Here is a 55,629-nt window from a genome sequence, read left to right as displayed (position 1 = left end):
TGATCGGGGCGCTCGAGGCCGCGCGCCGCGCCGGGTCGCACCTCGTGCTCGAATCCTGCGCCGACGAGGGCGAGGCGGCGCAGGCCGAAGCGATCCGCCAGCTGATCGACGCCGAGGTGCGCGGCGTGGTGCTGCCCCCGCCGCTCTCCGAATCGCAGACGGTGCGCGCGGCCCTGGCCGAAGCCGGCATCCCCTGGGCGGCGATCGCGATGGGGCTTCACGAAGGCGGCACGCTCAACGTGCGCATCGACGATTTCGAGGCCGCGCGCGCGATGACCCGGCATCTGATCGAGCTCGGCCATCGCGACATCGCCTTCATCGTCGGCCATTACAACCAGGTGGCGAGCGCCGAGCGGCGGCGTGGTTTCGTCGCGGCGCTGGAAGAGGCGGGGATCGATCCCGCCGGCGCCGCGATCGAGCAGGGGCTGTTCACCTATCGCTCGGGCCTCGACGCAGCCGAGAAGATCCTCGCCGGCCCGAACCTGCCGACCGCGATCTTCGCCTCCAACGACGACATGGCCGCGGCCGCGGTCGGGGTCGCGCATCGCCGCGGGCTCCAGGTCCCGGGCGACGTCAGCATCGTCGGGTTCGACGACACCGCGATCGCCACCAGTATCTGGCCCGCGCTCACCACAATCCGCCAGCCGATCGCCGACATGGCGGAGGCGGCGATCACCATGCTGCTGCGCCGGGTACGCGAACGCCCCGGCCAGCAGGATGCCGCCGAAGAGGAAGTGCTGCCCTACGAGCTCGTCGTCCGCGAGTCCGCCGGGCCGCGCCGCTGACGGCCGCGAAGAGAATGCTTGCCAAGCCGTGGGGAACAACGGCATGAGTTACCGCTAACAAGCAATGCGCCGCGATGATGGCGCCCGGGAGGGACGAGGATGAACGAGGCAGTCGCCAGCCGCGCCAATATGGGGCTGATCATCGCCATCGTCGCGGTCGCGACGATCGGCGGCTTGCTGTTCGGCTATGACAGCGGCGCGGTGAACGGAACGCAGGCGGGCCTCAAGTCGACCTTCGGGCTGAGCGAGGGCGGCCTCGGCTTCACCGTCGGCTCATTGCTGATCGGCTGCTTCATCGGCGCCTTCCTCGCCGGACGTCTCGCCGACCTGATGGGCCGGCGCAACGTGATGATCCTGACCGCGATCCTGTTCCTGATCGGCGCGCTGATCCAGGGGTTCAGCCATGCGCAGTGGATCTTCGTCGCGGCGCGCATCGCGGGCGGCATGGCGGTGGGTGCGGCGAGCGTGCTCTCGCCCGCCTATATCTCGGAAGTCGCGCCCGCCGACATCCGCGGCCGGATGACGACGATCCAGCAGATCATGATCATCTCCGGCCTCACCGCCGCGTTCGTGGTCAATTACTGGCTCGCCGCGACCGCGGGGGCCTCGACCAACATCTTCTGGGGCGGTTACGAGGCGTGGCGCTGGATGTACTGGATGCAGGCGATTCCCGCCGCGGTGTTCCTGATCGCGCTGTTCTTCATCCCCGAAAGCCCGCGCTACCTCGTCTCCAAGGGCCGCAACGAGGAAGCCAGCCGCGTCCTCACCAGCCTGTTCGGTACGGAGACCGCGGCGCGGAAACTCGTCGAGATCCAGGCGAGCTTCTCCGATCACCGCCCGGCGCTGCGCGACATTCTCGATCCGGTGAAGGGCGGGGTGCGCCCGATCGTCTGGGCCGGCCTGCTGCTCGCGGTGTTCCAGCAGCTCGTCGGGATCAACGTGATCTTCTACTACGGCGCGACCCTGTGGCAGCTGGCCGGCTTCACCGAGAATGACGCGCTGCTGATCAACATCGTCTCGGGCCTGGTCTCGATCGCGGCCTGCTTCGTCACCGTCGCGCTGGTCGACCGCATCGGCCGCAAGCCGCTGCTGCTGATCGGGTCGGCGGGCATGGCGGTGACGCTGTTCGCGATGGTCTTCGCCTTCAGCCAGGGCTCGCTCGATGCGAGCGGCAAGCTCGCGCTGTCGCAGCAGCTCGGCACCGTCGCGGTGATCGCGGCCAATCTCTATGTGATCTTCTTCAACGTCAGCTGGGGCCCGGTGATGTGGGTGATGCTGGGCGAGATGTTCCCCAACCAGATCCGCGGATCGGCGCTGGCGGTGTGCGGCTTCGCGCAATGGTTCGCCAACTATCTCATCGCGCAGAGCTTCCCGGTGATGGCGGCGGGGCTCGGCCTCGCGGTCAGCTACAGCTTCTATGCGGTGTGTGCGCTGGTCAGCTTCTTCCTGGTGCAGAAGTTCATCCACGAGACCAAGGGCAAGGAGCTCGAGGAGATGCAGGGCTGACCGCCAGGTCAGACGCTCAGCGTCATCTCCAGCGTGAGCGTCGCGCCGGGCCCAAGCACGTCCATCCCGCCGCGGTTGACCGCATCGGGCAGATGGCTCACCGGCTCGGCGCAGAAGAAGTCGGCGCCCGGCGGGCGGTACAGATGCAGCACGCGCGCGCCCTTTCCGCGCATCGCGAATGCGCCCCAGCGCTGGCCGATCCCTGCCGAGCCGTCCCAGCCATCATAGGCATTGTCGATCAGCGTCGTGCCCGCGACCGGTGCGGTCGCCGACCAGTCACCAAAGGTTTCGGCAGGCGCCGGTTCGGTCGGCAGCATCGTTTCGTCCGCGCGCCACACCCGCTCGGCGGTGAAGGTCAGACAGGTCTCCGTGTCGCACGGAAAATAGGGGTGCAGGCCGATCCCCGCGGGCATCGGCGTATCCGCCATGCTGGTCAGCGACAGCGCGATCCGCATCTGCCCTGGCGCGAGCGTGAAACGCTGCTCCGCCCGATACGCCCAAGGCCATCCCGCACCGCCGTCATGCGCATGTGCGAGCGTGGCGTGATCCTCATCGGCTCCGATCGCTGCCCATTCGGCCTGCCAGCCAAGGCCATGCAGGCTGTGCGGGTGCTCGCCGAAGTTGCGTGGCAGGTGATAATGCTGCCCGTCGAACACGAACCGCCCGTGCGCGATACGGTTGGCATAGGGCACCAGCGGGAAGCAGCCGGTCGCGAGCGCGTCGCCGGCACCATCGGGCGCAGGCCGCAGCACATCGTTGTCCTGATACCTCAGCGCTCCGACCGAGCCCCCCAGCGCCGGCAACAGTTCGAGCCCCCAGCCATGCGCCTCGAGCTTCACAGCCCGACCGAAACCTCGTGTCCCGCCACGCCCGGCACCGATACCTCGAACGTGAACAGGTCGCCGGCCTGCGGCTCGCGCTCACGCGCCTCGGCGCTCAGATGCTTGTTCGCGGTCGTGGCATAGATGGTCTTCAGGTCCGGCCCGCCGAATGCCAGCTTGGTGATCGCGCTCACCGGGAAGCGGACGGTCTCGAGCAGCTCGCCGCTCGGCGCGAAGCGCTTGGCGCTCCAGCCGCCGTACATGCCGACCCAGAGGCACCCTTCGGCATCGACCGTCGGGCCGTCGGGATAGCCTTCGCTCGACGGGATGCGCACGAACTCGCGGCAATCGCTGAGCGACCCGTCGTCGGCGATGGCGCAAGCGTGGATCAAGCCGTGCAGCGTGTCGACATGGTAGAGCGTCCGCCCGTCGGGGCTCACCGCCGGGCCGTTGGTGATCGAGCAGAGCGGCGTCGACGCGATGCAGCTGCGATCCGCGGCAAGGCGATAGATCGCGCCGCTCTTCGCGATCTCGCCATCGTCCATGCTGCCGAACCACAGCCGCCCGGCGGGATCGACCGTCGCGTCGTTGAGCCGGTTGCCCGGCTGATCGGGCTCGGGCCGCGCGAGTTCGCTGAAGCTGCCGTCGCGTTCGTCGAAGCGGAACAGGCCGTGCTGCAGTCCGGCGACGAAGCCGCCGCCCGCCGCCGGCAGCACGAAGCCGACCTGGCCCGGCGCATCCCAGCTCCGCTTGTCGCCGTTGGCGGGATCGAAGCGGTGGATCTTCTTGCTCTTGATGTCGACGAACCACAGCGCCGCGTCGCGCTGCACCCATACCGGCCCCTCGAGCAGCGGCGCGCTGAGGCCCCACACGCTGCGCAGCGAATCGGTGGCGGCGACGCCCATCAGCGCCAGCCCGCGTCGACGAAATAGCTGTGCCCGGTCACCAGACGCGCATCGTCGGAGGCAAGGAACAGCACCATCGCCGCAACGTCCTCGGGCGCGAGCCGCCCGTCAAGGCATTGCGCGGCGACGATCTCCGCTTCGCCCTCGGGCGTGTACCATTGCAGCTGGCGCGGGGTGCGGACATTGCCGGGAATCACGCAGGTCGCGCGGATGCCGTCGCGGCCGAGGTCGCGCGCCAGGCTGCGCGTCAGCCCCTCGATCGCCGCCTTGCAGGTCTGGTAGAGCACCAGGTCGTTGAGCCCGAGATGCCATGAGATCGAACCGAGGTTGACGATCACCCCGCCGCCCTTGGCGCGCATCGCCGGCATCACCGCCTGCGCGCAGAAGAACATGTGCTTGAGATTGACGCTCAGCCGCTCGTCCCAATAGGCCTCGGTGATATCGTCGATCGAGTGCCGGTCGTCGTTGGCGGCATTGTTGACGAGGATGTCGAACCCGCCGGAGCGCTCGATCAACCGCGCGATCGCCGCCTGCAGCGTGGCGACGTCGGTCAGGTCGACGCGCTCGAAGCACGCCTTGTGTCCACCCTCCGCGAGCCGTTCGACCAGCAGCCTGGAATCGGTTTCGGCGATGTCGAAGAAGGTGACGTCGGCGCCCTGCCGCGCGAAACCCTCGACGATCCCGGCGCCGATCCCCGATCCGCCGCCGGTGACCAGCACGCGCTTGCCGGCGAGGCTCGGGTAGAGCGCGTGCTGCGACGCCTCGATCGCGGGAGCGTGCGCGCCCATTCAGGCCGGCTCCGCCACGCGCCGCGCCGCAAGGCTGCGGTAGAGGTCGCGGATGCCGAAGGTCCAAGGCGCGGCCTCCTTGGAGGTGGTGACGCGGTTGGCCAGCGTGCCGAGCTTGGGCGAGTGGATGCTAACGGTGTCGCCGACCTTGTGGGTGAAGCCTCGGCCGGGCTCGTCGCGATCCTGCACCGGCGCGAACAGCGTGCCGAGGAACAGCGCGAAGCCGTCGGGATATTGATGCTCGGACAGCGTCTGGCGCACCAGCTCGAGCGGATCGCGGCTGATCTGGTTCATCGAGCTGTGCCCCTCGAGCCGGTAGCCCTCCGGCCCCTCGATCACCAGGTCGAGTTCGGCGTTGCGCACGTCGTCGATCGTGAAGCCCGCGCCGAACAGCCGCACGAACGGCCCGATCGCGCAGGCGGCGTTATTGTCCTTCGCCTTGCCGAGAAGCAGCGCGCTGCGCCCCTCGAAGTCGCGGAGGTTGACGTCGTTGCCCAATGTCGCGCCGACCACCTGGCCCGCGCCATTGGCGATCACCACCACTTCGGGCTCGGGATTGTTCCAGCTCGAGTCCGACCGGATGCCGACCTGCGCACCCCAGCCGACCGACGAGAGCACCGGCGCCTTGGTGAACACCTCCGCGTCGGGGCCGATCGCGACCTCGAGATATTGCGACCACATGCCCGCGTCGATCAGCGCCGCCTTGAGTCTGGCCGCCTCGTCGCTGCCCGGCACCACCGCGCGGATGCCGCCGCCGATCCTATCCTCCAGCTCGGCGCGGATCGCCGCCGCCGCGCTCGCATCGCCCCGTGCGCGTTCCTCGATCACCCGCTCGATCGCCGAGACCGCGAAGGTGACACCGCATGCCTTGACGCATTGCAGGTCGATCGGCGCGAGCAGCTCGAACGCACCGCCGCCGACGGAGAGGTCCGCCACGTCGCAAAGATCGATGCCCTCGACGCTCGCCGGATCGGGCAGGTCGAACAGGTCCGCGGTGGTCGGCGCGATCGCCGACACGTCATGGACACGACCGCCGCGCACGATCACCGGCACCGGCCCGTGCGCCAGCATCACCCGGCCTGCCAGCACCGCCTGGTCATGATCGGCGGGAAGCGCCGCGATATCGAAAGCCTGACTCACATTCCCTCCCTTCGCCACGGCGGCAACGACGCGCGGCCGAGCGTTGATGATAGCGCTATCACGCGTCCGGCTCGCCCGCAAGCGGGGACGCGCGTCAGAGCTTCCAGGCGCCGTCGATGCGCGCGGGCACCCCCGCCTGACCGCCTTCGCGCAGCGCCGCAGGCAGCAATGCCTCGGGCAGGTCCTGATAGCTCACCGGGCGCAGGAAACGATCGATCGCGAGCGTACCGACCGAGGTGCTGCGCGCGTCCGACGTCGCCGGATAGGGGCCGCCATGCACCATCGCATGCGTCACCTCGACGCCCGTGGGCCAGCCATTGGCGATGACGCGGCCGACGGTGCGCTCGAGCACCGGCAGCAGCGCGCGCGCGGCGTCATAGTCGCCCTCATCGACCTGGAGCGTCGCGGTGAGCTGGCCCTCGAGCTCGCCGAGCACGGCCTTGAGCTCGTCCATGCTCGCGCAGCGCACGACCACCGAGGAGACGCCGAACACCTCGTGCAGATGCACCGGATCGGCGAGGAAGTCCTTGCCCGCCACGCTGAACAGCGCCGCGCGGCCGCGGTTCGGGCCCTCGGGCTCGGTGCCCTCGGCGAGCTTGGTGACATAGGCGCTGCCCGCGAGCTTGGCCTTGCCGCTCTCGAACGCTTCCCAGATGCCGTCGGTCAGCATCACCTGCGCCGCCTGGCCCGACAGCACTTCGCCGGCGCGCGCGACGAACGCGTCGAGTTCGGGGCCGTCGACGCCCATCACCAGGCCGGGATTGGTGCAGAACTGGCCGGCGCCCATCGCCAGGCTGGCGACGAATGCCTCGGCGAGCGCGGTGCCACGCGCCTTGAGCGCCTCGGGCATCAGGATCACCGGGTTGATCGCCGACATCTCGGCATAGACCGGGATCGGGCGCGGGCGCGCCGCTGCGATCCGCATCAGCGCCTCGCCGCCGCCGCGCGAGCCGGTGAAGCCTACCGCCTGGATGCGCGGATCGGCGACCAGCGCCTCGCCGACGCGGCGCGAGGTGCCGTTGACCAGGCTGAACACGCCCGCCGGCATGCCGCATTTCTCGACCGCGCGCGCGATCGCGGTGGCGATCAGCTCGGCAGTGCCGGGATGCGCGCGATGCCCCTTCATCACCACCGGACAGCCTGCCGCGAGCGCCGAGGCGGTGTCGCCGCCGGCGGTGGAGAAGGCGAGCGGGAAGTTGGAGGCGCCGAACACCGCGACCGGGCCGAGCGGGATCATGCGCAGCCGCAGGTCGGGCTTGGGCGGCGTGCGCGCGGGATCGGCATGGTCGATGCGCAATTTCTGCCACCCGCCGTCGCGCACCTCCTTGGCGAACAGGCGCAACTGGTTGGCGGTGCGCCCGCGCTCGCCGGTGATGCGCGCCGCGGGCAGGCCGGATTCGCGGCTGGCGCGCTCGACCAGCGCGTCGCCCAGCGCCTCGATCTCGTCGGCGATCGCCTCGAGGAAGCGCGCGCGCTCCTCGAGCGGCTTGGTCGAATAGGGCAGGAACGCGGCTTCAGCAGCGGCGCAGGCGTCGGCGACGTCCTGCTCGGTCGCACCGGCGAAGGCCGGATTCTCGATCTCCGCGCCCGCCGCCGGATCATAGGCGCGGAAGCGCTCGTCCGACTGCCGGCGCTCGCCGCCGATGAAGAGTCCGCCCGTCAATTCCATCGCTCGTCTCCATCGATTGCCGCGGCCAGCCGGCCGGTAGTCGGGAAATTGCCGCCTAGGTACAGTCGTCATACGAATATTCAAGCCGCGCAAGCAGATTTGATAGCGCTACCACAACAAAGCGTTAATGGACGACCTTTGCGACGTTCAGCGGAGGCGCGCACTCATCAGGAAGCGTTCGCGGCTTTCCGCGGCCTTGCGCCGCAGCTCGAGGATCGCGCGCTCCTCGGTCGCGTCGAGCATCGCCTCGAGCAAGCGGTTGAAATGCTGGCGCATCGCGACTCGTGCCGCGCCGGGATCACCCGCGCGCAACGCATCGACGATCGCGCCATGCTCGCGCTGGCGGGTGCGGCCGTCATGTTGGCACACGCTGGCATAGGTCGTGCGCACCTCGGGCACGTCGGTGCGCATCCGCCACAGCGACTTGATCACATGGATGATCGCCTGGTTGCCCGACGCCGAAGCGATCAGCAGGTGGAATTCCTGGTCCGCCTCGGTCGACTTGTCGTCCTCGCCATCGTCGCGTCCCATGATCTCGAGCAGTTCGTCGAGCCGCTCGAGCGTCTCGGGCGTGATCGTCGAGGCCGCGAGCGCCGCCGCCTCGGATTCGAACAGCGAGCGCGCCTCGGTCAGCTCGAACGCGCTCACCGCCGGCGCTTCGTCGGCACGCGCCGCCCGGACGTCGGTGACGTAGACGCCGGAACCCGTCTTGATGCGGATCCGGCCGATCGCCTGCAGCGCGATTTCCGCCTCGCGGATCGTCACGCGGCTGACGTTGAAGCGCTCGGCCAGCTCGCGCTCGCCGGGCAGGCGCGATCCGGGCGGAAACACGCCTTCGTCGATCAGCGCGGTGATCTGATCGGCAATGCTCTGGTATAGCCGGTCAACCACGGCGGTCCTCACCAATTCGCATCGCCCGATCCTTATTGCCTCCGCTCCAAAGCGCAAGCATCCGCGACCACGGCACCAGCCCGCGCCCCGTTCCGGCCGCCCGTCGGGAGGAGGGGCGGGCGGCCGAAGGGAACGCGGGCCCACGCCGTGTCGGCATGGCCGATCGGGACCTAGAGCCGGACGCGCGCGCCGATGAAGTAGCGCGGGCCGTAATAGTGATACTGACGTGAGCTGCCCTGCACCGGCATGTAGGTCGCCTTGGGCTCGTCGAAGATGTTGATCGCCTCGAAGCGCAGCGACACGTTCTTCATCAGGTTGAGCGTCGCGCGCAGATCGAACGTCTCGTTGTCCTCGACGTAGCGCAGCTGCGAGTTGCCGCCGACGAAGTCCTGATAATAGTTCGACCGGTAGTTGTAGATGCCCTGCACCGACAGCGGCCCGATTTCGTAATAGGCCTGCGCCGACAGCACGTGCTTCGAATAGCCGCTGATATTGGCGGGCGGGATGATTCCCGGCGTGATGTCGCCGGTCACCGCGTCGACCACGTCCCCGAGCCGGATGTCGTGCGTCTTGAAGTCGGAATCTGCGTAGTTGTAGCTGACCTTGAAGCCGAGGCCGTCGAGCGGCTTGGGCAGCCAGCTGAGGCGATGCGCCGCGGTGACTTCCAGGCCCCAGATGCGGCTCTTGTCATCGCTGTTCTGAGTCTGGGTCACCGGCACGGTGATCTGCTGCCCGCCGATCGTGAACTGCTCGTCGATCACCACCGGGATGAACCCGCCGCTGAACTGCTTGTAATAGACCGTGCCCGACAGGATCGTGTCGCGGTTGGGATACCATTCGAGCGCGAGGTCGCCGTTCCACGACATCAGCGGCTCGAGCCGCGGGCTGCCGTTGGCCGTGATGTTCGAGATCGCGTCCTCGATCGAGGTGAACGAGGTGCCGCTCTCGAGCACGATCCCGCGGCCCGCGCCGAGGCTGCTCGGGGCCGGTCGCGACATTGCGCGGTACACCGCCGCGCGCAGCAGCAGATCATCCTTGAGATCGAAGATCGCGTTGAAGCTCGGCAGTGCGCGCGTCGTCGAATTCTCGATCACCACATCGGTGAAGTTGCCGGATTCGACCAGCCGGATGCTGCCGTCCGGATTGTTCACGACATTCAAATCGCTGCGCAGGCCGATCGAGGTCACTTCAGTCCGCACCAGGCGCACGCCGAAATTGCCACGCACCGGCAGGCTGCCGAGATCGCCGCGATACTCGCCCATGATGTAGCCGGCATAGACCCGCTCGGTCACGTCGCGGTTCGCGACCGCGCGGACGTCGTCGTTGCGGCCCGGATCGACGCTGCCGGTATATTCGCGGAACAGGCAGTCGGGGTCGAACGTCGCCCAGCTGGTGATCGTGTTGCCTTCCGCGGCTTTCAGGAAGTTGGTCTGCGGAAAGGCGCGCACGCGGCACAGATTGTTGATGCGCTGGTCCTCGGTCCGCGCCGGGTTCAGGTTGAACTCCTTGCGGTCGTCATAGTCGTTGAAGGTCAGCTCGGAGATGCGCCCGCCGACCGACACCGCGTCGAGGAAGCCGCCGAACTCGTAGCGCGCGTCGAAGCGGCCGGCGATGATCTCGTTGTGGCGCCGGCTCTCGTCGCGGCGCATGCGCGCATCGTCCCAGAACAGATTGTGGTTGTTGAGGTCGAAGCGCGGGTCGATCGTCACGCGCGGAACGAACTCGCCCTCGGGCAGCGAGAAGCTGTAGGGCACGCGCATGCTGTTGTTCACGAACGGCGCGCCGCCGAAGAAATTGCGCGTGCCGTTCACGTCGAGCGGATCGGTGCGCAGCCGCGCGTTGCGCTCGATCTCGGTGCGGATGGTGCGCGAGAAGGACGCGTCGGCGGTCAGCGTCAGCCGGTCGGTCGGCTGCCATTTGATCTGCGCGCCGCCGCCAAGATATTCCTCCGAACGCGACAGCTCGGATGCGGTCGATTCGAGCGCCGACAGACCGTTGAAGCTGCGCAGCACGTGGTTCTCGTCGAACACCACGTTGGTGAGGCCGAAGCGCATCTCCGAGATGTTGAGGTCGCGGCGGTTCTCGACGAAGGTCCGGTCGGAATATTGCACGTCGATGTTGAGCTCGAACCGGTCGCTCGCCTGCCACTGGATCGCGCCGAAGAACGCGTCGCGCTTGTCGTCCTCGCTGATCTGGCGCCACGCCAGCGAGTTGGGGACGAGGTAGAAGGGCGCGCCCGCCAGCGCCTGCGCGCGCGTCACTTCGGTGCAGTTGGCATTGGCGACGACGGTGGGCGAGCAGGCGGTCCAGGTCGAGCTGCCCGCGACCGTCTCCTCGGGATTGCTGCCATGGTTGCGCTGATAGCCGAGCGAGATGCCGAGCCGGCCGAGCCCGCCCAGGTCGAACTGGTCGACATAGCTCACCGTCCCGCGATAACCGAGGCCGCCGCTGCCCACGATACGGTCGCCATAGGGACTGAAATTGCCCTTGAGCTCGGCCTGGATGCGGCTGCCGCGCACGCTGAGGGGACGCAGCGTGCCGAGCTCGATCGTGCCCGCGACGCCGCCCTCGATCAGGTCGGCCTGCTGCGACTTGTAGATCTTGATCTCGTTGATCAGCTCGGAGGGGAACTGGTTGTAGTTGACCGAGCGGTCGCCGCTGCCGTTGGTCGCCTCGCGGCCGTTGAAGGTCGAGTTGCTGAGGAAGGGGCCGAGGCCGCGCAGCGCGATCTCCGAGGCGTCGCCCTTCTCGCGGTGCGTGGTCGCGCCGGTGATCGTCTGGATCGCCTGGCCGACCGAGAGCGCCGGCAGGTCGCCGATATCGTCCGACGAGAGCGCGTCGACGATCGCCGTCTCGTTGCGCTTGGTCGCGATCGAGGTCTGGATCGTCTCGCGGATGCCCGAGATGACGACCTCTTCCTCCTCGGCGGGAGCGGGCTCGGGCGGCGTCTGATCCTGCGCCATCGCCTGCGTTGCGGCGAGCAGCGACAGCGCCGCGCTTCCCATCAGCCATGCGCGACGCGCGCGTGCCGAACGCTCGGCATTGGCCGGCTTACCCATTCGTCCTCTCCCTGAGTCCAATCTTGTCGATTCACTGTTTGCCGGTTGACTAATAATTGTCAACCGATCTCTTATGCCTCTAGTCGCAAATTGGTCCTACCAGTTACGGAACCAGCTGCGACGCCAGCGCCGGCACGGCGCGCGCGAGGTCGTCGGCGACCAGCTTGGCGAACACCCCCGCGCCGGTCTCGCCGAGATGGGTGTAATCGAACTTGCGCGTATGCTGGCCGCGCGGACCGCCGGGCTTGGTCGGCACGGGCGGGAGCCGCGCCTCTTCGCTCGAACGTTGCTTGAGCGTTGTCCCGGTCTTGGCGGCCGCACGCTCCTCGGCGGTCGGCTCCGCCTGCGCCAGCGCCATCGACTCCTCGGGCCCGAGCTTTTGAACCACCGCCGCGCTGCGCCGGTTGAGATCGACCAGCGGCGTGCTGGTCGCGGCCGCGACCTTGCGCACTTCCTCCGACCAGCTCTCGAGCGTGTTGTCGAGCTTGCCGTCCTTGAACTGACGGCGCGCCAGCGGAGTCACCAGCACCGGCACCGCGCCCGCGGCGCGGACCTCCGCGACCATCTTTGTGAGGTTCGCCGGGAATTCCGTACCCTGCTCGGTCCAGCGTTCGGGGGCGCTCGACTGGTCGTTGTGACCGAACTGAATAAGGACGTAGGCCGCCTTGTACCCCGGCACCTTGGCCTCAGCGAGCGCGATCGGCCAGCTACCCTCCTGGCGGTAGCTGCGCGTCGAGCGTCCGCCGCGCCCGAGGTTGAGACACGCGGTCGACGACTTCACATGCCGCGCGCAGAACATCGATGCCCAGCCGCTGCCGACCGCCATCGTCGAATCCCCGACCAGCACGATCTTGTATGGCTCGATCGGCGGCGCATCGGTGCGCTCGCGCGCCTGCTGGGCGAGCGCGGGCGAAGCCACGACCAGCACGGCGGCGGCGAGGATCAGCTTTGACAGAAATCGATCCTCCCCCGCCAGGGGAAGGTGGCACGCGGAGCGTGACGGAGGGGGAGGACTCCCAACCTCCGTGATTGCTTCCGCCCCCTCCGACGCCTTCGGCGCCACCTCCCCCTGGCGGGGGAGGATTGTGATGCCGCTCTTCACGAGAAGAACAGCCCGCCGTTGATGTCGACGTTCGTGCCCGTCAGGAACGAGGCGTCGCCAGAGGCGAGGAAGGCGACCGCCGCTGCAACCTCGTCGGGATGCCCCTCGCGGCGCAGCGGGGTGTTGCCCGCCACCGCGGCGCGGCCCTCGGGCTTGGAGAAGATGTCGTGGAACGAGGTGCCGATCAGGCCCGGGCACAGCGCGTTGACGCGGATGCCCTGCGGCCCGAACTCCTTCGCCCAGCTGCGCGTGATCGTCATCATCGCACCCTTCGACGCGGCATAGACGCTAGCGCCCGGGCCGCCGCCGTCGCGCCCCGCCTGCGAGGCGATGTTGACGATCGCCGCGCCCTCGCCGAGGTGCGGCAGCGCCGCCTTGGTGACGAGAAAGGCGGACTTGATGTTCAAGTCCATCACCGTGTCGAAGAACGCCTCGTCCATCTCGGCGAGCGTTTTCCGGGCGACCATCCCGCCGGCGCAGTTGACCAGCACGTCGATCTTGCCGCCGAACGCCTCGGTCGCGGCCTTGACCAGCCACGCCGCCTCGTCGGCCTTGGTGACGTCGGCGCGCGCGAGCAGGCCGGTGCCGCCCGCCGCCTCGATCTCATCGAGCGTCGCCTTGGCCGCCGCTTCGTCGCTGCGATAGTTGATGACGACCTTCGCGCCCTCGCTGGCGAGGCGCAGCGAGATCGACTTGCCGATGTCGCGTCCGCCGCCGGTGACGATGGCAACCTTGTCCTTGAAACGCATGTAAGCCCCTTAGTTCTTGATGTTGGGTTGAACGGGTTCGATCCGGCCGCCGAGCCAGATGGAAAGCAGCGAGAGCGGCACCAGGGCAGCACCCAGGATGAAGATCGGCGCGAAGCTCGTCTGCGTCATCGCCGGCACCAGCCAGGTGGTGATCAGCGTACCCGCGACCGCGGCGGTGCCGCTGATCCCGGCGAGCGAGCCGACCGCGCCGCCGCCGAACCAGTCGCTCGGCAGCGTCTGGATATTGTTGATCGCCATCTGGAAGCCGAACAGGATCGCCGCGATCAGCAGCACCGCAAAGAGCGGGGTCGACGCCGTCGCGGTGAGCAGCAGCGCCGGCAGCATGATCGCGCAGCCGAGCGTGATCGCGGTCTTGCGCGCCTTGTCCGCGCTCCAGCCGCGCTGGATCAGCTTGCCCGACAGCCACCCGCCCGAGAGCGAGCCGAGCATCGCGCCGACGAACGGCACCCAGGCGAACATGCCGATCTGCTTGACGTCGAAGCCGAAGCTTTCGTTGAGGTAGATCGGCAGCCACGACACGAACAACCACCAGATCGGGTCGAGGAAGAAGCGCCCGGCCATCACAGCCCAGGCCTGTTTGTGGCGCAGCAGCTGGCCCATCGACGGCGCGTAGCCGGCGGGCTTGGCGTCCGCTTCGACGCGCTCGTTGGCGCCCAGGATGTGCTCGCGCTCGGCCTTGCTCAGCCAGGGATGCGCATCGGGATCGGACTTGTAGACCCACAGCCACGGCAGCAGCCACAGGAAGCCGAGCACACCGACGATCAGGAAGGTCGTGCGCCAGCCGACGAAGCCGAACAGGATCGCCACCAGCGGCGCCGAGACGATCGCGCCGAGCGACGCGCCGGCGTTGAAGATGCCCTGCGCGAAGGCGCGTTCGGAGCGCGGAAACCAGGTCGCATTGGCCTTGGCCGCGCCGGGCCAGTTGCCCGCCTCGCTGATCCCCAGCGTCGCGCGCAGGATGCCGAGCATCGCCATCGAGCGTACGAAGCTGTGCGCCGCGATCGACAGCGACCACACGATGATCGAGATCGCGAAGCCCATGCGGGTGCCGACCACGTCGAAGATCTTGCCGAACAGCGACTGGCCCAGCGCGTAGAAGACCATGAAGATGGTCACCAGCAGCGCATAGTCTTCCTTGTCCGCGCCGATGTCCTTGGCGACTTCGGGCCACATCACCGCGAGCGCGTTGCGGTCGATGTAATTGATCACGGTGGCGAGCGCGATCAGCGCGATGATCCACCAGCGGAAACCCGATTTCATTTGCCCTCTCCATCGAACCGGCCGACCGGTCCGCGCCATTCGAGCTTGCGCCCGTTCACGGTGACGCTGTGCGCCTTGTCCGCTGTGGTATCCGCCGCGATCGCGACCAGGATCTGCTTGCCGCCGACGAGCGCGATCGTCGCGACACGCACGCCACCCGACTCGACCATCGACAGGCCCGTCACCGCGCTGCGGCTGTTGGTCGTCGTCTCGGTCGCGGCGTCGTAGCGGCCGTGCGGCTCGACCAGGCTAAGGAACGCGGCGTCGCCCGCGCCTTCCAGTCGCTGGATCACCACCGGCTCGCGCCGCAGGTTGAAGCGCGGGTCGTTGGCGCCGCTCTCGGCGAGGATCACCTGCGCACCCGCGGTAGCCATGCGATAAGTGTAGAAACGCCCCTCGGTGATCCAGGTCAGCCGGCCCTGCCCATTGGCGAGCGGCGCGGTCGCATCGACCCAGAGGTGCTGATAGCCATTGGCCTTGCCCAGCACCGGGCGCGCGGTGACGTTCGACGCGAGCTTGAGGTCGGTGTCGATGACGTGCCCGGCAAAGTGCAGCGGCAGGTCGTAGGTCGCCTTGCCGGCATTCTTCACCGTGAGCAGGTCGAGCACCAGCGGCGAGCCCTTGCCCATCTCGAGCTGAACCAGCGCGCGGCGGAAGGTGACGCCGGGATAGGCCCCCGCCATCTCGCCGATCGACCAGCGCGCCGGCCCGTCGCCCTTGAACGCGAGCTGCGCGGGCGACGCCGCTTCGGCGGGCTTCAGCTTGGCGTCGAAATGGCTGGTCTCGTTCACCACCAGCGTGTTGTGGGCGATCGTCTGCTGCGCCCAGCTGTCGTTCTCGGGCAGGTAGCGCCCGCCCTCCTTGGCCTCGATGTTGAGGAAGCGCGCCGCGCCGTAATCGGTCACGATCGCGTTGCCATTGTCGTAGAGCAGCCAGTTGAGCTTGTCGAAATGCCCGTGGCCCATGCCCTGCGCGGTGTTCTTGGCCACGACGACCTGGGCCTTCTCCTCCGGCCCCGAGCGCAGGATCGCGAGTGCGCCGTCCTTGCCCTCGGGCCCGTCGCGCAGCAGTGTCGAGGCGAAGGCGAACGGCCTGGCCTTGCCCGCCGCGACATCGCGCGCGACCGCGAAACCCTGCGGCGACAGCGCGACCTTGCCCTGCCACTGCGCGATCCCGAGCAGCCCGGGATCGCCGCTGGCGGCATAGCCGATCGCCACGCCCTGATAGAGCTCCTCGGTCCTGAGGCTCTTGTCGGGCATCGCGTCGTTGATCGGGAAGAAATAGCCCGCATAGGTCGTCTGCACCGCGGTGCGGATCGCCTTCAGCACGATCCCGTCGCGATAGGCGAAGATCTTCCGCTCGGGCTCGTTGTCGGCAATCGCCTGCGCGAACACGACGAAGGGCTGGAGCGCGTAGCGCTGATAGTACGGCCCTTCGGCATAATAGCCGTCGGGCGAGAAGAGCAGGTCGAGCTGGCGCAGGAAGCCGACCTTGCCGCTGCGGTCGCTGCCCTTCAGCGCCTGCTCGACCAGCGTCTTGTCGCGCAGCACATAGCCGGTCATGCCGACCCCGGCATTGGCCCAGGTCGAATGGTTGTGGATGCGGTCGAAGGTGTTGGGCTCGCTGGTCAGGAACGCGGCCATGCGGCGGAATACCTGATCGTCGATCGTCTTGCGCTCGGCCGGCGTCAAATCGCCGCGCACCGCGTCATAGCCCTGGATCGCATGGACGAGCCACACGCTGTCGTTGAGGCTCTGCCAGAATAGCCGCCCCGGCACCTGGTTCGCCGCCGCGGGATGCTTGCCCAGCCCCGGATAGAGCTTGGCATAGGCCAGCAGCATGTCGCGGACGTAATCCGCGTAACGCTTGTCGCCGGTCACGCGGTACAGCGTCCCCGCCAGCTGGATCAGCTTGTAATTGGCCTTGTGCCGCTCATGCGTCGGCCCGCCCCCGCGATCCTTGGGCACCGGCACGTCGATCCCGGCGCGCATCCCCGCCTCGACCGCCTTGCGCGCACTCTCCAGCTCGCGCGCGAACAGCGGCGCGCGGGCGCCCTCGGCCGCCATCGCGCGATAAGCTTCGGTGCTGGCGAGGACCGGCGCGGCATCCTGTGCGAGAACCGGCGTCGCGGTCGCGAGCAATGCGGCAGCGAGGGCGGTGCGGATCACGGCCGCCCCACCACGACGTTGCCGGCCACCACCACGTCAGGCGTGCCCTGCGGATAGAGCTTGGTCACCTTGGGCTGGGGCGTCGCGGCGAAACGGTTGTCGGAGATCCGGACCACCGGCGCGCCGACGCTGTTCGCCACCTCGATCCCGGCCGCATCGGCGAAGCGGTTGCGCGCGATCTCGACCGACTGCACGCCGGAAAGACGCACTTTTCCGCCCCGCGTCACCGCATTGCCGGTCATCACGAAGCGCGGGCCGAAGGTGCTCTCGTCGGTACCGAGTCGCGCGACATCGGCGATCGTCGCGACCTCGGCGAAGCTGTTGTCGGCGATCTCGATCTGTTCGGCGCTGTAGAGTCCCTTGCTCCCGGTCTCCGACACCGCCGCGACCACCGCGCCGCTGATCTTGGCGAAGCTCGACCCGCGGATCTCGACCTTCTCGGCAAAGGTCCCCGGCATCGCCGCATAGACGTCGAAGTTCGGTGCGTTCAGATCCTGCACCGCGACGTCGTCGAGCGTGACGCGATAGTTGAACGTGCTGACGGCTTGCGGCGCGCGGACCAGCGCGTTGCGCGGCGTGCCCACCGCGCCCGCGCCGGACAGGGTAAGGCCGCGCAGCGTGAGGCTCCCGCCGGGAAACAGCTGGAACAGCGTTACGCCCAGGCTCTCGATCACCGCGTCGCGCGGGCCGGCGATGGTCAGCGGATGCGCGATGGCGACCGGCCCCAGCACGCGGTGCACCCCCGCCGCCACGCGAATCGTGTCGCCCGGCGCCGAAGCGGCCACCGCCTTCGCCAGCGCATCGGCCCGTGCCGGCGCTTCGATCTGCCGCCCGGCCGCCGCCGCGGGCGCGTCCTTGGGATACCAGGCCGGCCCCGCCTCGTCGCGCTTGAGCGGCACGAGGTCGCGCGGCGCGCCCGCGGCCACCGTCGCATCGGCGGGATAGAGCAGGCCATTGGCCGCCCGCTCGAGCTTCACCGCCCCCGCCACATTGCCCGCCATCGCGAGGCCCGAGACATCGCCCTCGTTGCGCACGATGTCCTTGCCGTCGGCATTGACGATCAGGTTACGCTCGAACCGGCTGCTCACCGGCGAGGCGGTGCGCTCGGCATCGGCCCCGGCGCCGAAGGTGATGCGGCCCGCCTCGATGATCGAGTTGCGCTCGATCCGGGCGTTCGCGACCTGATGGTAGCGATTGATCACCGAGTTCGGCACGCCGTTCATCACTGCGATCGCACTGAGAAACGAGGTACCGGTGACGCCTTCCAGATAGTTGTCGCGTACCACCTGGTCGCGGTTGATCACGCGGATGCCGCCGGTGCTCGGCTTGCCCTTGCCGAAGAAGATGTTGCGCTCGACCAGATTGCCGTTGCCGTGGCGCAGCACGATCGCGCCCTGCGATTCGACGATCATATTGCCGCGGATCACGTTGCCGCCCGACTTGATCGAGACGATCTCGACCTCGCCATCGCATTTCTCGAACCAGTTGTTCTCGATCACCGTCTTCGAATCGCTGAGCGACTCGTCGCTGGTGCCGATGCGGATCGTCTCGCCGCCGTTCGAGCCGAGCGGCGGGCGCGGGCCGAAATAATTATGATCGATCCGTGCGCGGTTCTCGTCGCCCTGCCCCTTTGGCCGGATCACCGCGAGCGTCACCCCGGCATTGCCCTTGCCCGCGAACCACGAATGATCGACGCGATTGTCGGTGCCGTAGATCGCGACCCAGATGTCCTCGGCGCGCCGGTCGGGATTGGTGAAGTTGTCGACGACGATCCCGGTCAGCCGCGTGTCGCTCGCGATCGTCTTCGAATCGCGGCGCAGCGAGATCAGCTCCTTGGTCGGCGAGAAGCCGCCGCGGAAGACGAGGTTCGACACCACCAGATGCTTGCCGCCGACGCGCAGGTTTGACCTGCCCGCGATCACCACCTTGCCCGGAGTCTGCGCGGTCAGCGTGATCGGCTTGTCCGCGCTGCCCGTGCCCGTGAACACGATCTGGAAATCGCGCCACTCGCCATCGGCCAGCACGATGCGATCGCCCGGCGCCGCCTTCTTGACCGCGGCGGCATAACCGCCCTGGTCGCGCACCAGATGATCCGCGGCGAAGGCCGGCGACGCGATCGTCAACAGGGCCAGTGCCAGTGATCCGCCCGTCCGCATCCGCCCGCTCCCATGATTCTGTTCTGCCGATTGGACTAACCAACTGGCATGTACAGTTCAAGCACCGTTTATACCATTCGCCGCAATTGGTATAAGCCCCTGACAGGTGCGGGCGAGGCGGCTATAGCGCGCGACATGGCGGACATCCTCATCCTCACCACCGGCGGCACGATCGACAAGCTCTACTTCGACGCGCTGAGCGAGTATCAGATCGGCGACAGCGTGGTCTCGCGCCTGCTCGCGGTGGCGCGCGCGGCGTGCGACGTGCGGATCGTCGAGCTGATGCGCAAGGACAGCCTCGAGCTCACCGACGCCGATCGCGCCGCAATCGCCGAAGCCGTGAGGACGGCGCCCGAGCAGCGCATCGTCATCACGCACGGCACCGACACGATGACTGAGACCGCCGCGGCGCTGACCGGCATTCCCGACAAGCGCATCGCCTTGCTCGGCGCGCTCGCGCCGGCACGCTTCGCCGAGAGCGACGCCGCCTTCAACCTCGGCATGGCCTTCGCCACGGTCCAGGTCGCACCGGGCCCGGGCGTGTGGATCGCGATGAACGGCACGGTCTTCCCCGCGGGCAGCGTGCGCAAGGACCGGACGAGCAACAGCTTCGTTCCGGTCTAGGGCGTCATCGCCAGTCTAGGGGAAATGGTGCCCGGGGACGGAGTCGAACCGCCGACACTGCGATTTTCAGTCGCATGCTCTACCAACTGAGCTACCCGGGCACGGGAGCGAAGGCGCGCTCTTAGTCGGGGGTTTCGCCCCTGTCCAGCCCGCTTTGCGCGCCTTCCACATCATCGGGATCGATCGCGGCGCCGGGCAGGCGATAGCCTTCGCCCAGCCATTGCAGCAGGTCGCGGTCCTTGCAGCCGCGACTGCAGAAGGGCTTGAACGCCGGATCGGCCGGCTTGCCGCAAATCGGGCAATCCTCGCGTTTCACCGTTGCTCCACAAACTCGGTACGCCCGCCGGTGCGGCGGTGCAGCTCGGCGAGCCATTGCGGCTCGCGCTCCAGGCGCCGCAGCAACGCGGCAGGCACCATATGGGTATCGGGAGCGGGCGGGGGAAGACGCTCGAGCCGCCGCAGCTCGGCGCGCAGCATCGCGCCCGCCGGGTCCGCCGCGAGCAGCTCAGGCAGCGACATGCGCGTGCGCCGCCGGACGACCTGGAGGAAGCCGAAGCCGTTCATTGCGGTACGCTCGAACGGCTGCGGCAGCGCGGCGTCGATCGCCTCGGCCACGGCATTGCGTTCGTTCTTGTTGGCGAGCGTCGGGAAGTCGATCCCCACCGACCCGGTGATCTCCATCCGCTCCATCGCCTGCGCGACGGCATGCGCGGCGCTGATCGACAGCGCACCCAGCGGCGCGGCGCCATCGACGTCGAACAGGGTCATCGCGGGCGTCACCGTCATGCGCAACGCGCCGCCGGCGAAGGCGATCTCGCCGGTCGCGGCCTCCTCGAGCAGCTCGGACCAGCCGGCATCCTCGAGCAGGTCGGGCTCGTGCGCGCGCAGCTGCCGCACCGGCAGGTCGGTCGCCTTGATCCGGGTCAGAAGGTCGGGGCCGGGCATCGGCGGCGCATCGGCGGGCACGGCCTTGGCGAGCTTGGCGCGGCCCGCCTCGGCGATCGGCTCGCGCACGATGCGTGCGGTGAAGCTCGCGCCCTGGGTAATGCCGGACGGGAGCGGATCGCACAGCGCCTCCTCGCCGCTATCGAGCGCGATCTTGCCGGTCACCCGGTCGACCAGCCGCGCACGTGCGATGGTGCCGGCGCGCAGGCCGGGCAACTCGATCGCCGCTTTCCAGATCACGCCGCGCGCGACCAGGGCGGCACGGTTCTCGCCGATCCCGGCCTCGTAGAGCCACTCAGCCACAGGGGTATCCAGCGCTCTCCAGCAGCGCGCGCGTCTCGAACACCGGCAGCCCGACCACGCCCGAATGGCTGCCCGCCAGGAACCGCACGAACGCCTCGGCGCGCCCCTGGATGGCATAGCCCCCGGCCTTGCCCATGCCCTCGCCGCTCGCGACGTAGCGGTCGATCTCAGCCTGGGTCAGCCGCTTGAAGGTGACGATCGTGTCGCTGAGCCGAAGCCGCGCCTTGCCGGCGGTGTCGATCAGACAAACGGCCGAGAGGCAATGGTGACGCCGTCCCGAGAGCAGATCGAGCATCCGCCGCAGGTCGGCTTCGTCCTCGGGCTTGCCCAGGATGCGCCGCCCCACCGCGATCGTCGTGTCGCCCGCCAGCACGATCTCGTCGTCCGCGCGTTCGACCACCTGCCCCTTGCCGAGCGCGATGCGCTGGACATAGGCGCGGGGAAGCTCGCCCTTGCGCGGTTCCTCGTCGATATCGGGCGCGGCGATGCGATCGGGGACCACACCGATCCGCGCGAGCAGGTCGCGGCGGCGCGGCGAGGTCGAGGCCAAGATGAGCCGCACCGGCCCGGCCTTATTTGAAGCGATAGGTGATGCGGCCCTTGGTCAGGTCATAGGGCGTCAGTTCGACGAGCACTTCGTCGCCCACCAGGACGCGGATGCGATTCTTGCGCATCTTGCCGGCGGTGTGGCCGAGAATCTCATGGTCGTTCTCGAGCCGGACGCGGAACATCGCGTTGGGGAGCAGCTCCACCACGCGGCCGCGCATTTCAAGCAGTTCTTCCTTGGCCAAACAAACCTCTTGGGAACAGTACGGAAAAAGACGCGGTGCCTTACTCTTCCTCGGACGAAAAGGAAAGTGTGCCTGTCTGCGCTTGTCCGCCACGAACAAAGCGTTTCTCCTTCCTTGCTTGATGCGGCGAAGGTTCGGGCCCAAATGGGCGCCATGCTGATCGAGACCGAAGCCACGCCCAACCCGGCGACCCTGAAGTTCCTGCCCGGGCGCACCGTGATGGATGCCGGCACCCGCGATTTCGCGACCCCGGAGGAAGCCGAAGCCTCGCCGCTCGCCGAGGCGCTGTTCGACCTCGGCGACGTGACCGGGGTGTTCTTCGGGCGCGACTTCATCTCGGTCACGGCGGCGCCGGGCGTCGAATGGACCGGGCTCAAGCCCGACGTGCTCGGCATCCTGCTCGATCATTTCAGCGCGGGCATGCCGCTGTTCCGGCCCGGCACCGCCGCCGGCTTCTCGGTCCCCGGGGAGGAGAGCTTCACCGACGATCCCGAGGACGCCGACATCGTCGCCCAGATCAAGGAGCTGATCGAGACCCGCGTCCGCCCCGCGGTCGCCAATGACGGCGGCGACATCGTCTATCGCGGCTTCGACAAGGGCAAGGTCTACCTCCAGATGCAGGGCGCCTGCTCGGGCTGCCCCTCCTCGACCGCGACGCTCAAGAACGGGATCGAGCAGCTGCTCAAATATTACGTCCCCGAGGTCACCGAAGTGCGCGCCGTCTGATGGGCACGCCGCTCGACGATTCCGGTCTCGACACGATCTTCCGCACTGCCCGCACCTACAATGGCTATCTGCCCGGCGAGGTGACCGAGGCCGACATCCGCGCGATCTACGAGCTGCTCAAGATGGGCCCGACCTCGGCCAATATGCAGCCCGCGCGTTTCGTGTGGTGCCTGAGCCAGGAGGCCAAGGACAAGCTCGCCGACTGCGCGACCGGCGCCAATCCGCCCAAGATCCGCAAGGCGCCCGCCGCCGTGGTGATCGGCATGGACTATGATTTCCACGAACAGCTTCCCTGGCTGTTCCCGCACACCGACGCCAGGAGCTGGTTCCCCGATCCCGAGGCGCGCAAGATCCACGCGCTGCGCAACGGATCGCTGCAGGGCGCCTATCTGCTGATCGCGGCGCGCGCGCTCGGCTTCGACACGGGTCCGATGTCGGGGATCGACTTCGCGGCGACCGATCGCGCCTTCTTCGCCGACCAGCCTTCGGTCCACGCGAACTTCATCGCGACGATCGGCCGCGGCGACCCGGCGAGCATCTTCGGCCGCAGTCCCCGCCCGGCCTTCGAGCAGTTCAACAAGATTGCCTGACACGCTCGTCATCGATACCGCCACCGCCGCCTGCTCGGTCGCTTTGCTCAGCGGCGGCGCGGTGGTCGCCGCGCGGCACGAGGACGTCGGCCGTGGCCATGCCGAGCGGCTGATCCCGATGATCGCCGAGCTGCCGGATGGCGGACGTGCCGCGCGCATCCTGGTCGATTGCGGCCCGGGCAGCTTCACCGGCATCCGCGTCGGCATCGCCGCCGCGCGCGGGCTGGCGCTTGGCTGGGGCGCCGAGGTCGCCGGCTTCGCCTCGCTGCCGCTGGTCGCCGCCGCCGCACTTGCCGCCGATCCTGCGCTCGATGAACTTGCCGTCGTGCTCGAAGGGGGACATCGTGAGGTCTTCATGCAGGCCTTTACCCGCCCGCTGGCCGAAGCCGGCCCATTCGCCTCGCTGCGGCCCGATGCGGCGCTCGCCGCACTCGGAGGCCGTCCCGCCATCGGCAACGGCGTGCGCCACCTCGCCGCGCTCGATCCCGGCCTCGACCTGCGCGAGGCGCTGCCCCACGCGGCCGACGCCGCCCTGCTTCCGCCCGCCTTCGCCACGCTCCCTGCACGCCCGATCTACGGCCGCGCGCCGGACGCCAAGCCGCTCGCGTCATGAGCACCGCGCCGCAGCTCGTCGAGATCGTCCACGGCCGCCCCGCCGACCTTGCGACGATCAACGCGATCATGGCCGAGGCGTTCGACCCGCGCTTCGGCGAGGCCTGGACGCCGAGCCAGTGCATGGGGATGATCGCGCTGCCCGGCGTGTGGTCCAGCATCGCGTGGAGCGGTGCGCAGCCCGCCGGCTTCGCGCTCGCCCGCGCGGTCATGGACGAGGCCGAGCTGCTGCTGCTCGCCATCCGTCCCGCGATGCGCCGCCGCGGCATCGGCACCGCGCTGCTGCGCTCGATCGTCGCCGACTCGCGCGAGCGCGGCGCGTCGGTGCTGCATCTCGAGGTGCGCGCCAACAACGACGCCGTCCGTCTCTATCGCGCCGAAGGTTTCGACAAGATCGGCGAACGCCGCGACTATTATCGCGGCAAAGAGGGCAAGCTGTTCGACGCGCACACCTTTTCGCGCAAGATCGGCTGAAATCGGCGAACAGCATTCGCACTGGACTTGCAATTACTCCATTCCCGATCGATAGGCTGTCGCGCGGTGTGTAACCTTGCTGCCGCGGCACCAGTTCGAAAGGATCACAATGGACGCCCAGAACGACATGCAGGAAACGCTGGTCACGCTAACCGCCGATATTGTCGCAGCACATGTCAGCAACAATAGCGTCGCCGTTTCCGACCTCCCGTTGCTGATCGCCAATGTCCATGGCGCGCTGGTGGGGCTGGGTACCAAGGCGCCCGAGCCGGAAGCGAAGAAGCAGGAACCGGCGGTTTCGGTCCGCTCGTCGATCAAGCCCGACTATATCGTCTGCCTCGAAGACGGGAAGAAGCTCAAGATGCTGAAGCGGCATCTGATGACTCACTATCAGATGACCCCGGAACAGTATCGCGCCAAGTGGAACCTCCCCGCCGACTATCCGATGGTCGCTCCCAACTATGCCGAGCAGCGCCGCAACCTGGCCAAGAAGATCGGCCTCGGCACCAAGCGCCGCAAGCGCTGAGATTTATTGATTGGGGCGGTGCCGGCCCGCTCCTCCACCCGGCCACCGACGACAATATCCGATGGGTGGCCGGGTGGGGAGCGGGCCGCCACCGTAACTCAACCAGAAAGCGCCGGCTGGGCCCAGGCCTCGCCGGCGTTTCGTATTTTCTGGTCCCCTTTTCCGTAACGGTCATAAGCGCTACATCACCGCCATGGCCCGCAAGATCGACCTCGAAGCCCTTTGTCATGAGAAGGGCCTCCGCATCACCGAGCAGCGCAAGGTGATCGCCCGCGTCCTCTCCGAGGCGGAGGACCATCCCGATGTCGAGAAGGTCTATGCCCGCGCCTCGGCGATCGATCCCGGCATCTCGATCGCGACGGTCTATCGCACCGTCCGCCTGTTCGAGGAGGCGGGAATCCTCGACCGCCACGATTTCGGCGACGGCCGCGCGCGCTACGAGCCCGCGCCCGAAGCGCATCACGACCATCTGATCGACGTCGAGACGGGCAAGGTGATCGAGTTCGTCGATCCCGAGCTCGAGCTGCTCCAGAAGCAGATCGCCGAGCGCCTGGGCTTCCGCCTCGTCGACCACCGCATGGAGCTCTACGGCGTCGCGCTCGACCGGAAGAGCTGAGCTTTTGACCGCTGGCGTCGATCCCCGGCGCCTCGACGCCGCAAAGGGCCTCGCGACCAGGTTGACCCCGTCGGAATCCTTCCGCTTCTGGCGGCGGGTCGGGCTGCTGCTGCTCGCGGTGCTCAGCCATGTGCCGATGCACTATCTGTGGCGGCTCTTCCGCCTGCCCTCGCCCTGGCCGCGCTGGTTCCTGCGCCGCGCCGCGCGCATCGCGGGGGCACGGGTCGAGACGGTCGGCACGCCGCTGCGCCGCGACGTCTTCTACATTTCCAACCACCTGTCCTGGATCGACATCCTGTCGCTCGGCGGCGCGAGCGGCACCGCCTTCGTCGCCAAGGCCGAGATCGGCACGGCGCCGGTGGTCGGCTGGCTCGCCGGTCTCAACCGCACGGTCTATGTGAAGCGCGAGAACCGCATGGGCGTCGCCGAGCAGATCAACGCGCTGCGCGACGCGCTCGCCGAGAATTGGGCGATCACCGTCTTTCCCGAAGGCACCACCACCGACGGCCGCTCGCTGCTTCCCTTCAAGACACCGATGCTGCGCGTGCTCGAACCGCCGCCGCCCGGCGTGATGGTCCAGCCCGTCCTGCTCTTCTACGGCGCGGTCGGCGAGGAGATCGGGTGGATCGGCGAGGAAGGCGGGCTCAACAACGCGCGCCGCGTGCTGTCGCGCAAAGGCTCGTTCCCGCTGCGCATCAGCTTCCTCGAGCCGTTCGATCCGCGCGACTTTCCCGGCCGCAAGGCGATCGCGGCCGAAAGCCGCCGCCGCATCGAGGATGCGCTGGTCGCCGCTTTGGGCGGTCCGCTGCGCCCGTTCGGCTGGGCCGTCGCGCCGGTCAATTATGCCGGGCCGCCGCCCGCCGCGGGCTAGCGCCGCCGCTGCGGCAGCTTCTGCACCACCGGCTTCAGCGGGGCATAGGGCACGCCGCCATCGCTCACCACGTCGCGCGTCTCGACCACCGGGATGATCACGTCGTTGCTCGCGGTGACGACGTCGAATCCGGCGGTGCGGAGCGTGGCGAGGTCGGCGCGCAGGAACGGCGGTTCGGGCGCCTTGGCGATCTGCTCGGGCACCAGCCGCGGCACGCCGCGCCGCACGCGCGGATCGACGATCTCATAGTCGACGATCGACACCTGGCCGCCGAGCTCAGTGATCTCGAACAGCCGCTGCGCGAATTCGCGCGGAAAGCGGATGCAGCCGTGCGAGGCGGGATAGCCGGGAAGGTGCCCGGCATGCAGCGCGATCCCCGTCCAGGTCAGCCGCTGCATGAACGGCATCGGCGCGTTGCTGTAGAGGTTGGAGCGGTGGAACACGCGCTTCTGCAGGATGGTGAACTCGCCCACCGGGGTCGACTTGCCGCGCTTGCCGGTCGACACGGTGGAGGCAGCGATCAGCACGCCGTCGCGATACACATAGGCGATCTGCCCCGGCAGGCTGATCAGGATCGAGACCGCGCCCGGCCCGCCCGCCTTCTGATAGGCCGCTTCCTCGAGCCACGCCCATTGCCCGTTGCGCAGCAGCACCTCGTCGGTTCCGGCCGCGCGCACCTGCTGCGCGGCGGTGGGCGTTGCGGCGGCGAGCGCGAGCCCAAGCCCGCCTGCCAGCACCGCCCGCAACCCTGCCCGCACCACGCGCTTCTCCACTCGACTCGCCGATGGTTAACGGCGGTTTCATCAAGTTGGTGCCACGCAGGTATATCGATTCAAAGCTGAATCGGTGACCGGCACGGTCCCGTTCCGGGCCGGCCAACTACGACAAACCGGGCCACAGCCGGGGTGAAACGGTGTCGAAGCGGGAACATGTTCAGGCGAATCGCGACGATCATTTGCTATATTCCTGAAGAGAGCGAGTTTTGTTGGGGCGCAGAGAGCGCATGGATGAAATGATCGAAGTCGTGGCCTCGCGCCGCGCGTTCTTGAAGTCGGCGGCTGCGGTCGCGGGTACCGGATTGCTTGCCGGCTGTGCCGCGCGCACCGTCTCGACCGCCGCGGTTCCGGCCCCGCCGGTTCCCGTCCCCTCGCCCCCGCCGGTAGCGACCCCCGTGATCCAGCCCGCCCGCGCCGCCGCCGTCGCGCCGCGCGGCATCCGGCCCGAGCTGTTCCAGCGCGCCATGGCCGCGCTGCAGCGCCACGGCAGCCGCATCCGCCAGCAGGACCGCATCGCCATCGCCGATTTCTCGCTGCCCTCCTCGCGGCTGCGCTTCCACCTCGTCGACCTGCACAATGGCGCGACGCGCTCGATGCTGGTGGCGCACGGCATCGGCTCGGACCCCGAGCATACCGGCATGCTCCAGCGTTTCTCGAACGAGGTGAATTCGGAAGCGACCTGCGAGGGCGCGTTCCTCGCGTCCAACTATTATGTCGGCCAGCACCAGCTGTCGCAGCGGCTGATCGGGCTCGACGCCACCAACAACAACGCGCTCGACCGCGCGATCGTGATCCACGCCGCCTGGTATTCGAACGCGGATATGATCGCCAAGCACGGCAAGCTCGGCCGCAGCCAGGGCTGTTTCGCGGTGGGCGAGCGCGAGCTCGACAAGGTCTTCACCCTGCTCGGCGAAGGCCGCATGATCTACGCCGAAAAGAGCGCCTGATCCGGGTTAGTGGCGTCTGCCCTTCGTCCCGGCTAAAGCCGAGGCGATGACCGAAACCCTTTCCCCGGTCCTGCCCGACGAAGTGGACCGCGCCGCGCGCGAGGTGCTCGAAGCCGCCTGCGCCAAGGACTTGAGCCTTGCCACCGCCGAAAGCTGCACCGGCGGCATGCTCGCCTCGCTGCTCACCGATGTCGAAGGGGTGAGCTCGACCTTCGAGCGCGGCTTCGTCACCTATTCGATCGAGGCCAAGTGCGAGCTGCTCGGGCTGGCGCGCGATTTCGTGGAGAAATGCGGCGCGGTCAGCCGCGAGGTCGCGGTGGCGATGGCCGAGGGCGCGCTCGCGGGCAGCCACGCCGACATCGCGCTGTCGATCACCGGCTTCGCGGGCCCCGGCGGCCCGGACGACGAACCGGGCCTCGTCCACTTCGCCTGTGCGCGCAAGGGGCGCGAAACCGCGCATCGCGAGCAGCATTTCGGTGATATCGGGCGCGGACCGACCCGGATCGAATGCATGCGGGTGGCGTTGGAGATGCTCGGGGAGGCGATCCGCTGATGGCGAAGCACCGATTCTATTCGATCCATGCGCACGGGATGGTCCGCGTCGGCGCCTGCACGCCGCACGCCAGTGCCGGCGACATCGCCGCCAACACCGCCTCGCATATCGAGCTCGCCAAGCAGGGCGACGCCGCGGGTGCCGATCTGCTGGTGTTCACCGAGCTCGGCATCACCGGCTACGCGATCGACGACCTGCATTTCCAGGACGCGGTGCTGCGCGCCACGCGCCAGGGCCTCGCCGAGCTGATCGCCGCCACCGCCAAGCTGCGTCCCGCGCTGGTGGTCGGCGCCGCGCTTGAGCGCAATGGGCGGCTATATAACTGCGCGGTGGTGATCGCGCGCGGAAACGTGCTCGGCGTCGTCCCGAAGAGCTATTTTCCGAACTATCGCGAATATTACGAGAAGCGCTGGTTCGCCTCGGGCGCGGGCCTGTCGGGCGAGATCGAGCTGGCGGGGCAGACCGCGCCGTTCGGCACCGACCTGATCTTCGCCGCGGAAGACATGCCCGACTTCGTCTTCCACGCCGAGATCTGCGAGGATTTCTGGGCGCCGATCCCGCCCTCCACCTATGGCGCGCTCGCCGGCGCGACGATCCTCTGCAACCTCTCCGCCTCCAACGTCGTGGTCGGCAAGGCGCGCCAGCGCGCGATGCTGTGCGCGGCGCAGTCGGAGCGCGGGGTCGGCGCCTATGTCTTCTCCGCCGCGGGACCGGGCGAGAGCACCACCGATCTCGCCTGGGACGGGCAGAGCCTGATCCACGAGCTCGGCGACCTGCTCGCCGCGTCGAGCCGCTTCGATCTCGAGCCCGAGATCGTCCTCGCGGACATCGACGTCGCCCGCATCCGGCAGGAGCGGATGCGCTTCGGCACCTTCAACGATACCGCGGCGGCGCACGGCCATCCCGAGACCGAGTTCCGCCGCATCACCTTCCGCCACGATCCCGGCTTCGACGATCTCGGCCTGCACCGCAGGATCCGCCGCTATCCCTTCGTCCCCAACACCCCCGAGAAGCTCGACGAGGATTGCTACGAGGCCTTCAACATCCAGGTCGAGGGGCTGCGCAAGCGCATCGAAGCGACCGGCACGCAGAAGCTCGTCATCGGCATCTCGGGCGGGCTCGACTCCACCCATGCGTTGATCGTCGCGGCCAAGGCGATGGACCGGCTCGGCCTGCCGCGCGCCAACATCCTCGGCTTCACCATGCCGGGCTTCGCCACCGGCGAGGGCACCAAGGGCAATGCCTGGGCGCTGATGAAGGCGCTCGGCGTCACCGGCGAGGAGATCGACATCCGCCCCGCCGCGCGCCAGCTGCTGACCGACATGGGCCACCCCTATGCGGATGGCGAGCCGGTCTACGACATCACCTTCGAGAATGTGCAGGCGGGGCTGCGCACCGACTATCTCTTCCGCCTCGCCAACCAGCGCGGCGGCTTCGTGGTCGGCACCGGCGACCTGTCCGAGCTCGCGCTCGGCTGGTGCACCTACGGCGTCGGCGACCATATGTCGCATTATGCGGTCAACGCCGGCGTGCCCAAGACGCTGATCCAGTATCTGATCCGCTGGTGCGTCGCGACCGACCAGTTCGACGCCGAGACCGACAGGGTGCTCGAGGCGATCCTCGCGCAGGAGATCTCGCCCGAGCTGGTCCCCGCCGGCGCCGACGGCGCGCTGCAGAGCACCGAGGACAAGATCGGGCCCTATGGCCTCAACGACTTCTTCCTCCACTATACCGTGCGCCACGGCCTGGCGCCGTCGAAGATCGCCTTCCTCGCCTGGCACGCGTGGAAGGACGCGAGCGCCGGCGAATGGCCGCTCGGAATCCCGGCCGGGGCGCGCGCGCAATACGATCTCGCGACGATCCGCCACTGGCTCGAGAAGTTCCTGTTCCGCTTCTTCGTGACCAGCCAGTTCAAGCGCAGCGCGATCCCCAACGGACCCAAGGTCTCCTCGGCCGGCGCGCTTTCCCCGCGTGGCGACTGGCGCGCGCCGTCGGACGGTTCTGCGAAACCGTGGCTCGACGAGCTCGAGGCCAACGTCCCGAAAGGGTGAGGCTCTTTATTCGTCGCCCCGGCCCCCGAGCCGGGGTGGGCTTCTTCTCAGCGAGCGAGGCAGCCCTGTCCCGGGTCAAGCCCGGGATGACGAGGCAGGTCAGGTGACCAGCCGCTCCAGCCCGGCGATCGTGTCGGCCTCGCTCGCCGGCTTGTCGGTGCGGATGCGGCTGATCCGCGGGAAGCGCATCGCCAGCCCCGACTTGTGCCGCTTGGAAGCGTGGATCGAATCGAACGCGACCTCCAGCACCAGCGTCTTCTCGACTTCGCGCACCGGCCCGAACCGCGCCACCGTATGGTTGCGCACGAAGCGGTCGAGCCACTTCAGCTCCTCGTCGGTAAAGCCGAAATAGGCCTTGCCCACCGGCAGCAGCTCCGCCCCAAGAGCGGGATCGCCGGTCCATGCGCCGAACGTATAGTCCGAATAGAAGGACGAGCGTTTCCCCGAGCCGCGCTGCGCATACATCAGCACGCAATCGGCGTTGAGCGGATCGCGCTTCCATTTGTACCACAGGCCGACGCGCCGCCCGGTGACATAGGGGGAATCGCGCCGCTTGAGCATCACCCCCTCGATCGCGGCATCGCGTGCGCCCGCGCGCAGCTCCTCCAGCGCGGCGAAATCCGCCGCCTCGATCAGCGCCGAGACGTCGAACCGCTCGGGATCGAGCCGCGCCGCGAACTGCTCCAGCCGCACCCGCCGCTCGCTCCATCCCAGCTCGCGCAGATCCTCGGCCCCGTCGAACAATATGTCGTAGAGCCGCACGAACGCGGGATAGTCCGCCAGCATCTTCGCCGGCACCTGCTTGCGCCCGAGCCGCTGCTGCAGCGCGTTGAAGCTCGCCGCGCCGCCTTCCCCGCCCTGCGCCTCGCCCTTCACCAGCAGCTCGCCGTCGAGCACGCCCGGCGTCGCGAACGCCGCCGCGACTTCCGGAAAGCTCCCCGTGATGTCGTCGCCGGCGCGGCTGTAGAGCCGCGTCTCGCCCGCGACATGGACGAGCTGGACGCGGATCCCGTCCCATTTCCACTCGGCGGCATAGTCGGCGAGATCGACCTTGGTCTCCTCCAGCGGATGGGCGAGCATGAACGGCCGGAACACCGGCACGTCGGCCGCGGTCGGCTGCGCGCCGCGCCCCTCGGCCCAGTCGAACAGCGTGGCATAGGGCGGCTGCAGCCCGTGCCACACCTCCTCCACCGCATCGACATCGAGCCCGAACGCCTCGGCCAGCGCGGTCTTGGCGAGCCGCGCCGACACGCCCACGCGCAACGCCCCGGTGGCGAGCTTGAGCAACGCATAGCGTTCGTCGGCTTCGAGCCGGTCGAGCATCGCGCCGAGCGCCGCGGGCGCATCCGAGCGCGACAGGCTGCCGAGCCGGTCGACCACCGCGCTGACCGTCAGCGGCTCGTCGGCAGGGGGCGGCACCGCCGGCTCGGGCCAGATCAGCGCCACGGTCTCGGCGGTGTCGCCCACGAAATCGCGGCTCAGCTGGAACAACACCGGATCGACGCGTTCGTACACCAGCGCGCGGATGATCGCGGGCTTGACCGCGGCCAGGTCGAGATCACCGGTCAGCGCCGCCATGGCCCAGCCGCGGTCGGGATCGGGCGTCGCTTTCAGGTACGCGCCGATCAGCCGCAGCTTGGCGTTGCGCGAGCGTGTGTAGATCAGCCGGTCGAGCAGGTCGGCGAAAGCGCGCATGACGGCTGAACATGGCGCAGCCGCAACGGTTCCGCTAGACGATCGCCATGAAGCGCGTGCTCGCCGTCCTGCTGCTGCTCGCGCTGGCAGTTCCGCTCATCGGCTATCGCAACGCCACCGCCGATCCGGTCGTGCGCCGCGCCAATGTCGCGTTCGCGAGCTGGCCAGCAAACACACCGCCGATTCGCGTGGCGCTCCTCGCCGACATCCACGTCCAGGGCCCCGACCTTAGCCCCAAGCGGATGGCGCGCATCGCCGCGCAGGTGGACGCGCAGAAACCCGACCTCATCCTGATCGCGGGCGATTTCAGCGGCGACCGCACACTCCGCACACATCTCTATTCGGAGGCCGAGATCGCCGCCTCGCTCAAGGGCCTGAAGGCCCCGCTCGGCGTCTATGCCGTGCTCGGCAACCACGATCACTGGCGCGACGGCCCGGCGATGCGGCGCGCGGTCGCGGCCGCCGGCATCCCGGTTCTCGTCAACCAGGCAGTTCGCGCGGGACCGCTCGTCATTGCCGGGGCCGACGATATCCACACCCGCAACGCCGATGTCGAGGCGCTCACCCGATCCGCAGCGGCGCTGCCCGGCCCGACGGTGGTGCTGAGCCACAGCCCCGACATCGCGCCGCTGCTCCCGCCGCGCTTCGGGCTCGTCCTCGCCGGGCACACGCATTGCGGCCAGATCGTCCTCCCGCTGATCGGCTATCTCGCCACCGCTTCCCGCCACGGCGAGCGCTACGCCTGCGGCATGATCCGCGAGCCCGGCCGCACCACGGTCGTCTCGGGCGGGATCGGCACCAGCGTCCTTCCCTTCCGCTCCGGCGCGCCGCCCGATTTCTGGATCGTCACCATGGGCCCTCTCGCACCGGCCGCAACGCCGCGCTAGGCTTCGCGCCGCCCGCTGGGCCGGCCGCGATTCGCGCGTGCCGTTGGGAGGGATTTGCCCCGATGAAGACTGTCCTGTGCGCCGCGCTTGCGGCCGTTACGCTCGCCCCCATGGCCGCGGCCCAGACCGGCAACCCGCCGGCGGCGCCCACCGCGCCCGCCGCGCCCGCCGCGCCCGCCGCCGCTGCCGCCAAGTTCAACCTCGACACGCCGATCCAGGACATCGTCGCCGACGCCAAGGCGAAGGCCGTGCTCGACGCCGACCTGCCCGGCCTGACGACCCACGAATCCTACGAGATGTTCAAGAGCATGAGCCTCAAGCAGCTCTCGGGCTATGCCGCCGACAAGCTCACCCCCGAGGTGCTGGCCAAGACCGAGAAGAACCTGGCCGCGATCAAGTGATCGAACGACCCCGGGCGTGCGCGTCCGGGGTCAGTCCCGCGGGCCGAAATTGAGCCATCGCGTCACGCGATAGTCGAGCACGCCCACCACCAGATACACCGCCGCCTGCTTGATCCGCGTCCACGGACCGGTGCGTGCACGATGCAGCTCGGGCGTCACCTCGAGCGACCGCGCCACCTCGGCATCGACATAGGCGCGGACATGCGCGGCGAAGGCGCGGTCCTCGATGCGCAGCATCACCTCGAGGTTGAGGAACAGGCTGCGCATGTCGAAATTGGCCGACCCGATCTGCACGGCGTCGTCGATCACGAACAGCTTGGTGTGCAGCTTGGTCGGCAGATATTCGAAGATCCGCACGCCGCGGCGCAGCAGCCCGCGATAGGTGAAGCGCGCCGCCCAGATGGTCAGCGAATTGTCGGTGATCGAGGGCAGCACGATCCGCACCTGCCCCCCGCGCCGCGCCGCGCGCCCGAGCCGCAGCAGCATCGCCGGGCTCGGGAAGAAATAGGCGGCGAGGATGTCGATCCGCCGCGCATGCTTGAGGTCGCGCCGCACCGCGCGCGCCCAGGGGGAAAGCCGCCGCGTCGGCCCGCCCATCAGCCAGCGCAGCTTGCCCTCGGGCTCGCTCCAGTCGGCGAGCGCCTTGCGCAGCACGCGCAGCGGCGCGCGCGGCCGCTTCGCCCAGCGCCACAGCGCGTCGAAATAACCGCCGAGCCGGGCCGCGGCGGGGCCCTCCACCAGCAGTCCCAGGTCGCGCCAGCCGTCGCTCCCCGGCGCGCCGAAATAATCGTCCTGGATGTTGAACCCGCCGATGATCGCCCGCGCCGCCGCCGTCTCGGCATCGGCGAGCGCGACCTTCTGGTGGTTGCGCAGCAGGTAGCGGCGGCCCAGCCGCGGCACGAAGAAGCAGACATTGCCGCCCGCCTCGCGCAGCGGCGCGAAGAAGTCGTTGTCATAGGCCGGATCGCTGCCCAGCCCGTCGACGATCAGCGTGACCTCCACGCCGCGCGCGACCGCCGCGGTCATCGCATCGCGCACGCGTTCGCCGACCACATCGTCGGTGTAGATGTAATAGAGCAATCGCAGCGAGCGTTGCGCGCCTTCGATCAGCTCGATCAGCGCGCCGAGGCGGCGCGGCCCGGTGTCGAGCAGGGTCAGCCGGTTGCCCTCGACCGCGAACACGGGCTGCGGCGGCGGTTCGGGCGGCAGGCCGGGCGGGATGGCGGGTCGGTTCGGGTCGGCCTGCTGCATTCTGCCCGGCTTGCACGAAGCGCGCGCGCATCGCCAGCCCCTCGGCCTGTTGGCCCCGATTTCCTTGACTCTTGCGGGGGGCGTCCCTAAGTCGCCCGCTTTCCTGTATTCCCTGTCCGAAGGAAGCGTTTCATGGCGCGCGTCACAGTCGAGGATTGCGTCGACAAGGTCTCCAACCGGTTCGATCTGGTGCTGCTCGCCGCGCAGCGTGCGCGGCAGATCTCGGGCGGTGCCGAGCTCACGATCGAGCGCGACCGCGACAAGAACCCGGTGGTCGCGCTGCGCGAGATCGCCGAGGAGACGGTGCGTCCCGACAATCTCGAGGAATCGCTGGTCGGCAGCCTGCAGCGCGTGCAGATCGACGACGAGGAAGCGCCCGACGAGGTCGGCTCGCTCGCCGCCTCGGCCGAGGCGCTGCGCCTCACCGCCGCCGCCCCGCCGCGCAACCAGAATCTGGGCGCCGATTACGACGGTTGATCCGTTTCGGACCCGATCACGCGAATAGACGCCGGTATCCCCTTGGGATGCCGGCGTTTTTCATATTTTCCCGAGTCGAAACAAGCGCTTGATCGCTTCCGCCCCGAATCGGACAATCGCTGATCCGAATCGGGGGGAATGCCATTGCCGGGCATCGAGGCGGTCATCCTGGGCGTCGACGCCGTCGCGCGCGAAGCGATGCTGTTCGCTGCGATCGGCTTCCTCATCGGCGGGATCGACGATCTCGCCGTCGACCTGGTCTTCCTCTGGTCGCGCCTGCGCAAATCGCTGAAGCCCGCGCCGCGCCGCGCGCCGGTGCGTGACGGCGGCCGGCTCGCCATATTCGTTCCCGCCTGGGACGAATCCGCGGTGATCGGCCAGATGCTGCGCACCGCGCTCGCGCGCTACGACTATGCCGACTACCGGCTCTATGTCGGCGTCTATCCCAACGATCCCGCAACCCTCGCCGTCGCTGGCGCGGTCGCCGCCGAGGATGCGCGCGTCCGCATCGTGATCAACGAGCGGCCCGGCGGCACCACCAAGGCCGATTGCCTCAACGCGGTGTGGCGTGCGCTGATGCGCGACGAAGCGGTCGAAGGCCCCGTGCGCGCGATCGTCCTCCACGATGCCGAGGACGTCGTGCATCCCGACGAGCTCGGCGTGATCGCCGCCTGGCTCGCCGATCACCAGGCGGTGCAGATCCCGGTGCTTCCGTTGCCCGACCCGCGCTCGCCGCTGATCGCCGGCCATTATCTCGACGAGTTCGCCGAGGCGCATGCCAAGAACCTCGCGGTGCGCGAGGCGCTGGGCGCCGCGCTGCCATTCGCCGGGGTCGGCTGCGCGATCGACCGCGCATTGCTCGGCCAGATCGCAGAGGCGCGCGGCGGGCTGCCCTTCGACGAATCGAGCCTGACCGAGGATTATGAGCTCGGCCTCACCGTCGCCGCGATGGGCGGCCGGACCAAGCTCGCGCGCCATCGCGACGCCGACGGCCGGCTGGTCGCGGTGCGCGGCTATTTCCCCTCCGCGCTGCCCGCGGCGGTGCGCCAGAAAGCGCGCTGGATGACCGGCATCGCGCTCGCCGGCTGGGACCGCACCGGATGGGCGCACAAGGGCTCGATCGGCGAGCATTGGATGCGGATGCGCGACCGGCGCGCGACGCTGGCGATCCCGGTGCTGGCGATCGCCTATCTCGCGCTGATCGCGTGGGGCGCATCGCTCGCCGTCCATCTCGCCGCCGGCTCGTTGTTGCCCGAGCCGGAGGGCGCGGTGCGCTGGCTGCTCGCGGCGAACGGGGCGCTGCTCGGCTGGCGCGTGGCGATGCGCGCGCTGTTCACGGGCCGGGCCTATGGGGCGGTCGAAGCGCTGCTCTCGATCCCGCGCCTGTTCGTCGCCAATCTGGTCGCCCTGCTCGCGGCGCGGCGCGCGATCGCCATCTATCTTCCCACGCTGCGCGGCCAGCGCCCGGTGTGGGAGAAGACCGCGCATCATTTCCCCGACTCCGAGGAAAGCGAGCCCGCATGACCGGACGCGGGCGGCCGCTGCGCTTCGTCGCGCTGGTTGCCTTCGGCTGGGCCAGCGCACGCACGGTCATGCTCTGGCCCGAGGGCGCCACGCTGCCCGAGGCGATCGAGGCGGCCTTTCCGCTTCGCCCCGCCGCCGCCGCGATTCAGCCGCGCGCCGAACCCCGCCCCGCGACCCCGGCGATGCCGGTCGTGGCCGCCCCGCCGGCCGCGCCAGCCTTTCTCGCCAGCGAGCCCGCGGTGGTGCGCGGCGATCCGGCGCGGATCAGCCTGGCCATGCTCGGCCTGGTCTCGTTCGGGCGCGAGGAAACAATGGGCGTGCCGCCGGGCACGCTCCCGCGGCGTCCGGCGCCGCCCGCGATGCTCGCCGAACCTGCCCAGCCCGCGCGCTGGTCGGCGAGCGCGTGGTTCGTCACGCGGGGTGGCGCGGCGTCGGGCGGCGCGATGCTCGGCGGAGACCAGGCCGGGCTGCGCATCGCCTATCATCCCGGCAGCGGACGCATCGCGCTGTTCGCCCGCCTCACTGCGCCGCTCGCGGGACGCGGCAAGGAAGCGGCGGTCGGCCTCGACTGGCAGCCGACCGCGGCCCCCGTACGCGTCATCGCCGAGTATCGCGCCGGCCTCGACGGCGTACCGGGCGGGCCGGCGCTCGGCATCGTCGCGGGCGTCTACGCCGTGCCGCTTCCGCTCGATTTCCAGCTCGAGGCGTACGGCCAGGCGGGTGCGGTGGCGCGCAAGCGGATCGACCCGTTCGCCGACGGCGCGCTGCGCGTCACGCGCGAGATCGCGCGCGCGGGCGACGCCCGGCTCGACGTCGGCGCCGGCGCCTGGGGCGCGGCCCAGCGCGAGACGGCGCGGCTCGACATCGGCCCGAGCGCGATCGCCACCGTTCCGCTCGGCGACAGCGCGATCCGCGTCGCCGTCGACTGGCGCGAGCGCGTCGCGGGCAACGCCCGGCCGGGCTCCGGACCCGCGCTCAGCCTCGGTGCGGACTTCTGACCACTTTCCTGCGCGTCCGCCTTCCGCACGCCCCGATCAGCGGCTACGCATAAGCTGCCCATGGATCTCTACCTTCCCATCGCCAACCTCTCGGTCAACGCGGTCGTGATCGTGATGCTGGGGCTGGGCGTGGGGCTGCTCTCGGGCATGTTCGGCGTCGGCGGCGGGTTCCTCACCACGCCGCTGCTGATCGTCTACGGCATCCCGCCCACCGTCGCCGCCGCCTCCGCGGCGAGCCAGGTGACCGGCGCGAGCGTGTCGGGCGTGTTCGCGCATCTGCGGCGGCAGGGCGTCGACATGCACATGGGACTCGTGCTGATCGCGGGCGGCGTGCTCGGCTCCGGGGCGGGGGCGATCCTGTTCCGGCTGCTCCAGGCGAGTGGCCAGATCGATACCGTGATCGCCATCCTCTACGTCCTGATGCTGGGCTCGATCGGCTGGCTGATGCTGTCCGAGTCGCTCGGCGCGATCCGCGCCTCGCGCATCGGGGCCGCGCCCCGCGCCAAGCGGCGGCGGCACCACCCCATGGTGGCGGCGTTGCCGCTGCGCTGGCGCTTCTACCGCTCGGGCCTGTACATCTCGCCGCTCGCGCCGCTGCTGCTGGGGTTCGCGACCGGAATCCTGACGATGCTGCTCGGCGTCGGCGGCGGCTTCATCCTGATCCCGGCGATGCTCTATCTGCTCGGCATGCCGGCGCAGGTCGTGGTCGGCACCTCGCTGTTCCAGATCCTGTTCGTCAGCGCCGCGGCGACGATGGTGCATTCGGTGACGACCAAGGCCGTCGACATCGTCCTCGCCACGCTCCTGCTGCTCGGCTCGGTGGTCGGCGCGCAGCTCGGCGCGCGCTTCGCCGCACGCGCCAAGCCCGAATATCTCCGTCTCGTCCTCGCGGTGATGGTGCTGCTGGTGGCGCTGCGCATGGTGCTCGGCCTCGCCTGGCGCCCGGACGAGATCTACACGGTGCAGCTGGGATGAGGCGGGTGCTTGCATGGGTTTCAGCTTCGCTGAAACGCGGCGCCGGCGCGCTCCCCCACCCGGCCGCCCAACGCCAGTACCCTATGGGGGGCCGGGTGGGGGACCGGGCCGGCGCCGCACGACAAACAACGCTTCTCCTCGCGCTCGCCGCGCCGCTGCTGCTCGGCCAGGCCAAGCCGGTGCTCGTCCCCGACGTGTCGCAGCGCGAGATCGAGATCGCCTATTCCTTCACCGGCGCCGACCTGCTGCTGTTCGGCGCGATCGTCCATGCCGGCGGCAGCGCGGCGGAACCGGGCGAGCCGCCCGCCGACATCGTCGTCGTCGTGAAGGGCCCGACCGAATCGGTGCTGGTGCGCGAGAAGCAGAAGATCGCGGGCATCTGGGTCAACGCCGACCGCACGCGCTACCGCTCTGCCCCGTCCTTCTACGCCATCGCCTCGTCGCGCCCGATCCGCGACATCGTCGACGCGCGCACCCGCGCGATCTACGAACTCGGGCTCGACAGCCTCCAGCTCTCCCCCGCCTCGGGCGCGGTGCCGGCGGTGCAGGCACGGTTCGATTCGGGCCTTGTCGACCTCAAGAAGCGCACCGGCCTCTATTACGAGGCGCCCGGCTCGGTCGAGATCTCGGACGGCGTGCTCTACCGCGCCCGCGTCAACATCCCCGCGCGCGTCCCCGTCGGCCGCTTCACCGCCGAAACCTTCCTGATCCGGGACGGCCGCGTCCTCGCCGCCGCGGTGCGCGACATCGACATCCGCAAATCGGGGTTCGAGCGCTGGATCGCGCGCGCCGCCGAGCGTTCCTCGGTGGTCTACGGCATGGCGGCGGTGCTGCTCTCGGTCTTCTTCGGCTGGGCGGCGGGTGCGATCTGGAGGCGATTCTGATTCTCGCGCGAACCCAATATTTACTTTGAATGCTCCATATCGGTCCGGTTTGAACCGGGGAGCGATGCGCGTTGATGACCGAGGATCTGGGCGGGCAGCATTTTGATCATATCCGCCCCGCCTCCGATGCGGTGGCGCCGGCGGCGGCCAGCGCGCTCACCGGCATCGGCGCGGTGTTCGCGATCGGCGGCGCGTCGAGCGAAGTCGTGCTCGATCCCGCCGCGCTCGAAGCGCTCTCGGGCAGCGCCGATCCGGCGGTCGCCAATGCCGGCACGGTAGGCAGCCAGGTCAAGATCCGCGCCGGCACATCATGGCTCGTCGCCAGCGTCCGCTCGCTGCGCTATGACGACGCCAACGGGCGCATCCTCGCCCAGGTCGATTTCCTCGGCGAGGGCGTCGAGGAGAAGCTGACCGGCAAGCTCTACGGCTTCCGCCGCGGCGTCACCCGCTATCCCGCGCCGGGCACCGCGGTGTTCCCGATCTCGACCGCGGACCTCAAGCAGATCTACGCCGCCGACGACCGCCCGCATATCGAGGTCGGCAACGTCTATCCGACCCGCGACATCCGCGCCGCGCTCTATGTCGACGCGATGCTCGGCAAGCATTTCGCGCTGCTCGGCTCGACCGGCACCGGCAAGTCGACCAGCGCCGCGCTGATCCTCCACCGCATCTGCGAGCTCGCGCCGCGCGGCCATGTCGTGATGATCGACCCGCACGGCGAATATTCGGCGGCGTTCCAGACCAATGGCGCGCTGTTCGACGTGTCGAACCTCGCCATGCCCTATTGGCTGATGAACTTCGAGGAGCATTGCGAGGTCTTCGTCACCACCGAGGGCTCGGACCGCCAGATCGACGCCGACATCCTCGCCAAGTGCATCCTGATGGCCAAGCAGAAGAACCGGCTCGCCGCCGAGTTCGGCAAGCTCACGGTCGATGCGCCGATCCCCTATCTCCTCTCCGATCTCACCACGATCATCCAGAACGAGATGGGCAAGATGGACAAGGCGACCGACACCGCCCCCTATCTGCGCCTCAAGGGCAAGATCGACGAGATCAAGGCCGATCCGCGCTACGCCTTCATGTTCTCGGGCATGCTCGTCGCGGACACGATGGCGAATTTCATCAGCCGCATCTTCCGCCTGCCCGGCGACGGCAAGCCGATCTCGATCATCGACGTGTCGGGCGTGCCGAGCGAGATCACCAGCGTGGTCGTCGCGGTGCTCAGCCGCATGGTGTTCGACTATGCGATCTGGTCGCGCGGCGAGGCGCAGCGCCCGATCCTGCTCGTCTGCGAGGAAGCGCACCGCTACGTTCCCAACGAGCGCAACGCCGACGGCTCGTCGGTCGGGCGCATCCTCAGCCGCATTGCCAAGGAAGGCCGCAAATACGGCGTCTCGCTCGGCCTGATCACGCAGCGCCCGTCGGATCTCGCCGAGGGCGTGCTGTCGCAGTGCGGCACGATCATCGCGATGCGCCTCAACAACGATCGCGACCAGGCCTTTGTCCGCGCGGCGATGCCAGAGGGCGCGCGCGGCTTCCTCGATTCGATCCCGGCGCTGCGCAACCGCGAGTGCATCATGGTCGGCGAGGGCGTGGCGACGCCGGTGCGCGTCTCGTTCGATTCGCTCGACGAGGCCAAGCGGCCGGCATCGAGCGATCCGCTGTTCTCCGAGCTCTGGAAGCATAGCGGCGGCGAGGAAGCGAGCCTCGAGCGCACGATCCGGCGCTGGCGCTCGCAGGGGCGTTAATTCAGTTTGACCCGGATTGAAGTTCCCCTGCGAATGCAGGGGCCTAGAGCCGCAGGCGGCGCGCTTCCGACTCTGGCCCGCTGCTTCCCCAGGGGAACAACGGGCGCTTCTAAGGAACCTTCAGCACGAAGCGATCGGTCGGCAGCGCTTCTCGCATGAACGCGGCTTGGCGTATCGCGCCGCGGAACGGATTGACCTTGTTCATGCGCATGCCGACGCATGCCCGGCCCGGTCCCTGCGGCGTGAACGCCACCGCCGCCTCGGCCTGCGGCACGCCGTCGACATAGGATCGGTAGGTCGTCCCGTCATAGCTCTGCGCGACATGGTACCAGCGCCCGACCGGAAACAGCTTCCCGGGCACGATCAGCGGATGGTTGTAGCCCTCGCCGCGCATGAACGCGTCGAGATACCAGCTCTGCCCGACGACGCGGATCTCGAACAGCATGCGCGTGCGGCTCATGCCCGGCGCGGCGGGCGGCGTCTCGAGGCTTTCGAGATGGAACCAGCGCTGCTCGAACGCGCCGCCATCGGGGCGAAACAGCGCCTCGAAGGTGAAGCGCTCGGCGCCGGCGAGCGGATGCGCGTCGAGGAACAGCGCATCGTCGACCCCGTCGAACTCGACCGCGCGGCCGAGCGGCGAGCGGATCACGCGCGGCGCGCCCTCGGCGCGAACGGCAAGCCCGCCGATCCGCTTGAGGTTATCGAAGGTCCAGATCTCGGTCCGGCTGCGCGCCACGGCCGGCGTCGCCGCCACCGCCGCCAGTCCGCCGATCAGCGTCCGGCGATCGATCACTCCTCGCGCTCGGCCTTCTGACCCCGCGTGCCGCCGACCGGCACCGCGAGCAGCCGGGCGAGCTTCGCCTTGAACTCGCGCAGGTCGCCGCCGCTGAGCGACTGGACGACCGAGAAGGACACCGAGCGCGGATTGATCGCGGTGCCGTTGCGATAGAGCTCGTAGTGCAGGTGCGGGCCGGTCGAGATGCCGGTCGAGCCGACATAGCCGATCACCTGGCCGCGCGTGACGCGCTGGCCCGAGCGCACCGCGATCCGGCTCATATGGCCATAGCCGGTGCCCATGCCCGCGCTGTGATTGAGCCGCACGAAATTGCCATAGCCGCCGTTGCGCCCGGCAAAGGCCACCGTGCCGTCGTTCGCCGCGCGGATCGGCGAGCCATAGCCCGCGGCGATGTCGAGCCCCTTGTGCATGCGCGAGAAGCCGAGCACCGGGTGACGGCGCAGGCCGAAGCCCGAGCTGATCCGCCCCGCCGCGGGCATCGCCATCTGCCCCTTGCGCTCGCCCGTGCCCTTGCCGTCGTACCAGGTGGTGCGGCCATCCTCTTCCCAGCGCACCAGCTGCAGCTTGCCGGCATCGCCGTTGAGCCCGGCATAGAGCAGATTGCCCATCTGCACCTCGCCGGTCGCGGCGCGGGCCTGCTCGACGATGATGTCGAACTCGCTGTCGGCGCCGACGCGGCCGATCGGCACGCGCGTCGCGATCGAGCGGATATAGGCTTCGACCGCCTTGGCCGGCACGCCCGCGGCGCGCGCCGAACGGTAGAGGCTGTCGCCGACCCGCCCGCGCACGCGCAGCGGGGTATGGTCGATCGCGATCGGAATCTCGTTGAGCGCCAGTGCGCTACCGCTGCGCACCAGTTCGAGGCTCAAGTCGAAGCGCGCACGGAACGCCAGCTTCTCCAGCGGCCGCGGCTGCGACTTGTCGAGGCGGCGGCCGAGCGTCAGGTCGAGCTGCGTGCCGGACTTGAGGTCGCCGAGCGCCACCGCTCCCGCCACGAGGTCCGCGGCACGCGCGGCATCGTCCTTGCCGACGCCCGAGCGCATCAGCGCGGCCTGCAACGCGCCGCCGCTGCCCAAGGTCACCGTGTGCTGGAGGATCGGGCGCTCCGGCGTGTCGGTGAGGTTGGCGACGAGGCTGGTCGCGCCGAGCTTGCTGCCCGTCGTCGATCCGGCGGCGAGCGGCGCGATCGCCTGGGCGCGCGCGATGTCGGCGTCGGTCCCGGTCAGCGCGCCGGGCACGCTCGCATAGATCGGGCGCTCGAAGCCGGGCGAGAGCAGCACCACCGCTGCGCACAGCCCCGCGCAGGTCGCCGCGCCGCGGAACCATTCGCCGCTGCCGATGCGCGAGCCGAGATCGGGGACGAGGTCGAGATCGGGGAAGCGCTCGCGCAATTTGTCGGCGATGGTCGGCTTGCGGATCGCAAGCGCGCGGCCGAACGAGCGCGCGCTGGTGCCGCCCGCTTGCTCAAGCCCATGATCGCCGCGCAAGAACAAGGTGCGCCGCCCCCCAAGTCAATACTGTGCGCCGACCCCCGGCACCGGGAGAATCACTGTGGAACCAAGTCCCTAAAGTCAAATTAAGCAGGCCGCTCGATATGAGTAGTTGCGGCGAATCGTGCGGCGGCGGGGGTGGGTCGTGCGAGCCCCCTTCCTGTCTCCGGAACGACTAACACAGGCACTTGCGCGCTTGGCGCGCCCGCCCGATCTTGGCGATGAAATGAGCCGTTTCTCCAACAGCCCGGTCACTGCGGTGCTCGGGCCGACCAATACCGGCAAGACGCATCTCGCGATCGAGCGGCTCATGGGCCATTCGAGCGGGATGATCGGCTTTCCGCTGCGCCTGCTCGCGCGCGAGGTCTATGATCGCGTCGTCGCGGTGAAGGGGCCGAAGGAGGTGGCGCTGGTCACCGGCGAGGAGCGCATCGTCCCGCCCGGCGCGCGCTGGTTCCTGTGCACGGCCGAATCCATGCCGGCCGACAAAGACGTGGGCTTCGTCGCAATCGACGAGGGCCAGCTCGGCGCCGATCCCGAGCGCGGCCATGTCTTCACCGACCGCATCCTGCGCGCCCGCGGCCGCGACGAGACGATGATCCTGGGCTCGGATTCGCTCCGCCCCGTGCTGCGCAAGCTCGTGCCCGACGCCGAGATCGTCTCGCGCCCGCGCTTCTCGACCCTGCGCTATGCCGGCGCCAAGAAGCTTTCGCGCTTGCCCAAGCGCTCGGCGATCGTCGCCTTCTCGGCCGAGGAAGTCTATGCCGTGGCCGAGGCGCTGCGCCGCCTGCGCGGCGGCGCGGCGGTGGTGATGGGCGCGCTGTCGCCGCGTACCCGCAACGCCCAGGTCGCGATGTTCCAGTCGGGCGAGGTCGACTATCTCGTCGCCACCGACGCGATCGGCATGGGGCTCAACCTCGATGTCGGCCATGTCGCCTTCGCCTCGCTCTCAAAGTTCGACGGCAAGCGCCAGCGCCGCCTGACCATCGCCGAAATGTCGCAGATCGCCGGCCGCGCCGGGCGCCACCAGCGCGACGGCACCTTCGGCGCGCTGGTCGAGGAAGGGCCCGGCGCCTTCCTCCCCGAAGAGATCCAGGCGATCGAGGATCACAGCGTGCCGGCGCTGGATCACCTGTTCTGGCGCGAGGGCGAGCCCGACCTTTCCGGCATCGACGCGCTGATCGCGAGCCTCGAGCGCAAGCCCGACTCCCCCGTGCTGCGCGCCGCGCCCGAAGCGGTCGATCTGGGCGTGCTCAAGCGGCTCGCGGGCGAGGATTGGGTGCGCGATCGCGTGCGTGCTCCCAAGGCCGTCGCGCGGCTCTGGGCGGCGTGCGGCCTGCCCGATTTCCGCAAGCTCGGCGCCGATCCGCATGCCCGCTTCGTCGCGCGCGTGTTCCGGCACCTCAGCGAAGGCACCGGCCATATCCCGCACCAATGGTTCGCCGACGAGATCGCCCGGCTCGACCGCATGGACGGCGATGTCGAGACGATCGCCGGGCGCATCGCCGCCGCGCGCAGCTGGGCCTATATCGCGCAGCGCGCCGACTGGCTCGCCGACCCCGCGCTCTGGGCCGAACGCACCCAGTCGCTCGAGGAGAAGCTCTCCGACGCGCTCCACGCCAGCCTGACTCAGCGCTTCGTCGACAAGCGCACCACGGTGTTGCTGCGCCAGATCGGCGCCGGCGCCGCGCACTTGCCCGTGGTGGTCGGGCCGGAGGGCGAGGTCAGCGTCGAGGAGCATGTCCTCGGCCATCTCCACGGCTTCCGCTTCGTGGTCGAGCCCGGCGCGCGCGCCGCCGACAAGCGCATGCTGCTCGCCGCCGCCGAGAAGGGCCTCGCGGGGGAGCTGCGCCGCCGCGGCGACGCGCTGGTGGCCGCCGCGGACGAAGAACTTCTCCTCGTTCCCCGGCGAAGGCCGGGGCCCAGCGACGAACCGACCGAGACCGGGCCCCGGCCTTCGCCGGGGAACATCGAATGGCGCGGCGTGCCGATCGCCACGCTCGAGCCCACCGGGAACCCGGTCCGCCCGCGCATCCGGCTGGATCGCGCGCTCGACGTGCTCGACGCCCGCATCCGCGCCGCCGCCCAGGCGCGGATCGAGCGCTGGTTCGCCGATCGCATCGCGGCCGACCTCCCCGATCTCGCCACGCTCGACGCGCTCAGCCGCGATACCGGTGCCGGCGGCCGCGTCCGCGCGCTCGCCGGGCTGCTGGTCGAGGCCGGCGGCCTGCTCCCGCGCCGCGCCGCCGGCGCGCTGGTCGAAACGCTCGACCCGAACGATCGCAAGCGGCTGCGCAAGGCCGGGGTGACGATCGGCACGCTCGACATCTTCGCGCCCGCCCTGCTCAAGCCGCGTCCCGCCGCCGCGCGCCGCGCGCTGCTCGGCCTCGACGGCGCGCCGCCCGAGGGCGCCACCGTGCTGCCCCGCGCCGCGCCCGGTGCCGAGCTCGACCATGGCTTCCGTCCGTTCGGCGCCCAGGCGGTGCGCATCGACCTCGCCGAGCGCATCGCGCGCGCCGCGCATGACGCGCGCAAGGGCCGCACCCCCTTCGCCCCCGATCCCGCGCTCGCGACCTCGATGGGCCTCACGCCTGACACGCTGGCGCGGCTGATGGCGCAGATCGGCTTCCAGGGCGTGCGCACCCCCAGAAGCGAGCCGCAGCGCTGGGTGTGGAAGGGCCTCACCCCGCTCGCCAAGCCCAAGGCGCCGCCGCGCGACACCTCGATGGGCCGCGCCTTCGCCGCGCTCGCGGAGCTTGCCGATGAGTGAGGGCGCGATGCGGCTCGACCGCTTCCTGTGGTTCGCGCGCCTGGTCAAGACGCGCAATGCCGCACAGGACATGGCCGAGGCGGGGACGCTGCGGCTCGACGGGCGCCGGATCGAGCGCTCCTCGGCGCAGGTCCGGATCGGCTCGGTGATCGCCTTCCCGCTGCGCGGCAAGGTTCGCGTGCTGCGTGTCGAGGCGCTGCCGCGCCGCCGTGGCCCGGCGCCCGAAGCCGCCGCGCTCTACCTGGAATTGCTCCCCGGTCCCACGGCGCCCGCGGAAACGCACAAACTCTAAGAACGTATCGCAGAAAGCGTCTCTTGATTGACGCGCCCGGAACGCGGGCATAGCAGGAAGGGGTTCACCGCCCGCAAGGGCGCTCTAGGGGCCTGAAACCGCTATGACCTATGTCGTCACCGATGCCTGCATCCGCTGCAAGTATATGGATTGCGTCGAGGTTTGTCCGGTCGACTGCTTCTACGAGGGCGAGAACATGCTCGTCATCAACCCCAACGAGTGCATCGACTGCGGCGTGTGCGAGCCCGAATGCCCGGCCGAGGCGATCCTGCCCGATACCGAGAGCGGCCTCGAGCAATGGCTCGAGCTCAACAACACCTTCTCGGCGCAATGGCCCAACGTCACGCGCAACGCCGGTCAGACCCCGGCCGACGCCGACGCGCACAAGGGCGAAGAGGGCAAGTACGACAAATATTTCTCGCCCGAACCCGGCTCGGGCGACTGAGCGCGCGCGCCCGGGCTGAAATCGATTGCGGCAAGGCGTGCCGCAACGCACCATCCGTCTATCCACAGGATTCCGGGGTGGTAATTTTATTTCATCTGTGTTAAACAACGCGTCGGACGCGAGGATTCGCGTTTCGGTACTGGAGACCGTTGTTGATTTGCCCCGATCGGCGTCATCTCCCCGGTAAACGCACCGGGCGGCCGACGCAATCCCAAAGGGGCCACGTGGATTAGAAAGGCTTCCCCCAAATGGCTGCCAAGGCGCTGTCCTTCGATGTCGGCGATTATGTCGTTTACCCCAAGCACGGCGTGGGCCGTGTGATCGAGCTCCAGAAGCAGGAAATCGCGGGCATGCAGCTCGAGCTGTACGTGCTCCGCTTCGAAAAAGAGAAGATGACGCTGCGCGTTCCGACCAACAAGGCGGAGAGCGTCGGCATGCGCAAGCTGTCGAGCGACAAGACGCTCAAGGAAGCGCTCGACACGCTCAAGGGCAAGCCCAAGGTCAAGCGCACCATGTGGTCGCGCCGCGCGCAGGAATATGAGGCGAAGATCAACTCGGGCGACCTCGTGTCGATCGCCGAGGTGGTCCGCGACCTGTTCCGCGCCGACGATCAGCCCGAGCAGAGCTATTCCGAGCGCCAGATCTTCGAGGCCGCCGCCTCGCGCCTCGCGCGCGAGCTCGCCGCGATGGAGGAGATCGACGAGAAGGCCGCGCTCGAGAAGATCCTCGACATCCTGCGCAAGGCCGCGGCGATCTACAACAAGGACAAGGCGCCGGCCTGAGCCGGGTCCGCGTCGAACCGAAGAGGGCGGTCCGCGACGGCCGCCCTTTTTGTTTGCGTCGCCTTCGCGGCGAGTGTATTAGACGCGCAACACACATAGGAGAGTCGTGATGAAACTCGCTCTTGCGCTCGCCGCCGCGGTGCTGCCGCTCGCCGCCTGCAACTTCGCCAACGGGATGAGCGGCGATGTCGTCCAGCCGAGCGGATCGGGCGGCACGCGCAGCTTCCAGGTCGCCGATTTCACCGGCGTCTCGCTGCGCGGATCCGACGATATCGAGATCCGGAGCGGCGCGCAGTTCTCGGTCACCGCGACCGGCGACGCCGACCTGCTCGACAAGCTCGAAATCCGCAAGGACGGCGACGTGCTGCGCGTCGGCCGCAAGGAGGACGCCTGGAACTGGGGCCGCGGCAAGAGCGCGAAGATCACCGTCACCATGCCGAGGCTCGTCAAGGCCGGCGTGGCCGGTTCGGGCAACATGACCGTCGATCGCGCCGAAGGCGATTTCGACGGCGCGATCTCGGGCTCGGGCAACATGACGATCGCCGACCTCAACGCCGGCAAGACCGAGCTGTCGATCTCCGGATCGGGCGACCTGCGGATCCTGCGCGGGCAGGCCGGCGCGATCGATGCGTCGATCGCGGGCTCGGGCGATATCGATGCCGCCGGCCTCAAGGCACAGCGCGCCGACCTCTCGATCGCCGGCTCGGGCAACATGCGCGCCCAGGTGAGCGGCGAGGCCGACATCTCGATCGTCGGCTCGGGCGATGTCGAGCTCACCGGCGGCGCCAAATGCTCGGTCAGCAAGATGGGCTCGGGCGAGGCGCGTTGTAGCTGATTCGCCGCGCCGGCGCGCGTAGGCGGGCAGCTGATCGCTTGCGCAGGACGGGGCATCGGTGCGATGCCTCGCCCATGCGCGCCGTCCTGCTGATCCCGCTCGCCCTTTTCGCCGCCGGGGCCGCTCCGGCGCCCGAGGAGCGCCGTGTCCTGCTCACCGGCTTCGATCGGATCCGCGTCGACGGACCGTTCGCGGTGCATGTCGTCGCGGGCTCGCCCGCCGCCACGGTCAGCGGCGATCGTCGCGCGGTCGAACGGGTGAGCGTGCGCAACCAGGGCGGGGTGCTGGTGGTCTCGCGCAACATCCAGACTTCGGACGGCTGGAGCGGAAACGAGGCACTGGCCACCGTCACCGTCGCGGTGCCGCGGCTGCGCACCGCCAACATCAACGGCGGGGGCAAGCTCGAGATCGATCGGATCGAGGGCCAGCGCGTCGAGCTCGGCGTCAACGGGGCGGGATCGCTGAACGTGGCGCAGATCGCCGCCGACCAGCTCGTCACCACGCTGACCGGCACCGGCCTGATCAAGCTCGGCGCGGGCACCGCGCGCACCGCGCGGTTCATGAACTATGGCGCGGGCTCGATCGACGCCACGGGCCTCGCCGTCAACGACCTCACCGTCCATTCGCAGAGCGCCGGCGACGCCAGCTTCACCGCGCGCTTCACCGCCGCACTCTCCGTGCTCGGCACCGGCGCGGTGCGCGTCGCGGGCAATGCCGCGTGCAAGATCGCCGGCCCCGGTCCGGCGAGCTGCGGGAGCAAGGCCGAGCGGCGCTAGGCCGACTCAGGCCGCGATCGGGAAGCGCAGCAACCGGTCCTCCAGCGCCACCAGCGCTTCCGCCCCGCGCCCGACCGCGCGGACGATCTCCGGATGATGCGCGTCGAGCCCGCCGGTCAGCGCGCCGAACGCCGGCAGGATCAGCTTGGTGCCGGTCGCGACGAAGCACCGCCGCGCGACCTGCCGCCCGCGCAACCGCACGCGCAGCTTGGGGTGGAAATGCCCGGACAGCTCGGGCCGCGGTTCCCCTGGCTCGGCCTCGTGCCGGAGCAGCAGCCCGTCGACCTCGATCTCCTCGACGATCTCGCCCCCGCAATGGTCGATCAGCCCGGCATCGTGGTTGCCGGTGATCCACACCCAGCGCAACGAGCCGGTGAGCGCCGTCAGCGCGTCGCGCGCCGCGGCGGGCAGGCGCTCGCACCCCGCCGAATCATGGAAGCTGTCGCCCAGGCACCACAGCTCGCGCGCCTGCGTCCGTTCGGCCAGCGCCGTCAGCGCGGCGAGCGTCGCCATCGAATCATAGGGCGGCAGCATCTGGCCCTTGAGCGCGAACCAGCTCGCCTTCTCGAAATGCAGGTCGGCGACGATCAGCGCCCGCCGCGCAGGCCAGTAGAGCGCGCCCTCGGGCAGCGCGCGCAACTCGTGACCGGCGAACGAAAAGGGAACCATGACGCCGCTATCGCCGCGCGCGGCGCGCGCGTCAACCGAGCCGGCTCGCGACTCCGCTCTGGCGCGGCAGCAGGAACCGCACCTTGCGGTCCGGAAAATCGATCTCAACCCGGCGGAAGGCGTGCAGCGCATCCATGCCGAGCATCAGCGCGGGCTCGTCGGACAAGCCGAAATGCTCGAACGGCGGAATGTCGGCGAACGCCACGGGCACGCCGCGCAGAGCAACGCCGCCGATCTGCACGCGATCGGCGATATGATAGTTCACCGTCAATTTCTCGCCGGTCACGCTTGTCATCACGATCGGCCCCTTGAGCCGCGCGCTCCGCATCTTCCGCTGCAGCGCCATGTTGCCGATGCTGATCTGCGATCCGGTGTCGAGCACGACGGTGACCTTCGCCCCCTCGAAGCTCGCCTCGGTCACGATCAGCTGGCCGAAGCGGTTCTTCGCGGTGATCACGATCTCGTCGGCGCCGACCGGGATCGCGCTGCGCTTTCCGCCGGCCCGGCGCGACGGGCGTACCGCCATTCGCCGCTTGTCGAAATCGATCGACACCATGTGCGTGCGCAGCTGCTCGATTCCCACCAGCCCGTGCGCGCCCATATGAGTCGCTTCCAGCGCGGGTGCGTTGAACGCCTGCTGGTCGCGCACCGGCCCCATGCTGAGCGAAGGGACGACCACGGTCGGCACCCTGGTACTGCCGGTCATCGTCGTCAGCGTGATCTGCGGGCCCGGCGAAAGCCGCAAATTGCCGGCGAGCTGACGCGAGACGACGGAGCGCTCGGCGCCGGTGTCGATGATGAAGGGCTGCGGCGCGCTGCCGTTGATCGAGACCGGCACGGTCATGCGATCGGCCACCATGCCCAGGGCCAGCGTGTTGGCGTCGTCCGCCGCGGCCGGCGCACCCGGGGCGGCTGCGGGCGTCGCCGTCTCCTGTGTCGCGGCGGGGGCGGCGGCGAACGCGATCAGCAAAGGCATCAACAGGCGCAGCTGCATGGCGCAACCATGATACGCCTGTTCATGCTGCGCAGCAATTGCCGTTGAGCGGCAAGAATCTGACGTTAGTCGAGCCGCATCGCCTCCGCCGCCAGCGCTTCGGCCTCGATCAGCATCTCGTCCTCGACCGCGCCCTGCGCCACCGTCTCGCGCCCGATCATGATCAGCACCGGCACCGCCATCGGGCTGACCCGGGGCAGGTCGACATGCTCGAGTCTGTCCGCCGCGGTGTCGAGCAGCCGCGCGAGCCGCCCGACATCGGTCATCCGCGCCCGCGCATCCGCCCAGGCGGCCTTGAGCAGCAGGTGATCGGGCTCGTACTTGCGCAGCACGTCGTAGATCAGGTCGGTCGAGAAGGTGACCTGGCGCCCTGTCTTCTTCTTGCCCGGCTGCTGGCGCTCGACCAGCCCGCCGATGATCGCCACCTCGCGGAACGCGCGCTTCAGGAGCGCCGAGCCCTGTACCCAGTCGACGAACTCGTGCTCGAGGATATCGGGCGAGAACAACGGCGCCGGATCGGCGATCTTCTCGAGCCCGTACACCGCCAGCGCATAGTCGTTCGCCACGAACCCGATCGGCTTGAGCCCCAGCGCCTCCATCCGCCGCGTCACCAGCATGCCCAGCGACTGGTGCGCGTTCCAGCCCTCGAAGCTGTACACCACCATGTGGTGCCGCCCCTCGTGCGGGAAGGTCTCGACCAGCAGCTTGCCCGGCGCGGGCAGGCGCGAGCGATAGGCCTGCACCTCCAGCCATTCGCGCACGTCCGCCGGAAAGCGCCGCCACTCCTCCGGATCCGCGAAGAAGCGCCGCACGCGGTCGGCCAGTGTCGAGGTGATCGCCAGCCGCGCGCCCATGTACGAGACGAAGCGCGCATTCTTCGCCGTCGCGCGCACGATGATGTCGGTCAGCTCGACGCGCTCGACCTCCAGCGCCATGCCCGCGAAGGTGAAGGTGTCGCCGGGCGACAGGCTCGCGCCGAACGCTTCCTCGACCTTGCCCAGCCGCCGCCCGTTCTTGAAGCGCACCTCGAGCATCGGCGCCTCGACGATGATCCCGGCGTTGAGGCGATGCTGCGCGACGAACGCCGGCTTGGTCACCCGCCAGAGGCCGTCCTTGTCGCGCGTCAGCCGCTTGAACCGGTCATAGGCGCGCAGCGAATAGCCGCCATCGGCGATGAAGCTCAGCACCCGCTCGAACACGTCTTCGGTCAGCGCCGAATAGGGCAGCGCGCCACGCACCTCCTGCAGCAAATCCGCAGCATCGAACGGCGCCGCGCACCCCACCCCCATCACATGCTGCGCCAGCACGTCGAGCGCGCCGGGCCGGAAGACATCGGGGTCGAGCTCGCCCGCCTCCACCGCGTCCAATGCAGCGCGCGCCTCGAGATATTCGAAGCGGTTGCCCGGCACGAGCACCGCCTCGCTCGGCTCGTCGAGCCGGTGGTTGGCGCGACCGATCCGCTGCAGCAGGCGCGACGAGCCCTTCGGCGCGCCCATCTGGATCACGCAATCGACATCGCCCCAGTCGACGCCGAGGTCGAGGCTCGCGGTCGCCACCAGCGCGCGGAGCTTGCCATCCGCCATCGCCTGTTCGGCGCGCCGCCGCGCCTCGAGGCTGAGGCTGCCGTGATGCACCCCGATCGGCAGCTTGAGCTCGTTCACCTTCCACAGATTCTGGAACACCAGCTCGGCCAGCCCGCGCGTGTTGCAGAAGATGATGGTGGTGTTGTGCGTCTCGATTTCCGCCATCACCTGCGGGATCGCATAGATGCCAGAATGGCCGGACCACGGCACGCGCCCCTCGGGCAGCAGGATCGCGATGTCGGGATCGGCGCCCTTCTCGCCCGTCACCAGCTCGACCGTATCGATGTCGCCGTGCGGCGCGAGCCAGGCGCGATAGCCGTCGGGATCGGCCACCGTCGCCGACAGCGCGACGCGCCGCATCCCCGGCGCCAGCGTCTGCAGCCGCGCCAGCGCCAGCGCCAGCAGGTCGCCGCGCTTGCCGGTGGCGAAGGCATGGACCTCGTCGACCACCACCGTCCTGAGGCCCGCGAACATCAGGAAGCTGTCCTCGTACGACAGCAGCAGGCTCAAGGATTCGGGCGTGGTCAGCAGGATCTGCGGCGGCCGCGCGCGCTGGCGCATTTTCCGCTCGTGCGGCGTGTCGCCGGTGCGCGTCTCGACCCGGATGTCGAGCCCCATCTCCTCGATCGGGGTGAGCAGGTTGCGCTGCACGTCCACCGCCAGCGCCTTCAAGGGCGAGATGTAGAGTGTGTGCAGTCCATCGGCCCGATCACCCTGAGCCTGTCGAAGGGTCAGCTCGCTCAGCGTCGGCAGGAACCCCGCCAGCGTCTTGCCCGCCCCGGTCGCGGCGACCAGCAGCGCATGCCGCCCCGCGCGCCCCGCGGCGAGCATGTCGAGCTGGTGCCGCCGCAGCGCCCAGCCGCGCGACTCGAACCACTCGCTCAGTTGTCGGGGAAGTCCGCCGCTGTCCACGCTCGCGTCTTAGCGACGCTCACGGCTCGCGTCGCGTATCCTCGGCGCTCTGCGCGTCATAGTTGCGCCGCGTCGCTTCCTCGGTCCGCTCCTTTTGGCGCTTGCTGGTGCGATTGTGCAGCATCGCCCACAGGATCACCGCGGCCAGTACGATCGGGCCCAGGATCGTCATTGCGCCCCACAAGCCGCCGCCAAGATCGATCATTTGTCGTCTCCTTCGTTGCCGTTCCAACGAAAGCGGCGCGGGAATCGATCCGGCTGGAACCAAGCAGGCGCCGGGCGCATATCTTGCGCATGGCATTGGGACGCTGGATCACGCCGCACCCCGAGGGAATCCATGTGCCCGCCGCGGACATCTGGATCGATCCGTCGCAGCCCAAGCCGCGCGCCTTCATCACCCACGGCCATGCCGATCATGCCCGCGGCGGCCATGGCGAGGTCTGGGCGACCCCCGAGACGCTGGCGATCATGGAGGCGCGCTACGGCCCCCAGAACGGCCGCCCCGTCGCCTATGGCGAGACCGTGACGATCGACGGAGTCGAGATCGGCTTCGTCCCCGCCGGCCATGTCCTCGGCTCCGCCCAGATCGTGCTCGACCACGCCGACGAGCGTATCGTCGTGTCGGGCGACTATAAGCGCCGCCCCGATCCCACTTGCGAACCCTTCCGCCCGGTCAAATGCGACGTGTTCGTCACCGAGGCGACGTTCGCGCTCCCGGTCTTTCGCCACCCCGAGACCAGCGACGAGATCGACAAGCTGCTCGCCGCGCTCCGCGCCGAGCCCGAGCGTTGCGTCCTCGTCGGCGCCTATGCGCTGGGCAAGGCGCAGCGCGTGATCACCGAATTGCGCGCGATGGGCTTCGACGATCCGATCTACATCCACGGCGCGCTCCAGCGACTATGCGATCTCTATGCCGAGCACGGCGTCGCGCTGGGCGAGCTGCGCCCCGCCACCGGCGTACCCAGGAAGGAGCTGCAGGGCCGCATCATCCTCTGCCCGCCCGGCGCGCTCAACGACCGCTGGTCGCGCCGCCTGCCGGATCCGGTCACCGCGATGGCGAGCGGCTGGATGACCGTCCGCCAGCGCGCCCGCCAGCGCAACGTCGAGCTGCCGCTGATCCTCTCCGACCATGCCGACTGGGACGAGCTCACCCGCACGATCCGCGAGATCGCGCCGCGCGAAGTCTGGGTCACCCACGGACGCGAGGATGCGCTGGTCCACTGGTGCCGCGAACGCCAGATCAAGGCCCGCGCGCTCGAACTCGCGGGCTATGAGGACGAGGACGATTAGCGCCTTGTAATGTTGGAACTGATTTGCTTGCGTTCCGGCATGCGCACCACGCCGCCCAGACGCTCGCACATGACGCCTGACGAAGCTGGCAAAGACGACAGTTTGACGCGCGTTTCGCGAAACTTCGTCAACTTCGCCAATGGCGCGCAGGCGGTATGACCCTCGCCGCCTATGCCCTCGCCGCGCTTGCCGAGATCGCCGGATGCTTCGCCTTCTGGGCGTGGCTGCGGCTCGGCAGGTCGGTGTGGTGGACGCTCCCCGGTCTCGCCTCGCTGGTCGCCTTCGCCTGGTTGCTCACCCTGATCCCCGCAGGCCATGCCGGCCGCGCCTATGCCGCCTATGGCGGGGTCTACATCACCGCCGCGATCATGTGGCTGTGGGCGGTCGAGAGCGCGCGGCCCGACCGCTGGGACCTGGTCGGCGGCGCGGTCGCGCTCGCCGGCACCGCGATCATCCTGTTCGGCCCGAGGAGCGCCAGTGCCTGACATCCGCAACATCGTCGTGCTCACCGGCGCCGGCGTCTCGGCCGAGAGCGGCGTCGCCACCTTCCGCGGCCCCGGCGGCCTCTGGGAAGGGCATCGCGTCGAGGATGTCTGCACGCCCGAAGCGCTCGCCCGCGACGCCGAGCTGGTCCACCGCTTCTACGACGAACGCCGCGCCAGGCTCTCGACCGTCGAGCCCAATGCCGCGCACCACGCGCTCGCCCGGCTCGATGCGCAATGGCCCGGCG

General features: G+C 69.2%; 56 protein-coding genes and 1 tRNA gene (1 of these 57 only partly in view). 31 read left to right on the top strand and 26 right to left on the bottom strand.

Annotated features, from left to right (window positions below):
* On the top strand, window positions 1-785 hold the 3' portion of the coding sequence (locus ABDV68_RS02375; protein ID WP_343518042.1) for a LacI family DNA-binding transcriptional regulator. 262 nt of this gene lie to the left of the window's left edge; the window shows 785 of its 1,047 coding nt (coding positions 263-1,047); the start codon falls outside the window, past its left edge; its stop codon occupies window positions 783-785.
* A gap of 99 nt (window positions 786-884) precedes the next feature.
* The gene (locus ABDV68_RS02370) at window positions 885-2,291 is read left to right on the top strand and encodes a sugar porter family MFS transporter (protein ID WP_343518041.1); all 1,407 of its coding nucleotides are present in this window, start codon (window positions 885-887) and stop codon (window positions 2,289-2,291) included.
* 8 nt (window positions 2,292-2,299) lie between these two features.
* Here the strand turns inward: ABDV68_RS02370 and ABDV68_RS02365 are convergent, their stop codons facing one another.
* From ABDV68_RS02365 to ABDV68_RS02310, 12 genes are all read right to left on the bottom strand, one after another.
* Window positions 2,300-3,130 (bottom strand): aldose 1-epimerase, encoded by an 831-nt coding sequence (locus ABDV68_RS02365; RefSeq protein ID WP_343518040.1) that lies wholly within the window; start codon window positions 3,128-3,130, stop codon window positions 2,300-2,302.
* Window positions 3,127-4,017 carry an SMP-30/gluconolactonase/LRE family protein gene (locus tag ABDV68_RS02360; protein ID WP_343518039.1) on the bottom strand — a complete coding sequence of 297 codons (891 nt, stop codon included), beginning with the start codon at window positions 4,015-4,017 and terminating at the stop codon, window positions 3,127-3,129. Before ABDV68_RS02360 ends, ABDV68_RS02365 begins: the two co-directional genes overlap by 4 nt.
* A complete protein-coding gene (locus ABDV68_RS02355; RefSeq protein ID WP_343518038.1) occupies window positions 4,017-4,805 on the bottom strand; it encodes an SDR family oxidoreductase in 789 nt (262 codons plus the stop codon). Before ABDV68_RS02355 ends, ABDV68_RS02360 begins: the two co-directional genes overlap by 1 nt.
* The gene (locus tag ABDV68_RS02350) at window positions 4,806-5,876 is read right to left on the bottom strand and encodes a fumarylacetoacetate hydrolase family protein (RefSeq protein ID WP_343518058.1); all 1,071 of its coding nucleotides are present in this window, start codon (window positions 5,874-5,876) and stop codon (window positions 4,806-4,808) included.
* A gap of 163 nt (window positions 5,877-6,039) precedes the next feature.
* Entirely contained in the window at window positions 6,040-7,614 is a 1,575-nt protein-coding gene (locus tag ABDV68_RS02345; RefSeq protein ID WP_343518037.1) for an aldehyde dehydrogenase (NADP(+)), read from the bottom strand.
* Window positions 7,615-7,761: 147 nt separating this feature from the next.
* Window positions 7,762-8,505 carry a FadR/GntR family transcriptional regulator gene (locus ABDV68_RS02340; RefSeq protein WP_343518036.1) on the bottom strand — a complete coding sequence of 248 codons (744 nt, stop codon included), beginning with the start codon at window positions 8,503-8,505 and terminating at the stop codon, window positions 7,762-7,764.
* 170 nt (window positions 8,506-8,675) lie between these two features.
* Window positions 8,676-11,564: a TonB-dependent receptor gene (locus ABDV68_RS02335; protein ID WP_343518035.1), complete on the bottom strand. Its 2,889-nt coding sequence runs from the start codon at window positions 11,562-11,564 to the stop codon at window positions 8,676-8,678.
* Window positions 11,565-11,667: 103 nt separating this feature from the next.
* Entirely contained in the window at window positions 11,668-12,492 is an 825-nt protein-coding gene (locus ABDV68_RS02330; RefSeq protein WP_343518034.1) for a rhamnogalacturonan acetylesterase, read from the bottom strand.
* 170 nt (window positions 12,493-12,662) lie between these two features.
* The gene (locus tag ABDV68_RS02325; RefSeq protein WP_343518033.1) at window positions 12,663-13,415 is read right to left on the bottom strand and encodes a glucose 1-dehydrogenase; all 753 of its coding nucleotides are present in this window, start codon (window positions 13,413-13,415) and stop codon (window positions 12,663-12,665) included.
* Between the two features lie 9 nt (window positions 13,416-13,424).
* On the bottom strand, window positions 13,425-14,696 hold the full coding sequence (locus ABDV68_RS02320; protein ID WP_343518032.1) for an MFS transporter: 1,272 nt from the start codon (window positions 14,694-14,696) through the stop codon (window positions 13,425-13,427).
* Complete coding sequence (locus ABDV68_RS02315; protein ID WP_343518031.1) at window positions 14,693-16,864, bottom strand: alginate lyase family protein; 2,172 nt, start codon at window positions 16,862-16,864, stop codon at window positions 14,693-14,695. The genes ABDV68_RS02320 and ABDV68_RS02315 overlap by 4 nt, the downstream gene beginning before the upstream one ends.
* Complete coding sequence (locus tag ABDV68_RS02310) at window positions 16,861-19,020, bottom strand: polysaccharide lyase 6 family protein (protein WP_343518030.1); 2,160 nt, start codon at window positions 19,018-19,020, stop codon at window positions 16,861-16,863. Before ABDV68_RS02310 ends, ABDV68_RS02315 begins: the two co-directional genes overlap by 4 nt.
* Before the next feature lie 135 nt (window positions 19,021-19,155).
* Between ABDV68_RS02310 and ABDV68_RS02305 the strand changes: the two genes are divergently transcribed.
* Window positions 19,156-19,644, top strand: a complete 489-nt coding sequence (locus tag ABDV68_RS02305; protein ID WP_343518029.1) for an asparaginase domain-containing protein — start codon at window positions 19,156-19,158, stop codon at window positions 19,642-19,644.
* 25 nt (window positions 19,645-19,669) lie between these two features.
* Here the strand turns inward: ABDV68_RS02305 and ABDV68_RS02300 are convergent.
* The 5 genes from ABDV68_RS02300 to infA form a co-directional block, all read right to left on the bottom strand.
* Window positions 19,670-19,745: transfer RNA gene (locus tag ABDV68_RS02300), tRNA-Phe, on the bottom strand.
* A 20-nt stretch (window positions 19,746-19,765) separates the two neighbouring features.
* Window positions 19,766-19,960, bottom strand: coding sequence for a DNA gyrase inhibitor YacG (yacG, locus tag ABDV68_RS02295; protein WP_343518028.1), 195 nt, complete (start codon window positions 19,958-19,960; stop codon window positions 19,766-19,768).
* Complete coding sequence (locus ABDV68_RS02290) at window positions 19,957-20,892, bottom strand: ribonuclease (protein ID WP_343518027.1); 936 nt, start codon at window positions 20,890-20,892, stop codon at window positions 19,957-19,959. The genes yacG and ABDV68_RS02290 overlap by 4 nt, the downstream gene beginning before the upstream one ends.
* Window positions 20,885-21,454, bottom strand: coding sequence for a nucleoside triphosphate pyrophosphatase (locus ABDV68_RS02285; protein WP_343518026.1), 570 nt, complete (start codon window positions 21,452-21,454; stop codon window positions 20,885-20,887). Before ABDV68_RS02285 ends, ABDV68_RS02290 begins: the two co-directional genes overlap by 8 nt.
* 10 nt (window positions 21,455-21,464) lie before the next feature.
* Window positions 21,465-21,683, bottom strand: coding sequence for a translation initiation factor IF-1 (gene infA / locus ABDV68_RS02280; protein WP_066578926.1), 219 nt, complete (start codon window positions 21,681-21,683; stop codon window positions 21,465-21,467).
* A 153-nt stretch (window positions 21,684-21,836) separates the two neighbouring features.
* Between infA and ABDV68_RS02275 the strand changes: the two genes are divergently transcribed.
* The 7 genes from ABDV68_RS02275 to ABDV68_RS02245 all read left to right on the top strand — a co-directional run bounded on the left by ABDV68_RS02275 (window position 21,837) and on the right by ABDV68_RS02245 (window position 26,098).
* On the top strand, window positions 21,837-22,409 hold the full coding sequence (locus ABDV68_RS02275) for a NifU family protein (protein WP_343518025.1): 573 nt from the start codon (window positions 21,837-21,839) through the stop codon (window positions 22,407-22,409).
* On the top strand, window positions 22,409-22,999 hold the full coding sequence (locus ABDV68_RS02270) for a malonic semialdehyde reductase (RefSeq protein WP_343518024.1): 591 nt from the start codon (window positions 22,409-22,411) through the stop codon (window positions 22,997-22,999). Before ABDV68_RS02275 ends, ABDV68_RS02270 begins: the two co-directional genes overlap by 1 nt.
* The gene (tsaB, locus tag ABDV68_RS02265) at window positions 22,992-23,612 is read left to right on the top strand and encodes a tRNA (adenosine(37)-N6)-threonylcarbamoyltransferase complex dimerization subunit type 1 TsaB (RefSeq protein ID WP_343518023.1); all 621 of its coding nucleotides are present in this window, start codon (window positions 22,992-22,994) and stop codon (window positions 23,610-23,612) included. Before ABDV68_RS02270 ends, tsaB begins: the two co-directional genes overlap by 8 nt.
* Complete coding sequence (locus ABDV68_RS02260) at window positions 23,609-24,085, top strand: GNAT family N-acetyltransferase (RefSeq protein WP_343518022.1); 477 nt, start codon at window positions 23,609-23,611, stop codon at window positions 24,083-24,085. The genes tsaB and ABDV68_RS02260 overlap by 4 nt, the downstream gene beginning before the upstream one ends.
* A gap of 109 nt (window positions 24,086-24,194) precedes the next feature.
* On the top strand, window positions 24,195-24,611 hold the full coding sequence (locus ABDV68_RS02255; protein WP_343518021.1) for a MucR family transcriptional regulator: 417 nt from the start codon (window positions 24,195-24,197) through the stop codon (window positions 24,609-24,611).
* A gap of 193 nt (window positions 24,612-24,804) precedes the next feature.
* Window positions 24,805-25,227 carry a Fur family transcriptional regulator gene (locus ABDV68_RS02250; RefSeq protein ID WP_331029534.1) on the top strand — a complete coding sequence of 141 codons (423 nt, stop codon included), beginning with the start codon at window positions 24,805-24,807 and terminating at the stop codon, window positions 25,225-25,227.
* Between the two features lie 136 nt (window positions 25,228-25,363).
* Window positions 25,364-26,098 (top strand): lysophospholipid acyltransferase family protein, encoded by a 735-nt coding sequence (locus ABDV68_RS02245; RefSeq protein WP_343518057.1) that lies wholly within the window; start codon window positions 25,364-25,366, stop codon window positions 26,096-26,098.
* Here ABDV68_RS02245 and ABDV68_RS02240 read toward each other — a convergent pair.
* Window positions 26,095-26,856, bottom strand: coding sequence for a L,D-transpeptidase family protein (locus ABDV68_RS02240; RefSeq protein WP_343518020.1), 762 nt, complete (start codon window positions 26,854-26,856; stop codon window positions 26,095-26,097). The genes ABDV68_RS02245 and ABDV68_RS02240 overlap by 4 nt on opposite strands.
* Window positions 26,857-27,101: 245 nt before the next feature.
* Between ABDV68_RS02240 and ABDV68_RS02235 the strand changes: the two genes are divergently transcribed.
* The 3 genes from ABDV68_RS02235 to ABDV68_RS02225 are packed head-to-tail and all read left to right on the top strand — an operon-like array spanning window position 27,102 to window position 30,425.
* Window positions 27,102-27,821 (top strand): murein L,D-transpeptidase catalytic domain-containing protein, encoded by a 720-nt coding sequence (locus tag ABDV68_RS02235; protein ID WP_343518019.1) that lies wholly within the window; start codon window positions 27,102-27,104, stop codon window positions 27,819-27,821.
* A gap of 46 nt (window positions 27,822-27,867) precedes the next feature.
* Window positions 27,868-28,374, top strand: a complete 507-nt coding sequence (locus tag ABDV68_RS02230) for a CinA family protein (RefSeq protein ID WP_343518018.1) — start codon at window positions 27,868-27,870, stop codon at window positions 28,372-28,374.
* Window positions 28,374-30,425, top strand: a complete 2,052-nt coding sequence (locus tag ABDV68_RS02225) for an NAD(+) synthase (RefSeq protein WP_343518017.1) — start codon at window positions 28,374-28,376, stop codon at window positions 30,423-30,425. Before ABDV68_RS02230 ends, ABDV68_RS02225 begins: the two co-directional genes overlap by 1 nt.
* Window positions 30,426-30,524: 99 nt before the next feature.
* Here the strand turns inward: ABDV68_RS02225 and ABDV68_RS02220 are convergent, their stop codons facing one another.
* Window positions 30,525-32,120 carry a cisplatin damage response ATP-dependent DNA ligase gene (locus ABDV68_RS02220; protein WP_343518016.1) on the bottom strand — a complete coding sequence of 532 codons (1,596 nt, stop codon included), beginning with the start codon at window positions 32,118-32,120 and terminating at the stop codon, window positions 30,525-30,527.
* Between the two features lie 47 nt (window positions 32,121-32,167).
* Between ABDV68_RS02220 and ABDV68_RS02215 the strand changes: the two genes are divergently transcribed.
* Window positions 32,168-33,007, top strand: coding sequence for a metallophosphoesterase (locus ABDV68_RS02215; protein WP_343518015.1), 840 nt, complete (start codon window positions 32,168-32,170; stop codon window positions 33,005-33,007).
* Window positions 33,008-33,069: 62 nt separating this feature from the next.
* The gene (locus tag ABDV68_RS02210; RefSeq protein ID WP_343518014.1) at window positions 33,070-33,408 is read left to right on the top strand and encodes a hypothetical protein; all 339 of its coding nucleotides are present in this window, start codon (window positions 33,070-33,072) and stop codon (window positions 33,406-33,408) included.
* Between the two features lie 30 nt (window positions 33,409-33,438).
* Here the strand turns inward: ABDV68_RS02210 and ABDV68_RS02205 are convergent, their stop codons facing one another.
* Window positions 33,439-34,659, bottom strand: a complete 1,221-nt coding sequence (locus tag ABDV68_RS02205; protein WP_343518013.1) for a phosphatidylserine/phosphatidylglycerophosphate/cardiolipin synthase family protein — start codon at window positions 34,657-34,659, stop codon at window positions 33,439-33,441.
* Window positions 34,660-34,791: 132 nt separating this feature from the next.
* On the opposite strand from ABDV68_RS02205, the gene rpoZ reads away from it, so the two are divergent.
* From rpoZ to ABDV68_RS02175, 6 genes are all read left to right on the top strand, one after another.
* Window positions 34,792-35,136, top strand: a complete 345-nt coding sequence (gene rpoZ / locus ABDV68_RS02200; protein WP_343518012.1) for a DNA-directed RNA polymerase subunit omega — start codon at window positions 34,792-34,794, stop codon at window positions 35,134-35,136.
* A 138-nt stretch (window positions 35,137-35,274) separates the two neighbouring features.
* Window positions 35,275-36,660, top strand: a complete 1,386-nt coding sequence (locus tag ABDV68_RS02195) for a glycosyl transferase family protein (protein WP_343518011.1) — start codon at window positions 35,275-35,277, stop codon at window positions 36,658-36,660.
* Complete coding sequence (locus ABDV68_RS02190; protein WP_343518010.1) at window positions 36,657-37,658, top strand: hypothetical protein; 1,002 nt, start codon at window positions 36,657-36,659, stop codon at window positions 37,656-37,658. The genes ABDV68_RS02195 and ABDV68_RS02190 overlap by 4 nt, the downstream gene beginning before the upstream one ends.
* A gap of 60 nt (window positions 37,659-37,718) precedes the next feature.
* On the top strand, window positions 37,719-38,633 hold the full coding sequence (locus ABDV68_RS02185) for a sulfite exporter TauE/SafE family protein (protein WP_343518009.1): 915 nt from the start codon (window positions 37,719-37,721) through the stop codon (window positions 38,631-38,633).
* 95 nt (window positions 38,634-38,728) lie between these two features.
* On the top strand, window positions 38,729-39,517 hold the full coding sequence (locus ABDV68_RS02180; protein ID WP_343518008.1) for a TIGR02186 family protein: 789 nt from the start codon (window positions 38,729-38,731) through the stop codon (window positions 39,515-39,517).
* 74 nt (window positions 39,518-39,591) lie between these two features.
* Window positions 39,592-41,265: a DUF87 domain-containing protein gene (locus ABDV68_RS02175; RefSeq protein ID WP_343518007.1), complete on the top strand. Its 1,674-nt coding sequence runs from the start codon at window positions 39,592-39,594 to the stop codon at window positions 41,263-41,265.
* Window positions 41,266-41,374: 109 nt separating this feature from the next.
* On the opposite strand, the gene ABDV68_RS02170 is transcribed toward ABDV68_RS02175, so the two are convergent.
* Window positions 41,375-42,058 (bottom strand): LamG-like jellyroll fold domain-containing protein, encoded by a 684-nt coding sequence (locus tag ABDV68_RS02170; RefSeq protein WP_343518006.1) that lies wholly within the window; start codon window positions 42,056-42,058, stop codon window positions 41,375-41,377.
* Window positions 42,055-43,554 (bottom strand): peptidoglycan DD-metalloendopeptidase family protein, encoded by a 1,500-nt coding sequence (locus ABDV68_RS02165; protein WP_343518005.1) that lies wholly within the window; start codon window positions 43,552-43,554, stop codon window positions 42,055-42,057. Before ABDV68_RS02165 ends, ABDV68_RS02170 begins: the two co-directional genes overlap by 4 nt.
* Window positions 43,555-43,777: 223 nt before the next feature.
* On the opposite strand from ABDV68_RS02165, the gene ABDV68_RS02160 reads away from it, so the two are divergent.
* The 6 genes from ABDV68_RS02160 (at window position 43,778) to ABDV68_RS02135 (ending at window position 49,451) form a co-directional block, all read left to right on the top strand.
* Window positions 43,778-46,321, top strand: a complete 2,544-nt coding sequence (locus tag ABDV68_RS02160) for a helicase-related protein (RefSeq protein WP_343518004.1) — start codon at window positions 43,778-43,780, stop codon at window positions 46,319-46,321.
* Window positions 46,314-46,613: an RNA-binding S4 domain-containing protein gene (locus ABDV68_RS02155; protein ID WP_343518003.1), complete on the top strand. Its 300-nt coding sequence runs from the start codon at window positions 46,314-46,316 to the stop codon at window positions 46,611-46,613. The genes ABDV68_RS02160 and ABDV68_RS02155 overlap by 8 nt, the downstream gene beginning before the upstream one ends.
* Before the next feature lie 103 nt (window positions 46,614-46,716).
* A complete protein-coding gene (fdxA, locus tag ABDV68_RS02150) occupies window positions 46,717-47,058 on the top strand; it encodes a ferredoxin FdxA (protein WP_343518002.1) in 342 nt (113 codons plus the stop codon).
* Window positions 47,059-47,306: 248 nt separating this feature from the next.
* On the top strand, window positions 47,307-47,840 hold the full coding sequence (locus ABDV68_RS02145; protein WP_343518001.1) for a CarD family transcriptional regulator: 534 nt from the start codon (window positions 47,307-47,309) through the stop codon (window positions 47,838-47,840).
* 109 nt (window positions 47,841-47,949) lie between these two features.
* Window positions 47,950-48,675, top strand: coding sequence for a head GIN domain-containing protein (locus ABDV68_RS02140; RefSeq protein WP_343518000.1), 726 nt, complete (start codon window positions 47,950-47,952; stop codon window positions 48,673-48,675).
* Between the two features lie 74 nt (window positions 48,676-48,749).
* Window positions 48,750-49,451 (top strand): DUF2807 domain-containing protein, encoded by a 702-nt coding sequence (locus ABDV68_RS02135; RefSeq protein WP_343517999.1) that lies wholly within the window; start codon window positions 48,750-48,752, stop codon window positions 49,449-49,451.
* Window positions 49,452-49,457: 6 nt separating this feature from the next.
* On the opposite strand, the gene pdeM is transcribed toward ABDV68_RS02135, so the two are convergent.
* The 4 genes from pdeM to ABDV68_RS02115 form a co-directional block, all read right to left on the bottom strand.
* The gene (pdeM, locus tag ABDV68_RS02130; RefSeq protein WP_343517998.1) at window positions 49,458-50,120 is read right to left on the bottom strand and encodes a ligase-associated DNA damage response endonuclease PdeM; all 663 of its coding nucleotides are present in this window, start codon (window positions 50,118-50,120) and stop codon (window positions 49,458-49,460) included.
* Window positions 50,121-50,151: 31 nt separating this feature from the next.
* Entirely contained in the window at window positions 50,152-51,114 is a 963-nt protein-coding gene (locus tag ABDV68_RS02125) for an aspartyl protease family protein (RefSeq protein WP_343517997.1), read from the bottom strand.
* Between the two features lie 65 nt (window positions 51,115-51,179).
* Window positions 51,180-53,582, bottom strand: a complete 2,403-nt coding sequence (locus ABDV68_RS02120; RefSeq protein WP_343518056.1) for a ligase-associated DNA damage response DEXH box helicase — start codon at window positions 53,580-53,582, stop codon at window positions 51,180-51,182.
* 46 nt (window positions 53,583-53,628) lie between these two features.
* Window positions 53,629-53,814, bottom strand: a complete 186-nt coding sequence (locus ABDV68_RS02115) for a hypothetical protein (protein ID WP_343517996.1) — start codon at window positions 53,812-53,814, stop codon at window positions 53,629-53,631.
* Window positions 53,815-53,903: 89 nt separating this feature from the next.
* Between ABDV68_RS02115 and ABDV68_RS02110 the strand changes: the two genes are divergently transcribed.
* From ABDV68_RS02110 to ABDV68_RS02095, 4 genes are all read left to right on the top strand, one after another.
* Complete coding sequence (locus ABDV68_RS02110; RefSeq protein ID WP_343517995.1) at window positions 53,904-54,899, top strand: ligase-associated DNA damage response exonuclease; 996 nt, start codon at window positions 53,904-53,906, stop codon at window positions 54,897-54,899.
* A gap of 9 nt (window positions 54,900-54,908) precedes the next feature.
* Window positions 54,909-55,058 carry a hypothetical protein gene (locus ABDV68_RS02105; RefSeq protein ID WP_343517994.1) on the top strand — a complete coding sequence of 50 codons (150 nt, stop codon included), beginning with the start codon at window positions 54,909-54,911 and terminating at the stop codon, window positions 55,056-55,058.
* Entirely contained in the window at window positions 55,055-55,384 is a 330-nt protein-coding gene (locus tag ABDV68_RS02100; RefSeq protein WP_343517993.1) for a YnfA family protein, read from the top strand. The genes ABDV68_RS02105 and ABDV68_RS02100 overlap by 4 nt, the downstream gene beginning before the upstream one ends.
* Window positions 55,377-55,629, top strand: a 253-nt coding sequence (locus ABDV68_RS02095; protein ID WP_343517992.1) for a Sir2 family NAD-dependent protein deacetylase, incomplete at its 3' end; no start/stop codon positions are given. The genes ABDV68_RS02100 and ABDV68_RS02095, both read left to right, overlap by 8 nt.

The organism is Sphingomonas sp., from assembly GCF_039595165.1.
Taxonomy (GTDB): Bacteria; Pseudomonadota; Alphaproteobacteria; order Sphingomonadales; family Sphingomonadaceae; genus Sphingomonas.
This window is presented reverse-complemented; position numbering and strand designations above follow the sequence as displayed.

What these genes read in the sequence shown, in the direction of transcription:
- ABDV68_RS02305 (WP_343518029.1), top strand. Translation starts at nt 19,156, where the DNA reads ATGGCGGACATCCTCATCCTCACCACCGGCGGCACGATCGACAAGCTC.
- ABDV68_RS02260 (WP_343518022.1), top strand. Translation starts at nt 23,609, where the DNA reads ATGAGCACCGCGCCGCAGCTCGTCGAGATCGTCCACGGCCGCCCCGCC.
- ABDV68_RS02195 (WP_343518011.1), top strand. Translation starts at nt 35,275, where the DNA reads ATGCCATTGCCGGGCATCGAGGCGGTCATCCTGGGCGTCGACGCCGTC.
- rpoZ (WP_343518012.1), top strand. Translation starts at nt 34,792, where the DNA reads ATGGCGCGCGTCACAGTCGAGGATTGCGTCGACAAGGTCTCCAACCGG.
- ABDV68_RS02235 (WP_343518019.1), top strand. Translation starts at nt 27,102, where the DNA reads ATGGATGAAATGATCGAAGTCGTGGCCTCGCGCCGCGCGTTCTTGAAG.
- ABDV68_RS02335 (WP_343518035.1), bottom strand. Translation starts at nt 11,564, where the DNA reads ATGGGTAAGCCGGCCAATGCCGAGCGTTCGGCACGCGCGCGTCGCGCA.
- ABDV68_RS02370 (WP_343518041.1), top strand. Translation starts at nt 885, where the DNA reads ATGAACGAGGCAGTCGCCAGCCGCGCCAATATGGGGCTGATCATCGCC.
- ABDV68_RS02325 (WP_343518033.1), bottom strand. Translation starts at nt 13,415, where the DNA reads ATGCGTTTCAAGGACAAGGTTGCCATCGTCACCGGCGGCGGACGCGAC.
- ABDV68_RS02210 (WP_343518014.1), top strand. Translation starts at nt 33,070, where the DNA reads ATGAAGACTGTCCTGTGCGCCGCGCTTGCGGCCGTTACGCTCGCCCCC.
- ABDV68_RS02155 (WP_343518003.1), top strand. Translation starts at nt 46,314, where the DNA reads ATGAGTGAGGGCGCGATGCGGCTCGACCGCTTCCTGTGGTTCGCGCGC.
- ABDV68_RS02205 (WP_343518013.1), bottom strand. Translation starts at nt 34,659, where the DNA reads ATGCAGCAGGCCGACCCGAACCGACCCGCCATCCCGCCCGGCCTGCCG.
- ABDV68_RS02110 (WP_343517995.1), top strand. Translation starts at nt 53,904, where the DNA reads ATGGCATTGGGACGCTGGATCACGCCGCACCCCGAGGGAATCCATGTG.
- ABDV68_RS02310 (WP_343518030.1), bottom strand. Translation starts at nt 19,020, where the DNA reads ATGCGGACGGGCGGATCACTGGCACTGGCCCTGTTGACGATCGCGTCG.
- ABDV68_RS02160 (WP_343518004.1), top strand. Translation starts at nt 43,778, where the DNA reads ATGAGCCGTTTCTCCAACAGCCCGGTCACTGCGGTGCTCGGGCCGACC.
- ABDV68_RS02105 (WP_343517994.1), top strand. Translation starts at nt 54,909, where the DNA reads ATGTTGGAACTGATTTGCTTGCGTTCCGGCATGCGCACCACGCCGCCC.
- ABDV68_RS02225 (WP_343518017.1), top strand. Translation starts at nt 28,374, where the DNA reads ATGGCGAAGCACCGATTCTATTCGATCCATGCGCACGGGATGGTCCGC.
- ABDV68_RS02175 (WP_343518007.1), top strand. Translation starts at nt 39,592, where the DNA reads ATGACCGAGGATCTGGGCGGGCAGCATTTTGATCATATCCGCCCCGCC.
- ABDV68_RS02320 (WP_343518032.1), bottom strand. Translation starts at nt 14,696, where the DNA reads ATGAAATCGGGTTTCCGCTGGTGGATCATCGCGCTGATCGCGCTCGCC.
- ABDV68_RS02350 (WP_343518058.1), bottom strand. Translation starts at nt 5,876, where the DNA reads ATGCTGGCGCACGGGCCGGTGCCGGTGATCGTGCGCGGCGGTCGTGTC.
- ABDV68_RS02255 (WP_343518021.1), top strand. Translation starts at nt 24,195, where the DNA reads ATGGACGCCCAGAACGACATGCAGGAAACGCTGGTCACGCTAACCGCC.
- ABDV68_RS02355 (WP_343518038.1), bottom strand. Translation starts at nt 4,805, where the DNA reads ATGGGCGCGCACGCTCCCGCGATCGAGGCGTCGCAGCACGCGCTCTAC.
- ABDV68_RS02245 (WP_343518057.1), top strand. Translation starts at nt 25,364, where the DNA reads ATGCACTATCTGTGGCGGCTCTTCCGCCTGCCCTCGCCCTGGCCGCGC.
- ABDV68_RS02360 (WP_343518039.1), bottom strand. Translation starts at nt 4,017, where the DNA reads ATGGGCGTCGCCGCCACCGATTCGCTGCGCAGCGTGTGGGGCCTCAGC.
- fdxA (WP_343518002.1), top strand. Translation starts at nt 46,717, where the DNA reads ATGACCTATGTCGTCACCGATGCCTGCATCCGCTGCAAGTATATGGAT.
- ABDV68_RS02190 (WP_343518010.1), top strand. Translation starts at nt 36,657, where the DNA reads ATGACCGGACGCGGGCGGCCGCTGCGCTTCGTCGCGCTGGTTGCCTTC.
- ABDV68_RS02100 (WP_343517993.1), top strand. Translation starts at nt 55,055, where the DNA reads ATGACCCTCGCCGCCTATGCCCTCGCCGCGCTTGCCGAGATCGCCGGA.
- ABDV68_RS02230 (WP_343518018.1), top strand. Translation starts at nt 27,868, where the DNA reads ATGACCGAAACCCTTTCCCCGGTCCTGCCCGACGAAGTGGACCGCGCC.
- ABDV68_RS02220 (WP_343518016.1), bottom strand. Translation starts at nt 32,120, where the DNA reads ATGCGCGCTTTCGCCGACCTGCTCGACCGGCTGATCTACACACGCTCG.
- ABDV68_RS02125 (WP_343517997.1), bottom strand. Translation starts at nt 51,114, where the DNA reads ATGCAGCTGCGCCTGTTGATGCCTTTGCTGATCGCGTTCGCCGCCGCC.
- ABDV68_RS02215 (WP_343518015.1), top strand. Translation starts at nt 32,168, where the DNA reads ATGAAGCGCGTGCTCGCCGTCCTGCTGCTGCTCGCGCTGGCAGTTCCG.
- ABDV68_RS02270 (WP_343518024.1), top strand. Translation starts at nt 22,409, where the DNA reads ATGGGCACGCCGCTCGACGATTCCGGTCTCGACACGATCTTCCGCACT.
- pdeM (WP_343517998.1), bottom strand. Translation starts at nt 50,120, where the DNA reads ATGGTTCCCTTTTCGTTCGCCGGTCACGAGTTGCGCGCGCTGCCCGAG.
- ABDV68_RS02345 (WP_343518037.1), bottom strand. Translation starts at nt 7,614, where the DNA reads ATGGAATTGACGGGCGGACTCTTCATCGGCGGCGAGCGCCGGCAGTCG.
- ABDV68_RS02115 (WP_343517996.1), bottom strand. Translation starts at nt 53,814, where the DNA reads ATGATCGATCTTGGCGGCGGCTTGTGGGGCGCAATGACGATCCTGGGC.
- ABDV68_RS02275 (WP_343518025.1), top strand. Translation starts at nt 21,837, where the DNA reads ATGCTGATCGAGACCGAAGCCACGCCCAACCCGGCGACCCTGAAGTTC.
- ABDV68_RS02145 (WP_343518001.1), top strand. Translation starts at nt 47,307, where the DNA reads ATGGCTGCCAAGGCGCTGTCCTTCGATGTCGGCGATTATGTCGTTTAC.
- ABDV68_RS02250 (WP_331029534.1), top strand. Translation starts at nt 24,805, where the DNA reads ATGGCCCGCAAGATCGACCTCGAAGCCCTTTGTCATGAGAAGGGCCTC.
- ABDV68_RS02135 (WP_343517999.1), top strand. Translation starts at nt 48,750, where the DNA reads ATGCGCGCCGTCCTGCTGATCCCGCTCGCCCTTTTCGCCGCCGGGGCC.
- ABDV68_RS02185 (WP_343518009.1), top strand. Translation starts at nt 37,719, where the DNA reads ATGGATCTCTACCTTCCCATCGCCAACCTCTCGGTCAACGCGGTCGTG.
- ABDV68_RS02140 (WP_343518000.1), top strand. Translation starts at nt 47,950, where the DNA reads ATGAAACTCGCTCTTGCGCTCGCCGCCGCGGTGCTGCCGCTCGCCGCC.